46 protein-coding genes and 1 riboswitch (1 of these 47 running past the window's edge) are annotated in these 57,671 nt (G+C 61.4%); of the genes, 17 read left to right on the plus strand and 29 right to left on the minus strand.

From position 1 onward, the window contains the following. Positions 1-272 precede the first annotated feature (272 nt). The 3 genes from LIY45_RS26010 to LIY45_RS26020 form a co-directional block, all read right to left on the minus strand. The gene (locus tag LIY45_RS26010; protein ID WP_226478073.1) at positions 273-1,883 is read right to left on the minus strand and encodes a hypothetical protein; all 1,611 of its coding nucleotides are present in this window, start codon (positions 1,881-1,883) and stop codon (positions 273-275) included. A gap of 65 nt (positions 1,884-1,948) precedes the next feature. Continuing rightward, positions 1,949-3,685: a hypothetical protein gene (locus tag LIY45_RS26015; protein WP_226478074.1), complete on the minus strand. Its 1,737-nt coding sequence runs from the start codon at positions 3,683-3,685 to the stop codon at positions 1,949-1,951. Next, a complete protein-coding gene (locus LIY45_RS26020; protein ID WP_226478075.1) occupies positions 3,682-5,508 on the minus strand; it encodes a tyrosinase family protein in 1,827 nt (608 codons plus the stop codon). The genes LIY45_RS26015 and LIY45_RS26020 overlap by 4 nt, the downstream gene beginning before the upstream one ends. A 159-nt stretch (positions 5,509-5,667) precedes the next feature. Here LIY45_RS26020 and LIY45_RS26025 point away from each other — a divergent pair, with 159 nt between their 5' ends. Next, positions 5,668-6,132 (plus strand): Lrp/AsnC family transcriptional regulator, encoded by a 465-nt coding sequence (locus LIY45_RS26025; protein WP_032868103.1) that lies wholly within the window; start codon positions 5,668-5,670, stop codon positions 6,130-6,132. An 86-nt stretch (positions 6,133-6,218) separates the two neighbouring features. Here the strand turns inward: LIY45_RS26025 and LIY45_RS26030 are convergent, their stop codons facing one another. The 9 genes from LIY45_RS26030 to tssB form a co-directional block, all read right to left on the minus strand. Continuing rightward, a complete protein-coding gene (locus LIY45_RS26030; RefSeq protein ID WP_226478076.1) occupies positions 6,219-6,731 on the minus strand; it encodes an Hcp family type VI secretion system effector in 513 nt (170 codons plus the stop codon). A 106-nt stretch (positions 6,732-6,837) separates the two neighbouring features. Then, positions 6,838-7,683, minus strand: a complete 846-nt coding sequence (icmH, locus tag LIY45_RS26035) for a type IVB secretion system protein IcmH/DotU (protein ID WP_226478077.1) — start codon at positions 7,681-7,683, stop codon at positions 6,838-6,840. Continuing rightward, complete coding sequence (tssK, locus tag LIY45_RS26040) at positions 7,676-9,022, minus strand: type VI secretion system baseplate subunit TssK (RefSeq protein ID WP_226478078.1); 1,347 nt, start codon at positions 9,020-9,022, stop codon at positions 7,676-7,678. Before tssK ends, icmH begins: the two co-directional genes overlap by 8 nt. Positions 9,023-9,059: 37 nt before the next feature. Next, the gene (tssJ, locus tag LIY45_RS26045) at positions 9,060-10,409 is read right to left on the minus strand and encodes a type VI secretion system lipoprotein TssJ (protein ID WP_226478079.1); all 1,350 of its coding nucleotides are present in this window, start codon (positions 10,407-10,409) and stop codon (positions 9,060-9,062) included. Then, positions 10,406-11,428, minus strand: coding sequence for a type VI secretion system baseplate subunit TssG (tssG, locus tag LIY45_RS26050; RefSeq protein WP_226478080.1), 1,023 nt, complete (start codon positions 11,426-11,428; stop codon positions 10,406-10,408). Before tssG ends, tssJ begins: the two co-directional genes overlap by 4 nt. Continuing rightward, a complete protein-coding gene (gene tssF / locus LIY45_RS26055; RefSeq protein WP_226478081.1) occupies positions 11,392-13,158 on the minus strand; it encodes a type VI secretion system baseplate subunit TssF in 1,767 nt (588 codons plus the stop codon). The genes tssG and tssF overlap by 37 nt, the downstream gene beginning before the upstream one ends. Positions 13,159-13,165: 7 nt before the next feature. Continuing rightward, positions 13,166-13,573: a type VI secretion system baseplate subunit TssE gene (gene tssE, locus LIY45_RS26060; RefSeq protein ID WP_226478082.1), complete on the minus strand. Its 408-nt coding sequence runs from the start codon at positions 13,571-13,573 to the stop codon at positions 13,166-13,168. Next, a complete protein-coding gene (gene tssC / locus LIY45_RS26065) occupies positions 13,574-15,046 on the minus strand; it encodes a type VI secretion system contractile sheath large subunit (RefSeq protein WP_226478111.1) in 1,473 nt (490 codons plus the stop codon). A gap of 37 nt (positions 15,047-15,083) precedes the next feature. After that, entirely contained in the window at positions 15,084-15,587 is a 504-nt protein-coding gene (gene tssB / locus LIY45_RS26070; RefSeq protein ID WP_226478083.1) for a type VI secretion system contractile sheath small subunit, read from the minus strand. A gap of 336 nt (positions 15,588-15,923) precedes the next feature. On the opposite strand from tssB, the gene vasI reads away from it, so the two are divergent. The 7 genes from vasI (at position 15,924) to LIY45_RS26105 (ending at position 28,652) form a co-directional block, all read left to right on the plus strand. Then, entirely contained in the window at positions 15,924-16,586 is a 663-nt protein-coding gene (gene vasI, locus LIY45_RS26075; RefSeq protein ID WP_226478084.1) for a type VI secretion system-associated protein VasI, read from the plus strand. After that, positions 16,574-17,992, plus strand: a complete 1,419-nt coding sequence (gene tssA / locus LIY45_RS26080; protein WP_226478085.1) for a type VI secretion system protein TssA — start codon at positions 16,574-16,576, stop codon at positions 17,990-17,992. Before vasI ends, tssA begins: the two co-directional genes overlap by 13 nt. Positions 17,993-17,997: 5 nt before the next feature. After that, the gene (gene tssI / locus LIY45_RS26085; RefSeq protein ID WP_226478086.1) at positions 17,998-20,520 is read left to right on the plus strand and encodes a type VI secretion system tip protein VgrG; all 2,523 of its coding nucleotides are present in this window, start codon (positions 17,998-18,000) and stop codon (positions 20,518-20,520) included. Next, positions 20,517-22,322: an alpha/beta hydrolase gene (locus LIY45_RS26090; RefSeq protein ID WP_226478087.1), complete on the plus strand. Its 1,806-nt coding sequence runs from the start codon at positions 20,517-20,519 to the stop codon at positions 22,320-22,322. The genes tssI and LIY45_RS26090 overlap by 4 nt, the downstream gene beginning before the upstream one ends. Then, the gene (locus LIY45_RS26095) at positions 22,310-23,554 is read left to right on the plus strand and encodes a T6SS immunity protein Tli4 family protein (protein WP_226478088.1); all 1,245 of its coding nucleotides are present in this window, start codon (positions 22,310-22,312) and stop codon (positions 23,552-23,554) included. Before LIY45_RS26090 ends, LIY45_RS26095 begins: the two co-directional genes overlap by 13 nt. An 82-nt stretch (positions 23,555-23,636) precedes the next feature. Continuing rightward, positions 23,637-27,278 carry a type VI secretion system membrane subunit TssM gene (tssM, locus tag LIY45_RS26100; protein ID WP_226478089.1) on the plus strand — a complete coding sequence of 1,214 codons (3,642 nt, stop codon included), beginning with the start codon at positions 23,637-23,639 and terminating at the stop codon, positions 27,276-27,278. 51 nt (positions 27,279-27,329) lie between these two features. Beyond that, positions 27,330-28,652 carry a hypothetical protein gene (locus LIY45_RS26105; RefSeq protein WP_226478090.1) on the plus strand — a complete coding sequence of 441 codons (1,323 nt, stop codon included), beginning with the start codon at positions 27,330-27,332 and terminating at the stop codon, positions 28,650-28,652. 464 nt (positions 28,653-29,116) lie between these two features. Here the strand turns inward: LIY45_RS26105 and LIY45_RS26110 are convergent, their stop codons facing one another. The 3 genes from LIY45_RS26110 to LIY45_RS26120 are packed head-to-tail and all read right to left on the minus strand — an operon-like array spanning position 29,117 to position 32,312. Then, positions 29,117-30,037 (minus strand): ABC transporter substrate-binding protein, encoded by a 921-nt coding sequence (locus LIY45_RS26110; RefSeq protein ID WP_226478091.1) that lies wholly within the window; start codon positions 30,035-30,037, stop codon positions 29,117-29,119. Next, positions 30,034-30,366 (minus strand): (2Fe-2S) ferredoxin domain-containing protein, encoded by a 333-nt coding sequence (locus LIY45_RS26115; RefSeq protein WP_226478092.1) that lies wholly within the window; start codon positions 30,364-30,366, stop codon positions 30,034-30,036. Before LIY45_RS26115 ends, LIY45_RS26110 begins: the two co-directional genes overlap by 4 nt. An 11-nt stretch (positions 30,367-30,377) precedes the next feature. Next, the gene (locus LIY45_RS26120; RefSeq protein WP_226478093.1) at positions 30,378-32,312 is read right to left on the minus strand and encodes a TonB-dependent receptor; all 1,935 of its coding nucleotides are present in this window, start codon (positions 32,310-32,312) and stop codon (positions 30,378-30,380) included. A 92-nt stretch (positions 32,313-32,404) separates the two neighbouring features. Beyond that, positions 32,405-32,614: riboswitch (cobalamin riboswitch) on the minus strand. A 101-nt stretch (positions 32,615-32,715) separates the two neighbouring features. Between LIY45_RS26120 and lexA the strand changes: the two genes are divergently transcribed. The 6 genes from lexA to uvrA all read left to right on the plus strand — a co-directional run bounded on the left by lexA (position 32,716) and on the right by uvrA (position 42,949). After that, entirely contained in the window at positions 32,716-33,333 is a 618-nt protein-coding gene (gene lexA, locus LIY45_RS26125; protein ID WP_226478094.1) for a transcriptional repressor LexA, read from the plus strand. Further along, positions 33,333-33,944 carry a translesion DNA synthesis-associated protein ImuA gene (imuA, locus tag LIY45_RS26130; RefSeq protein ID WP_017475309.1) on the plus strand — a complete coding sequence of 204 codons (612 nt, stop codon included), beginning with the start codon at positions 33,333-33,335 and terminating at the stop codon, positions 33,942-33,944. The genes lexA and imuA overlap by 1 nt, the downstream gene beginning before the upstream one ends. A gap of 7 nt (positions 33,945-33,951) precedes the next feature. After that, on the plus strand, positions 33,952-35,367 hold the full coding sequence (locus tag LIY45_RS26135; protein ID WP_226478095.1) for a DNA polymerase Y family protein: 1,416 nt from the start codon (positions 33,952-33,954) through the stop codon (positions 35,365-35,367). Further along, on the plus strand, positions 35,343-38,432 hold the full coding sequence (locus LIY45_RS26140) for an error-prone DNA polymerase (RefSeq protein WP_226478096.1): 3,090 nt from the start codon (positions 35,343-35,345) through the stop codon (positions 38,430-38,432). Before LIY45_RS26135 ends, LIY45_RS26140 begins: the two co-directional genes overlap by 25 nt. Positions 38,433-38,545: 113 nt before the next feature. Then, positions 38,546-40,255, plus strand: coding sequence for an ATP-binding protein (locus LIY45_RS26145; RefSeq protein WP_226478097.1), 1,710 nt, complete (start codon positions 38,546-38,548; stop codon positions 40,253-40,255). 165 nt (positions 40,256-40,420) lie between these two features. After that, positions 40,421-42,949, plus strand: coding sequence for an excinuclease ABC subunit UvrA (uvrA, locus tag LIY45_RS26150; protein ID WP_226478098.1), 2,529 nt, complete (start codon positions 40,421-40,423; stop codon positions 42,947-42,949). A gap of 83 nt (positions 42,950-43,032) precedes the next feature. Here the strand turns inward: uvrA and LIY45_RS26155 are convergent, their stop codons facing one another. The 11 genes from LIY45_RS26155 to LIY45_RS26205 form a co-directional block, all read right to left on the minus strand. Then, positions 43,033-44,115 carry a chemotaxis response regulator protein-glutamate methylesterase gene (locus tag LIY45_RS26155; RefSeq protein ID WP_226478099.1) on the minus strand — a complete coding sequence of 361 codons (1,083 nt, stop codon included), beginning with the start codon at positions 44,113-44,115 and terminating at the stop codon, positions 43,033-43,035. Further along, entirely contained in the window at positions 44,078-44,611 is a 534-nt protein-coding gene (gene cheD / locus LIY45_RS26160; RefSeq protein WP_226478100.1) for a chemoreceptor glutamine deamidase CheD, read from the minus strand. Before cheD ends, LIY45_RS26155 begins: the two co-directional genes overlap by 38 nt. After that, on the minus strand, positions 44,608-45,417 hold the full coding sequence (locus LIY45_RS26165) for a protein-glutamate O-methyltransferase CheR (protein ID WP_017475302.1): 810 nt from the start codon (positions 45,415-45,417) through the stop codon (positions 44,608-44,610). Before LIY45_RS26165 ends, cheD begins: the two co-directional genes overlap by 4 nt. A gap of 9 nt (positions 45,418-45,426) precedes the next feature. Beyond that, on the minus strand, positions 45,427-45,966 hold the full coding sequence (locus LIY45_RS26170; protein WP_226478101.1) for a chemotaxis protein CheW: 540 nt from the start codon (positions 45,964-45,966) through the stop codon (positions 45,427-45,429). A gap of 36 nt (positions 45,967-46,002) precedes the next feature. Continuing rightward, the gene (locus tag LIY45_RS26175) at positions 46,003-47,661 is read right to left on the minus strand and encodes a methyl-accepting chemotaxis protein (protein ID WP_017475300.1); all 1,659 of its coding nucleotides are present in this window, start codon (positions 47,659-47,661) and stop codon (positions 46,003-46,005) included. Between the two features lie 29 nt (positions 47,662-47,690). Continuing rightward, the gene (locus LIY45_RS26180) at positions 47,691-49,727 is read right to left on the minus strand and encodes a chemotaxis protein CheA (RefSeq protein WP_226478102.1); all 2,037 of its coding nucleotides are present in this window, start codon (positions 49,725-49,727) and stop codon (positions 47,691-47,693) included. 41 nt (positions 49,728-49,768) lie between these two features. Next, positions 49,769-50,056 (minus strand): STAS domain-containing protein, encoded by a 288-nt coding sequence (locus tag LIY45_RS26185; RefSeq protein WP_226478103.1) that lies wholly within the window; start codon positions 50,054-50,056, stop codon positions 49,769-49,771. 23 nt (positions 50,057-50,079) lie between these two features. After that, positions 50,080-50,448, minus strand: coding sequence for a response regulator (locus LIY45_RS26190; protein ID WP_017475297.1), 369 nt, complete (start codon positions 50,446-50,448; stop codon positions 50,080-50,082). Positions 50,449-50,457: 9 nt separating this feature from the next. Then, on the minus strand, positions 50,458-51,672 hold the full coding sequence (locus tag LIY45_RS26195; RefSeq protein ID WP_226478104.1) for a methyl-accepting chemotaxis protein: 1,215 nt from the start codon (positions 51,670-51,672) through the stop codon (positions 50,458-50,460). Positions 51,673-51,831: 159 nt separating this feature from the next. Beyond that, on the minus strand, positions 51,832-52,251 hold the full coding sequence (locus LIY45_RS26200) for a DUF6691 family protein (protein WP_226478105.1): 420 nt from the start codon (positions 52,249-52,251) through the stop codon (positions 51,832-51,834). 5 nt (positions 52,252-52,256) lie between these two features. Further along, entirely contained in the window at positions 52,257-52,691 is a 435-nt protein-coding gene (locus LIY45_RS26205) for a YeeE/YedE family protein (RefSeq protein ID WP_226478106.1), read from the minus strand. A 303-nt stretch (positions 52,692-52,994) separates the two neighbouring features. Between LIY45_RS26205 and yiaY the strand changes: the two genes are divergently transcribed. Next, positions 52,995-54,143: an L-threonine dehydrogenase gene (gene yiaY / locus LIY45_RS26210; protein WP_017475285.1), complete on the plus strand. Its 1,149-nt coding sequence runs from the start codon at positions 52,995-52,997 to the stop codon at positions 54,141-54,143. 465 nt (positions 54,144-54,608) lie between these two features. Here yiaY and LIY45_RS26215 read toward each other — a convergent pair whose 3' ends face one another. Further along, positions 54,609-55,226: a LysE family translocator gene (locus tag LIY45_RS26215; RefSeq protein ID WP_201139966.1), complete on the minus strand. Its 618-nt coding sequence runs from the start codon at positions 55,224-55,226 to the stop codon at positions 54,609-54,611. Positions 55,227-55,292: 66 nt separating this feature from the next. Here LIY45_RS26215 and LIY45_RS26220 point away from each other — a divergent pair, with 66 nt between their 5' ends. Further along, positions 55,293-56,210 carry a LysR family transcriptional regulator gene (locus tag LIY45_RS26220; protein ID WP_226478107.1) on the plus strand — a complete coding sequence of 306 codons (918 nt, stop codon included), beginning with the start codon at positions 55,293-55,295 and terminating at the stop codon, positions 56,208-56,210. A 181-nt stretch (positions 56,211-56,391) separates the two neighbouring features. Next, positions 56,392-56,685, plus strand: coding sequence for a hypothetical protein (locus LIY45_RS26225; protein WP_226478108.1), 294 nt, complete (start codon positions 56,392-56,394; stop codon positions 56,683-56,685). Between the two features lie 30 nt (positions 56,686-56,715). Here the strand turns inward: LIY45_RS26225 and LIY45_RS26230 are convergent, their stop codons facing one another. Then, a complete protein-coding gene (locus LIY45_RS26230) occupies positions 56,716-57,045 on the minus strand; it encodes a DUF6124 family protein (protein WP_226478109.1) in 330 nt (109 codons plus the stop codon). Between the two features lie 357 nt (positions 57,046-57,402). Then, positions 57,403-57,671, minus strand: partial view of an MFS transporter gene (locus LIY45_RS26235; protein WP_017475280.1) — the 3' end only. The gene runs 958 nt beyond the window's last position; 269 of the gene's 1,227 nt are visible here — the last part of the coding sequence; its start codon lies beyond the right edge, outside the window; the stop codon is at positions 57,403-57,405.

Here is a 57,671-nt window from a genome sequence, read left to right on the forward strand (position 1 = left end):
GCGGGGCATGGAACTTCCTTGTGATTGGCCGGTGTCAACTGACCAGCGCCGTTTTTCGAAGGCGCAATCCTAGGAAGGTGTGATCTGGAGCTTCAATAGGGAAGAGGAAATCGAGAGCGGTCTTACCGCGTGGATGTGGGAGTCTGTCGGACATTTCGGGCGTGACTTGATAAGGGAAGCCTCTTTTAACCCGCAGGCGCTAGCCCAAGGACCAGATGCTCAAGGCCTTACAGTACCGAGAAGCCTTGAGCAATGGCCTTGAACAGTCGGGTCTAGGGTGAGGTGTCCTTGAGGGTCTGGAAGGCTTTCACGCGCTTGACCAGGCTTTTCTTGCTGGCCGAGTCGGCGCTGTTGAACAGGAACGAAAAGTCCGAAGCCAGGGTGGAGCTGCCGGCGATGGTTGCGTACTGATGACAGGCATTGCAGTTATCGCTCTGGACGTAGGTCTCCAGGGTGGTGTTGGCCACCGGTACGTTGCCCTGGCTGATAAACGGCCCGTAGGACAGCGGCACTTGCGCACTGACACCCGGTTCCGGCTGGGTGGGCGGGTTGGGAGTGAGGGTCCAGAGTACGTTGACCAGTTTGTAGTACTGGAACACCGACTTGCCCTGGCTCTGCTGGGCGAAGTTGGCCTGCACCGCGCCGTTAAGCGCCTGCAGTTCAGTGGGCAGCGGATGTTCGCGGGTGGTCTGCACGGGTTGGTCCCGTGGAAACGGCTCGGTGCAGTCGCGGTCGGGATGGTGCTGTTTGCACTGGATACGCGCCACGTTCGGCGTGCATTCGGGGCCGGTGCCGCAGTTCGGGTTGTTGAAGGCAAAGCTGTCGGGCGGCGTCTGTTGTGGCGGCACCTGGTTGGGTTCCGGCACGTTGTCCACCTGCTCGAAGGTGGTCCAGATGAAGTTGGGCGAGGCTTGGGTCTTGTTGATGATATGCAGGCCCACCAGGCCCACCACTTGCTGGGTGCACTGCAAGGTGGCCGGGTTTTTGAGCCAGGCGACGGTGGTCAGGTAACGCCCGTAGAGCTCGGGTTTGCCGGTGAGGATCCGCCACGCCGCCTTGACCTCCAGGGCTCCCAGTTGCTCCTGCGGCACCGGGTTGGGCGGCAGCGAGCGCATGGGCTCACCGATGGGCAAGGACAGCCCGCCCGGGTTCTGGTTGTCGAGGTTCTGCGCGACTTTCAGCTGATTGGCTGCGTCGTACAGCCCTTTGCTGACGATGTAGTCGAACTCGGCCTTGCCCACCTTGCGTTCAAAAAACACCAGGTTCTGCGACTGGTCCGTCAGCCAGCCGCCGGAGGCTTCCATGATCGGGTCTGGAATCGAGGCCAAGGTGCCGCTGGACAGGTGAAAACCATGGCGGGCGTTGATCGCGCTTTCGGAGGTGGCGGTCATGAACTTGCGCGCCCCCACCGACATCGCCCTGAGGCTGCCCTGGGTGCTGCAATTGGACGGCACCAGGGTTTGCACGCCCCAGCCGGTGGGCGCGGGGGCGCCGGGCAGGAAGATATCGTTGGCGTCCTTGTAGCTGGCCCATACCGGCGCGACGCTCATTGGCTGCCCGGAGGCGGGCGGCACACCGAATTGCGCCAGGGTACTGTTCATGTCCGGCTCACCCGCGAGGGCGGGCGTGGCTGGCCAACCGGGATTCACCGGCCAGTTCAGGGCAATGAACAACTGCCAGCCAAAGCAATTCATAAAGCTCTGGCCGGTGGCGTTGAAGTTGTTGATCGGCAGGAACCCGCCGCTTTTCGGGTTGAACACCAACTGTTGTTGCACGCAAGCGTCGGCGTCGGAAGTGGGGGATGCGTAGGCGGCCTGCATGGCGAACAGGCTCAGCACCACACTGGTCAGCAGCGATAAAACACTTAAGCGTAACCTGGACATCATCGCGCTCCTTGCAAGCAGGTAAAGCCGCACCCTGGCTGGGTGCGGCGGATGGGCCGTATCAGTCAGGCGCCAGGCACCAGCGCCAATCCGGATTCCCATGGATGTTCCGTCGCGCTGGGGTTATCGGCTTCGCCCGGGTTGAGCGCGCGCACCGTCACCAGTCCCGGAGCGGCAGTGGGGCTTACGGTGATGGTCAGCAGGTAGCCCTGAGTGCCACCGGAGTTGGTTTGCCCTGGGATGGCGGAGGCATCCGGCAGGAACTGGGTGACTTGCGCCGTCACGCCAGGATTGGAAAACTGCACCCGCGCCGTCTCGGCGGTGGTCTTGAGGTCGGCGCCTTGCACCACCAGGGCGAACTGCCCGCTGGTGCCGGGTGCCAGCCAGGCCGGCAGGTCGGTAGGCGACTGCCCGTAGAACAGATCCAGGGGCAGCAGTTGCACCGGCCAGGGTTGCACGCCGTTGACCCGATCCGTCACGCAGGGGCAGGAATCCGGCGTCGGGCTGATGGGCGTGGTTGTCACACTCAGGCCCACCAGCAACTGCTGGGCAATCACCCACACATAGTCGATCGGCTGGCCACTGATGGTGATGTCGTTGATCGAAAACCCGGCGCTGACCGGCACTTCAAACACCGCTTGCAGAATCTGGTCGGAGCCGTTGGCGGCGGACTTGGCGGTGCCACGGGTGATTTTCCAGTATTGGCTGACGTCCTGGCCTTGAGGGCCTTTCCACGCCGAGAAATCGGTGGGTTGTTGCAGGTAAAGGCCGATGGGGTTGGTCAGGGACAGCCGGTTATTCACCGCCACGCTGTTGGCCGAGAAACCGATATGCGGGTCAGAGTTGCGGTAGTTCTGCCCGTATTGCGCGCAGCAGATCAATGCCTGGGAATTCTGGCTGCTGGCCAGTGGGCGCAGGATGGTCGCTGCGGCGGCCAGGTACACCTCGGCGCTCAAGGTGTTGGGGCCGGAGGTCAGGTGCATCGCCCCGCCGTATTGGCCGGGTACGCAGGCGGTGCCGGCGTTCCATTTGTTGACCGTGTCGTAGGCCGGCTGGCCGGTGGTAGGGTCGATGACCGGGTCGCCGGCTTTGCCAGTCGGGCAGTCGGCGGTGTAGCGCAAGTACAGGTCTTCGAGTTGCACCTGCGGGTCGATGTAGTCGCGGTACAGGCCCAGCACCGCATTTGGATCAATGCGCCACATGGCCAGGAAATACGCCGGGTTTTCGCAGGTGAAGGTGATCTTGCGCATGTTGCCATTGGCGTCACGCACGATGGACCACTCGCAGTATTCGTCAAGCCAGCCACGGGGCCCCGAGGGCGAGAAATCCTTGTACTTGCCTTGCCAGTCGATGGTCGGGCAGCGGGTGACGGGCAGTTGCAGCAGGGTGCCTTGCTTGTTCGGGTCGTAGAGCATGTACAGGGTGTTGTTGATCGTAATCTGGCCGTTGTCGGTCAGCTCCATCACCTGTTGCATGGACATGGCCTTGCCGCCCAGTTGCGGAATCACCGCCGTGCCGTTGTTGTAGAAGAACGTCCACAGCCGATTGGGGAAGGGCGCCCAGGTAATCGCCGGCGGCGTGCTGGGGCCGTAGCCTTCCACCAGCGGGTTGTAATAGCCCGAGCGCGGTGCGTCATTGAGGCCCGACCACGGGTTGCCGATGATTGCGGACTGGGTCCAGCCGGTGAGGTCGTTGTTCCAGTCGGTTTCAAATTGCGGCAGCTGGTTCTCCAGGCCCAGCTTGTTGTAGTCCTTGGGTGCTTGCCCGGCGGGAGAGGTGAATTGTTTGAAGGGTGTGCTCATGGCGATTCTCCAGGTGTTGTGTGGGTGGAAGCAGAGCAGCAACCGGCACTGGGGGCAGGGCCGGTGATGGCCTGGCGCGGGTCGTCCCACACCAGTTGGGCGATAAAGCCTGGCAGCGGCGCGTACTCTTGCGGCGTCAACACCCGGGCACTATCGAGATGGGTCACCACCACGGATAACTGCGTGGCGTCAGTGGGGCGAAGGTTCAGCGCGCTGGCATTACGCGCGGCATTCAGCGCGCGGGACACGCCGTGGGTGATGCAGCGGCCCTTGTCATCCACCAGGCCCATGCCGATGCGACTGAAACGCCCCACATAGTGCGGGTTGTCGGCACTCACCTGCTGCGGCGTGGCGTCGGGCTGGTTGAGGAATACGTCGATCAGGTAGGTGTCGTGGGTGCAGCGCACATGGTCGAACACCACCCACGGCCCGAGCCCGGTCGCGTTGCGGGTGGCCGGGGCGGGGGCCGAACTGTGTTGGCAGCACGCCTTTGCAGCTGCCTTGGTTGCGCCAAACTGCGGGGCCACGGGTGTGCCGTAGTCGTAGCCGATATGCCGGCTGTCCTGGGCCATGTCACCGAGGGTGGTGTAGCGCCAGGCATCGGCGCTGGTGAAGGTCACGGTGCTGGCCTCACTCCCGGCGAACGGCTGGAGCAGGCATTGGGTGGTGTACTGCGCCGCCGGGTTGGCCCGGATCCAGACCTCCAGCATCCGGTCGATATTGGCGTGGTAGGAACTGAACACCGGGTCGAATGCGGTGTAGGCGTTGTCGGCCATGTCACCGCCGATCCAGCCGTGATAGTTGTCGTGGGGCTGCTCGTAGAGCCCGTCGAAATTCAGGGCACGGTTGGGGTACAGGTCATCTTTTTGCGGCGGGTCAAACACTGGAATATTCGCCCATGGATAACCCGGTACGCCTTGGGGCTGGCTGAACGAGGTGAACTTCAGCGCATCGACCACCTGCTGCTGGAAAATCCGGCTCATGGCATACAACTCGGTGCGTTCGCGCCGGAACGGCTCGCCCTGGGTATAAAACAGCGGGTTGCGCTGCACGAAGCGGCAGTCCACGCCGTTGACATCACCCCTGGCACACACCTTCGAGCTGCCGTCCTTGGCCGCCGCATAGCGCAGCGGGTTCGGCCGGACCTCACCACTGTGCGGGTGCACGTAGGTTTCATCGAGAAACGCCTGGGGCAAACCGGCCTGGGGGCTGCCGTCGACACTGGCGTCTGCGGCCATCCAGTCCCAATAGGGAATCGGGCAGTCGATCAGTGCTTCGAGGTACAGCAGATAGGCCCGGTGCCACAGGGCAAACGCTTCCTGGTAATGCAGGCACCAGTTGGTATGGATATACGCGTAGCGCTGCCAGGGCGAGCCGCTGTCGGGGTCGGCTACCTGCATTACGTCATCCAGGCGTGAGCGGTACAGGTTCAGTTGTTCCTGTGTCAGGGCGCGAATGTCCTGACGCACCCGTTTCACCGGGTGGGGCAGGTCGGGTGGGGGAATGCGCTCGGCGATATCGAACGGTGAACTGGGGGTCAGGCGCCAGCCCTGGTTGACCCACAACCGGAAGGTTTCCAGGGCATCGATGGGCCAGAACTGTTGCTGGTCGAGGGTCAGCGGCATGCTGCGGGAGGCCAGGTGCTGGTAGATGGTTTCGGACCAGGTCTTGACCGAGGCGGGGTCTTCGAGGAACACGAAGTAGGCGTTCATGCAGCCCACCCAGGAGGCGGCGACGGCGGCGCGTTGAGCGGGCGGTATCCAGTAGGGGGCGCTGAAGAGGCCGTGGATATCGGTGGCCCATGTCGGTTTCGCGACTATCATAAGATCCCTCTCATGCCGCCCCAGTGCCTGATTTGGCTGGGCTGCTAAGCTGGATTGATGTTAGTGCGCCACCGCGCAGGATTTCTGCAAAATGGTGGGTGTTTACGGTGGATTCATTGCAGTTTTTTCAAGGAAGATATGGAAAAAATGACAGATGCCATGGATTTGAAGATTCTGGGGAAGTTGCAAAGGGATTGCAGTCAGAGTCTGGAGTTGTTGAGTGACAGTGTCGGGCTGTCTTCGACCAGTTGTTACCGGCGTATCAGGCGGTTGGAGAGTGTCGGGATTATCAAGGCGAAGGTGGCGGTGCTGGATGAGCGCAAGCTTGGGATTCAGGTCACGGCGTTCTTTTTGATCAAGCTTGATAGGGACAGCAATGATATCGACCGCAAGATGCAGCATATCCTGGCGAACCATCCGGAGATTCAGGACTGTTATTTGCTGACCGGGGAGTTTGATTTTGTGATGGTGGCGAAGTTTCGGGATGCCACTGAATACACTGATTATATCTATCGGTTTTTAGACATTTACCGGGATATTCCGATTCGTACTTATTCGTCTACTTTGGTGGTCAGGACGGTTAAGAAGTCTTATGAGTTGCCATTGCCTTCGTCGTTGCTGTGAGCCGCCACGCAGCGGTTCAGCCAACGGATAAGCATCGATTCAGTGAACATTCCGCCGCCTGAGCGGCGGAACGTGCCGGTTGGCGATTAAGCCGGTTTGCGCCAGTCATCCGAGGCTTCGGTACCGGCCACCACGTGGGTCCAACTGACCTTGCGATAGGCCAGGCTGGTCTTGATCAGTTGGGTGTAGTTTTCGTTGTCACTGTTTTGCGCGTGGGGCAGTACGGTGTGAATGTCGACGACGGTGGCGTCTTCGAGCTTGGTGGTGAAGAAGTGCTCCTGCTTGCCGTCGCCCGAGGTGCGGAACCACTTGACCTCGACGGTGGGCAGCATTTCGCCGGTGGCTAAAGCCTGGTAAAGCATGGGCGAGGCTTTGCTCAGGGCGCTGGTAAAGATCAGCGGCTTATGCACGCGCTGGCCGGCAGGCTGGCCGCTTTGCGGGTCGGTAGGCGCGGCGATCTGATGGTCGATTTCCTGGGCCAGGATTTCGTCTTCGTGGCCTTCTACATAAACGTTGCCCACCGAATCTGCGGTGAACGCGCCCTTGGTAATATGGCCCTGGTTTTTGCCGTGGATGCTGATATACGCGGGTGTTGGCATGACAAGCTCCTTGTCGCGATCAAATGAACGACCCCGTGAGGTCGCGGGTTCTGGCCAAAAAGGCCATGGCTTTGCAGGCGCTCGGGGTGAGCACGTTGAAAATCGGTTACAGGTTGAGAATGCGCTCCAGAGACACCAGCACTTCTTGAGTGATGGCGTTCAGGCGGATCGAGTAGATCGTGTAGGCGACCGTTAGCACGACGGTGGCAAGAGCCCACGGCGTCCACAATGGCCAGGCGCGCTTGATCCGATAGTGACGCGGCGCGACGTTGGCCAACGGGTTGGTCAGGCGTTTGGGTGTTTCACCCCGTAGTGGGCGCAGCAGGCCATGCAGTTGGTTGATGATCTTCTGTATTTCGTCATCGCCTTTGGCATGGGCGCCGTATTTGCCCTTGAGGCCGGAGATCAGGCACTGGTACATGAACTCCAGCACATGTTGGTAGCGGGCCGCTTCGGGGATCATGTTGTTCATGACGGTGAAGAACCGCTCACCGCCTCGGGTTTCCCCATGGAACTGGCTGAGCAATGAGCGTTCACTCCAACTGGAGAGCCTGCCCCAGGTGGTGGCCATGACCACCTCGTCCAGCAGCAGACACAGGCTGTAGGAGTAGGCCTTGAGCATGCCGGCGTCGTAGTCGAGGTGACTGACTTCCTCCATGATCGTGGTGATCTGGTTGCTGACGCTTCGGTACAGCGCGGGCACATCGTCATGCTTATCCAGCCGACGCAGACGGATCACCAGGCCAATCAAGGGCGTGGCGGCATCGCACAGCGGGTTCCAGGCCAGGCCGCGCATGTCAAATTCGGGGTCTGCGAGTAGCGGGGCGGGTTTTGGTTTGGGCTGCGCGGGTTCGGCCGGTTCCGGCTGACTTCTGGCCTGCTGCACCAGTTCATCAAACACGGGTGTGTTGGCGTCTGGCTCAGGGTTGGCGCTGTTCTTCATGTCACTCATCTTTTTCACTCCTGATCGCCCAGAACTGCAATTCCAGCTCCGGGAATTCGCCGGCGATATGGAAGCCAAACCCGCTGCCACTGCTCAGGCTTTGCCAGGAGGGGTGATGGCGGTCGAGTTCGAAGTAACTGAAGCCGGCATGAAACGGCAGGTGCCTTGGCGCCACCGGCAGCGGGATCAGTGCGATGCCCGGCAGTTGCAGGCTGACCAGTTGCTCCAGTGTTTCGGTGGAACTGATCTTGATCTGCCTTGGCAATTGCTGACGCAAGGTTTCCGCTGGCAATTCCGCCCGTACCGCCAGGATGAACTCGGCGTTGTCCAGCAGCCGTTTATCATTCAACTCGGCAGTGCGTACGCCGTATTGCTGCAAGACGATTGGCAGTGACACCGCACGCGGTTGCAGCACGGTGCCCAGGGCACGGCGCAGGGTGTGCTCCAGCAGCTGGAAGGAGTCGCGCAGGTTGTCGTGCTGGTAGGCCGGGTATTCCTGGGGCAGGTGGCCTTCATCGGTAAAGGTCACCAGTTCGCCGCAGGCCTGGGCCAGTGCGAGGTACAGCCGTTCCGGGTGGACCTGGCGTTGGCGGGCCAGGTGCTGGAACAACGGGAATAAGCGGTTGAGGGTTTGCAGCAGGTTGAAGTCGGTGACATCGGCCACTCCGGACTGGCCCGGCGAGCCAATGCGTTGCGCCAGGTTCTTGGCCCGCTCGCGCATCAGCCCGGCCACTTCACCCAGATAGCGATGTAATACCGGTACCGCTTGCAGGGACGTGCTGGTGGGGTAGAAGTGTTCGTCCATTACCAAACTGCCGTCCGGACGTTTGTCTTTGATCCTGCCGATAGCGATGCCGGTGAAGGCGCTGCGGTCGCTGCGTTCGAGCATCAGTTGCAGGTTGGGAACGGCCAGGTCCATGCCCACTTGGTCGCCGTCATCGCTGTGGGTATCGCGGATCTCCTCGCGGCGGGCGATGTAGCGGCTGTTGCCGTATTGGTCGGGCCAACGCACTTCGAGGGCGCCGTTGGAACGAAGCGGCAGGACCAGATAGACGATCTGGTTGACGGCATTGCTGTCGGCGATTTCCAAAGGTGCAGGGGGTGCCAAATCATGAGGAATGTCGAAGACACTGCCATCGGGCATGATCCCGCGCGCCTGGGTAATGGCGACCTTGCCGAAACTCAAATACTCGGTGTTCAACACCAGCTCGCTGAAGCCATAGAGGGCGTCGTTCAGGCCATGTATACGTTGATGCACGGCGGCTTCTGCCGCGCGGGCCTGTTGCTGGAAATGCTGGGGTTTGACGAACAAACCTTCATGCCAGATGACGGGATTGCGTGAACTCATCGGTCATTACTCTGTTCAAAAGCGGCTGAAAATAAGGTCATCGGGTTTCCCCTTTGAGGCTGACCTGCGAAGCGTCCAACTGCACCAGCACGGCGTATTGCCGGCCCTTGGGCTCAACCCGTAGCTGCTGTTTCCATTGGCCGACATCGGCGCTGTGGTAGTGGGCGATCACCGCGATAAATCGGGTGTCTTCATCCAGGGCGCGCAGGTCGACGAACTTGAATTGGCCGGGTTGGAGCAGGTAGTCGTCGGCGCGGATGTAGGTGCTGCCCAAGGTCTTTTTCAGGTCCTCGGCGATGGCCTGGGGACTTGCGTTGACCAGCAGCGAGTCGTCGGTCAGCTGCAAGACCTTGAAGGCGATTGGCGTGGCGACATGCTGCAATGTCGGGTTGCCCCAGGGCGTGGTCAGGCTGACACCCTGGGCGTCGTAGTCGCCCAGCAGCGTGTCTTCGAGGGGCGACATCGGCTCTACGGGCGCGGGCTCCACGTTCAGCGGTGACTGGGCCGGTACGTTTTCATAAAGATGGTTGAGCAGGGTTTGCACTTTGTCGGTCAGTGCTTGCGGGCTGGTCGCCTGAACGTTGAGGGTGTAGGGCGAGCGGCTCGCCTCTTCATCCGGTGCGGTGCCGGTGCTGATCAGACGCGGATTGACGTGATCGCTGGCGTGCAGGCTCAGGGAGTAGCGACTGGGTTGATCATCGGGGCCGCCGACCGGGATCGATGGGTCCCAGATCACCTGGCCGATTTTGCCGAGCTGGGTGCAGCCGCCCAGGGTGAGGCAGGCCAGCAACAACATGCTCAAGCGCAGGCTGCTGAACAGGCTGACGGTGCGCTTGGGGGCTGCCGCGCAACTGTCGGCCAGCGGTTTTGGTGGCGCCACCGCAGTCATCGCTCGCAGCGGATCACCTTGTTCCGCCACGTCCACGGGCTGGCACAGGCGCTCGAACTCCGGGCAGGCAGCCGGTCGCGGATCGGGCGCAGGCAGGTTGGGCACATCCTCCAAATGCCAGGCATGCATGCCTGGCGGATGACCGCAGAACAGCTCATCGAGCGAACGCTGCCCTGGCGCGTGCTCACCCAGCTGCACCGCGACCCGATACGCGCCAATCTGCAACAGGTCGCCATCGTTCAGGCTCACGGCAACATGGCGAGCCAACGGCAAATCATGGCCATTGGCGTAGGTGCTGCCACTGCGATCGATCACGCAAAAGCGTCCTTCGACAACCCGGATTTCGCAGTGGTGGGGCTGCACGCCGTTGTGGCGATCCTCCAGGCGCCAGTCCGCTGCGGCACTGCCGATGCTGCCACCCTGTGGGCCAAACCGGTGAAGGGGCAGATACCCGTGCAGCAACTGCGCAGGATTGTTGATAACCAAGGTCAGCTTCATGCACGCCCCCGAATCCGCACCACGGCGGGATGGCGTTGTTCCTGATGTTCGATAAAGCTGGTCCAGCCCAGGTGGGTGCCGCTGTCGCGTTGCAGGTTGAACGGCGGCACGTCCTCTTCGCGCAGCCCTAATTCCAGGTCGTAGGCGGTGACGTCACGCAGCAGAAAGTCCATCAATTGGCGCAGCCTTCCGAACTGCTCGCCGCTGGGCAAAAACTGCCGAAAGCGGGCCTGGGTCAGGTTGGGAATCACCAGGGTGAACTTGCTGGCGCGGGTCTTGCTGCGGTCGCCCACCACAAAGTCGCTGCCCAAGGTGCCGTTGGCCTTGCCCAACGCCATGCGCTGACGCTGCGGCAAACTCACCGAACGCGCCTCGAATTCGCGGATGTACACACCGTGCAGGTCGAAGCAGTGTTCGACAATGCCGGACACCACCGAAGGCGAACGGCTGCGGCTGGCGATCAACCCGGCAAAGCTCAGCAGGCGCCCCCAGGGCAGCGGCGTGGCGCCGCGCAGCTCGTTGTCGCTCAACCCGATCAGGGAAAACACATAGCGCGAAAACCGGTCGCTGGCTTCTGGCTGAAAGCGGATGTAGTAGCGGTACTTGCGCCAACTGTGATGCAGCAGGGTCAGCAAGCGATGATTGAAAAAGTCCATGAACGCCGGACGAATCCCGCGTTCCTGGGCCTGTTCGTAGGCCAGGCGATCCAGGTAATAACCGGGCAGCGGCGAGTCGGCGCCGTGCAGGCCAAAGAAGCTGGTCTGCAAGCGATAGCGCACCTCTTCGCGATCCTCTTCCACGCGCGCGGCCAGCACCACGTCGGAGGCCGGGAAGCCCAATCCCGCATGGCTTTGCAGACGTACACGGCGGCGCGCCGCCGAGCTCAAGGGCTGCGCTTCCAGGTCATCGCCGTGCAAAGCGTGCAGATGCTCCAGCAGACGGTGAAACGAGTAGTTCCGCGCGTCAGCCAGCAGCACGTCGGCTAGATCACGGGTTGTCTGCCGGTCAACAGTGGCCATTCGTAGCACTCGTTGTTGGTGGTATTGATCACTTCCAGGCGATGGAAGGAATTGATGCTCGCGTACAGGGCGAAGAAGTGCGAAAGCACACTGCCGAACAGGTACAGCTCGCCCTCGCACAGAAAGGCGTTCTGGTCCAGCTGCAAGCGGGTCTGCAAGCCGCGCACCGGCTGGCCTTTCATCAGCCAGTCGATGGGGGTGGTCACGGCCTCGTGGATACCGTTCAGGCGTTTGCGGGTGGCACGGGCCTGTTGCAGGTCGTGCAAGGCGGCGAAGTCATAGGCGCGGATCACCGCCTTGAGCGGCTCGGCCGATAGCAACGACAGGTAGTTCAGCGACAGGTTGGAAATCAGCGTCCAGTGCAGGCTGCTGTCCAGCACCGGCCTGTAGCTACGAGTGGGGGCGATCAGGTTGGTGTAGGTGGCAAACGAGGGCGTCACCTCAGTGGACAGCGACACATCCCCAACGCCCAGCAACTGCGGCAGGTCGCGGTTGCTGCATGTCAACTCGATGGACGCCGCCTCATGCTCGCCGATGTACAGGCTCTCATCGCCGCGCACAAAAGCGATGCGATGACGCAAGCCCTCGCGCCCGTGGGATTCCTCGATATGCGTGCGGAAATACAGCGCCGTTCGGCCCCGCGCGTGTTCGATCTCATGCTGGAACGACTCGAACGGGGTAAAGCGCCGCAATGGATCGCCCTTGCGCTCCTTGTCGGCGGCATCCCAACCGGCCACATGGTCGACACTGAAAATTTCGTAAACATCGGGGCGGTTGCCACTGGGGCTGATACGCCGTTCCAGACTGTGCCCGTCCAGTGCGATAGGGTTGGCATCGTGGCGGAACAGGTTGACCGCCGGCGCGCAGTACAAGTGCAGGTCGCTGGTGCGCAGCCGGATGTCCGGCGGCATGGGCCGGCTGAACTGAAACTCGAAACGCAGACTGTTGGCGCTGGCATCTGGCCAAATAGGCGCCAGACGGTTCAGGCTGAAGAAGTGGAAACGCTGGGGGAACACAAAGTATTCCTGCAAGATCCGGTAGCCATCGAACACATTGCGCGGGTAGGGCAGCAGTGCCTCGTCGGCGGTGAAGCCTGGGAAGCCGATATCCTTCGCGGACAGGCGATAGCTTTGGCCATTGACCTGCAGCGTGATGCTGTCCAGGTAGTGGGCAAGCCACAGGTACAAGGTCAGCGCGGTGGTGTGGTCGCCGCCCAGATGAAACTCCAGCCGATCGCAGGCCATGCTGGTGAGCGGTTGCTCGGTCAACACCTTAAGGTCGATACGCATCACCGACGCCTCACGGCTGTGGGCGTCGCTGACTTCCTGTAAGGCCAACGGATACAGGTTGACGTCAGTACAGGTGCGAAACTCGCAGGAGACGCCATTCACCGGTTTGGCGAACAGCGGCGTGCCCTTGGGTATCACCTGGCGTTGGCTGATTGCATTGGGCAAGGGTGTAAAGCGGATGATGGTCGCACTGGGCAACGGCCGAAGGTAGTTGGGCCAGAGCATCTGCAACAGCGGATGGGTCAGCTCCGGCAGATCATCTTCGATCTTCAACCCCAGCTTGGCAGTGAGGAAGGCAAAGCCCTCCAACAGGCGCTCCACGTCCGGGTCGCCGGCCTGATCGCCGAGAAACTGCGCCAGTTGCGGGTTGTCCTCGGCAAACTCGCGACCGAGTTCGCGCAGGTAGCGCAACTCCTCGGCAAAGCGTTGTTTCAAGTCCATCGCATCCTCATCTCACCCGGGTGTAGCCGTCGCGGCCATGCATGGCCACCTCGATCTGCACCTGTTCTTCCTTGTGGTTGACGCGCACCTGGCAATCGAGCCGAAAATTGAGCTCCAGCGGCAGGTCCGGGTCGGGCTGATAACGCACGCCGGTCACCTTGATGCGCGGCTCAAACGCCTCCACCGAGCGCCGGATATCGGCGCTGATGGCCACGACCAAATCACTGCTGGTCTGGGTAACGCCATTGAAGTCGTGCAGACCCAGCTCAGGACTGCTTTGCGAGCAGCCCTGGCGTGAGTTGAGTACTTGCTCCAGGTGGCGCTTGATCCCGTCAACGTGCTGGCGCGCCTGTTCGCCTGGGCGGTAGCGCGATGCATCGGGTTCCAGACGCTCGAACAGGCTGGCGCCGCCCATTTATTGAGTGTCCAGCCGGCCGACCAGCGAGATCTCGAAGTTGGCGCCCATGTATTTGAAATGCGGGCGAACCGCCAATGACACCTGGTACCAGCCCGGGTCGCCAGCAACGTCCTGGACAACGATCTGCGCGGCACGTAATGGACGACGGCTGCGTACATCGGAGGAGGGGTTTTCCTGGTCGGCGATGTACTGCTTGAGCCAGGTGTTCAGTTCGCGCTCCAGGTCCTGGCGCTCTTTCCAGCTGCCGATCTGCTCGCGTTGCAACACCTTGATGTAGTGGGCCAGGCGGTTGACGATAAACAGGTACGGCAACTGGGTGCCGAGCTTGTAGTTGGTCTGGGCTTCCTGGCCCTCGCGGGTCTTGGGAAAGTTCTTGGGTTTTTGTACCGAGTTGGCGGAGAAGAACGCCGCGTTGTCGCTGTCCTTGCGCATGGTCAGCGGGATGAACCCGGCTTCGGCCAGTTCAAATTCCTTGCGGTCGGAGATCAGTACCTCGGTGGGGATTTTCGCCTGCAATTGGCCCAGGGATTCGTACACGTGCACCGGCAGGTCGTCCACTGCACCGCCGGATTGCGGGCCGATGATATTCGGGCACCAGCGGTAGCGCGCAAAGCTGTCGGTGATGCGCGAAGCCATCAGGAACGCGGTGTTGCCCCACAGGTAATTGTCGTGATTGCCATCCACTGTTTCGTTGTAGCTGAAGCTGCGAATCGGGTTCTCCAGCCCATCGTAAGGCGAGCGCAGCAAAAAGCGCGGCAGCGTCGCGGCAATGTATTTGGAGTCTTCCATCTCACGCAGGCTGCGCCATTTGGTGTGGCTGGGGCCCTCGAAGATATCGCTGACTTCCTTGAGCGACGGCAGATCCTGATAGCTCTTGAGGTTGAAGAACTCAGGGCCGGCAGCCATCACGAACGGTGCATGGGCCATGGCACCCACTGAGGCGACGTAGCTCAGCAGTTTCATATCCGGGGACGAAGGGCCGAAGGTGTAATTGCCAATCATCGCCGCGATAGGCTCGCCACCGAACTGGCCGTAACCGGCGGTGTAGGCGTGCTTGTACAGGCCACTGCGAGTGATATCGCCAGCGTTGTCGAAGTCGTCCAGCAACTCTTCTTTTGTGACATGCAGCATTTCCAGCTTGATGTTTTCGCGAAAATCCGTGCGATCCACCAACAGTTTCAACCCGCGCCACGCCGACTCCAGTTGCTGGAACTGCGGCTGGTGCAGGATCACGTCCATCTGCTTGCTCAAGGCGCGATCGATTTCGGCAATCATCTGGTCGACCCGGTGCTTGTTGACCGGCTGTTGGTGATCGCCGCTTTGCAGGATTTCGCTGATGAACGCGGCCACGCCTTGGCGAGCAACGGCGTAGCCTTCCTGGGATGGGCGGATGGTGGTGTTGGCCAGCAGTTGGTCAAGCAACGACGAGGGTTCGTCTGCCACCCGTACTTGGGCGGCGGCGCTTTCCATAGGCATGGGGAGTACTCCGTTGAGAAGGGCGTTCAAATCAGTTGTTTGGCGCGTCGAGCACCAGGTTCAGTTCACTGGCCAGGCGTTGACGGGCGTTTTCATCGGTCAGCAGGTTTTGCAGGTGTTTGCGAAAGGCCGGGACATTGCCCATCGGGCCTTTGAGCGCAACTAAGGCTTCACGCAGTTCCAGCAACTTGTTGAGTTCTGGTACTTGCCGGGCGACGGCGTCGGGTCCGAAGTCATTGATGCTTTTGAATTGAAGCTGCACGTTCAAGTCGGTGTCGTGGTCGTTGCTCAAGACGGACGGGATCGACATGTCCAGAGTAACTTCGGCCTTGGTCAGTACTTCATTGAATGTGTCTTTGTCGATGCGCACAGCTTGCCGGTCTTCCAGGGCGGTAAGTTCGCCGTGGCCTTTGAAGTCACCGGTGATCAGCAACTTCAGAGGCAGTTCAACTTCAGCCTGTTGGTCGCCCGTGGCTGGGACGTACTTGATGTTGATGCGTTCTTTGGGGGCGACAGAGCCCTGATTTTTCGACATGGGAAGAATCCTTTTCGTAAAGTCGGCGTATTAGAAACAGCTGTTGCAAGGTTTGTCATGTAGGACGAAATGGACGTGATTCGTGGGTCTTGGATGTAGGAAATTGCGTTGCGGTTAGCACTACTAAGTTTCCTACATTTGCCGTGGATACTTCTGAAAGATGCCTCTTTTTATTCGGAGTTTAGTCGTGTGTTGCTCGTCTTTTACTTGCGCTGTCCATTGAGTGCGGGTGACGCTTTGCAAGTTAATTAATTTAACTGTCGGTCTAAACAACGTTAGTTCGAAAGTTGAGGAATGTCCGGTTCGGATTTCGGCGAGGCATATCAGGAGGCGTTGATGCACAACGGATGGCGAGGATGGAAATGGGGGCTCTGCCTGACGGCGATGGCCGTAATGAACGTGCAAGCAGCAAAACAAGATTGCCCTTCCATCGTCTCGCCCTTGAAGCGTTTGGAGTGCTTTGACTCGGCTGCCGGCACGCCCATTCATCAGCCGCCTTTGCCGCCACGCGCCCTGGGCCGGGTACTGCCGATTGTCGACCTGGTCCAGCGCAATGAAGCCCAGCGTCCACCCGAGGACCAGCGCTTCCTGCTGTCGTCATTCCCGGAGCCGGACAACGACCAGCAACACCGCCTGGTGATCTCGGCCCCGGCCCTGGGGGCGCTGCCGCCTCGGCCTTACCTGGCTATCAGCTGCGAATCAAGAATCTCCCGCCTGCAACTGGTGCTGGATGAGCCGGCCAAGCCGAACAAAATCCGCATCCAACTGTTCAAGGACGAGCGCCCGGTCTCCGACGCCTATCAGTGGCAGGTGCTGGATGACGCCGGACTGGTGGTGGATGCCGGGCGCGGGCTACAAGCCATCGCCTTGTTGCGCAACATGGGCGGCGGCCAGCGCTTGCGACTGGAGAGCGATTACCCCCGGTTGCACGGCCTGGTATTCGACGCTGAAGGACTGGGTGAACTGATCGAGCAGGAGCGCCAGGTATGTCGCTGGTGATCGACGTTCCGGCGGACGCCGTCAAGCTGCTGCTGACCCCCATCGACCCTGAGCAGCCCGCAGGCTATTTCGATGTGGAGGATGAAACCTTCCAGGCCATTGACCAGGAAATGGTCAAGCTCGGCGGCCTGCGTGAAGGCGATATCGACTGGCCGTATATCGACGAAGCCTCCCGTCAATACCTGACGATTCAGTGCAAGCACTGGCGCATCCTCGGCCATCTGCACGTGGTGTGGCTGCGCACCCGGCAATGGGCACGCTGGGCTGATGCCTTGGGCTTGTTGGCCGGCATGGTTGAACTGTATTGGGACAGTGCCTACCCCAAACCCGGCCCCACCGGCTACCTGAACAAGCGCAAGCACGTGCAGCGCCTGTTGGTCGACCTCGGGCAGGTGTTGCCAACCCTGGAACGCAGCAGTTTTGAACCGGCCTATCAGGCCGCGGCGGAACGGGCCCTGGCCACTCTGCAACGGTGTGCTGAAAGCGCCAAGCTCGACCCGGCAACGTTGGACGCGTTGCAACGCCAACTGGACAAATACAGCGAGCCGGTCGCCGCCACTGAGCCCGCCCGTGCGGCCACCTCCGGCAGTGCGCTGGCGTCGGCCTTTTTCACCAGCCCCAAGCCGCAAGCGCCGAGCAATGAGCGCGAACAACGGCGCACCGTGTTGAACATGGCTGAGCAGATCAACCAGCAAGATCCCTACGATCCCACTGGCTACCAACTGCGGCGCTTCGGCTTGTGGTCGCACCTGCGCACTGCGCCTCCCATCACCCGCGACCGCCGCACTGAATTGATCGCCGTGCCCAAGGATATCGTCGACGGCTACCAGGACGCGCTGAACCACAACGCCATTGAGCCGAATCTGCTGTTGCGTATCGAAAAAAGCGTCTGCGCCTCGCCGTACTGGCTGCGCGGCAGCTACCTGGCCGCCCAGGTTGCCGCGCGCCTGGCGATGGAGGAGGTGGCTGTCGCCATTCGCCAAACCTGTGAGCGGTTTGTCTGCCGCCTGCCCGCGCTGTTGGAACTGTGTTTCAGCGACGGTACGCCGTTTGTGGATGCACAAACCCAGGCCTGGATCACCGGCGCCGATCAGGCGCAAGCCACCGGCAGCCCGGTGCAGGAATACGCCGGCCTGCGTGACGAACTGACCACCCAACTCAACACCGAGGGCGTGGAGGTGGTGCTGCTGCGCCTGCAGCAGCTGCACGCCACCCACGACGCCCCGCGCCAGCGCAGCTACGCCACGGTGATTGCCGCCGACCTGCTGGCGTCGCGTGGGTTGTCGTGGCTGGCGGACGACCTGTACGCCAGCGTTGCGCGGCTGATGCGTGATACCACGGCGCAGGGCTGGGAGCCGGAGTTGTACCGGAAGGTGGCGGCCATTATCAGTGAGAGTGAGGATTAACCAGCATGGCCCGTCAAAGCGACCTGCGCTACACCTTCGAACCGCTGCGGGGCGATTCCTTCGAGGTGGTTTCGTTCTCCCTCGCAGAAGGCCTTTCCCGGCCGTTCAAACTTGAACTGGAGCTGGTCAGTCAGCACCCGGCCATCGACTTCTACCGCATGCTCGACCTGGCTGCGCTGTTCACCCTCTGGCGCGGCGACACCCCGGTACGCTACGTCCACGGGTTGGTCAGCCTGTTCCAGCAGGGTGACACCGGCTTTCGCCGTACCCGCTACACCGCCGTGGTCGAGCCGACCCTCAAGCGTTTCGAATTGCGCTCCAACTGGCGCATCTTCCAGGGCCAGAGCGTGCCCGACATCATCACCAGCGTGCTGGCCGAACAGAAGCTGACCGACCTGCGCAGTGAAATCTGCTTCGACCACCAACCTCGCGAATACTGCGTGCAGGCCGGTGAAACCGACCTTGATTTCATCGCTCGCCTGGCCGCTGAAGAAGGCCTGCTCTACACCTTCGAACACCGCGCCGATGGTCACACCCTTGTCCTTACCGACCGCGTGGGCGGGCTGGGCACCATCGGCACCCACACCGATTGCCCGGTGATCTACCAACCGATGGCCGGCGGTGATTCGGCGGAACCGGCGCTAAACCGCTTCCACTACACCGAACAGGTGCGCACCGCCGTTCAGGTGCAGCGCGACTACACCTTCACCCATCCGCGCTACAACCAGCAGCACATCGCCACCGGCGACCAGGACCTGAACAACCAGCACAAGGATTACGAACGCTACGACTACCCTGGCCGCTACAAGCGCGACATCGCCGGTAAGCCCTTTACCAAGACCCGCCTGGCGGCACTGCGCAACGACGCCAAGCTGGCACACCTGGAAGGCGACGATGCACGCCTGCAACCCGGGTTGGCCTTCGACCTCAGCGATCACCCTCGCGAAGACTTCAACGACCGCTGGCGCACCATCGCCATCAAACACGAAGGCAAGCAGCACACCAGCTTGCAGGAAGAAGCCTTTGGTAGCGGCCAGGGTACGTCCTATGAAATGAAGGCCAGTGCCATCCGCTGGACCTCCGACTGGAAAGCTCCACTACGTGACAAACCGTGCATCGACGGCCCGCAGATCGCCACGGTGGTCGGGCCACCGGGCGAGGAGATCTATTGCGATGAATGGGGCCGGGTCAAGGTGCAGTTTCCGTGGGATCGCGCGGACAAAAACAACGACCACAGCTCGTGCTGGATCCGCGTCACCCAGGGCTGGGCCGGGGCAACCTGGGGTTCCATGGCCATCCCGCGTGTGGGTCAGGAACTGGTGATCAGCTATCTGGACGGGGACCCCGACCAGCCGATCGCTACGGGGACCGCGTACCGCCAGACCAACCTGCCGCCCTATGAGCTGCCCAAGCTCAACGCCGTAGCGACGACCAAAAGTCGCGAGTTCAAGGGGACACGAGCCAACGAGTTGCGCATCGACGACACCACCGCGCAAATCAGCGCGGCGTTGATGAGTGATCACGAACACAGCGCGCTGCATCTGGGCTACCTCACTCATCCACGCCACTACGGAGGGGGCCGGCCAAGGGGAGAAGGTTTTGAACTGCGCACGGACGGTCACGGTGCGTTGCGTGCAGCAAAAGGTTTATTGCTGACCGCTGAGGCTCAACTGAAAGCCGGTGCCGGTCAGCTCGAACGCCAGCAAGTGATCGAGGTGCTGCAAACCGCCCTGACATTGGCCAGGCAGCTGGGCGCGGCTGCCGAGGATGCCCAAGGCATTACCCAGGATTCTCAGCCGCAAAAATCCCTGACCGATGCAGTGAATGCGTTGGGCCATGGCAGCAATGATCAAGCCGAGGGCACCGGCCAAGGGGCACTTCCCATCATCGCGCTGAGTGGGCCTGACGGGATCGCGGCGGCAACGTCCCGCAGTATCGCCCTGGGCGCAGGCGAACATATCGACAGCGTGGCCCAACACAACCAGCAACTCACAGCCGGCCAAAAAGTGGTGATCAATGCAGGTGACGAAATCGGCCTGTTCGCCCAGGGCGGCGACATGCGCCATATCGCCCACAACGGCCAACTGCTGTTGCAGGCCCAGCACAACAGCATCCAGGTGCAAGCGGACCAAAGCGTGGAAATCAGCGCCAGCCAGCAACACGTGCTGGTGGCCGCAGACAAGCACATCACCCTGTTGTGCGGCGGGGCGTATATCAAGATGCAGGGCGGCAATATCGAGCTGGGGATGCCCGGTGATTTCACGGTCAAGGCTGCCAACAGGTACTTCGTTGACCCCGGCCATGCAGCAGCAGAACTCAACAGCTGGCCCAGTACCTCATTCAACGAACGCTTCCAGACCTTCTTCACCGACGGGAACCCCATCCGCGACCGCGCCTATGCCTTGGTGCGCAAGGACGGCGCACGTTTTGAAGGCCGCACTGATGCGCAAGGCTTCGTCACCCTGCAACAGGGCATGACGCTGGAAGGGCTTGTATTGGAATGGCTGGATAACGGAGAACCTGCATGACCGACAACCCCTCGGCGCCTCGTGTGGCGCCCATGACCTATAACGCTCGGGGTAATCCCGTGCATACCTGGACGATGACCCCCAGCAGCATGACGGACGCGGTGCACTGCATATTGCCGCCGGATGGAATTTTGCCGGTGATATTCGTGCCGGGGATTATGGGGTCGAATTTGAAGAGTAAGCCTGAGGAGCAGGAAGGCGAGGAGCCGGGAGAGGAGGGTGTACCTGTTTGGCGGCTGGATGCGGGCTTCATGGGCAAAAATATGTGGCTGGCTCTGAACTGGATCAACAAAAAAGCCGGTATACGACAAAAACTGCTGCACCCGGCCAGGGTGGAAGTCGACAACCAGGGCGCGGTGCCTAAACGCGCTGCCGGTACGGTCCTGACACAGCCGGGGCTGGACCGGAAAAAGACCCTTCAGGCCCTGAAGACACGCTATGAAGAACGTGGTTGGGGTGAGGTCAGCGAGACCAGCTATCACGCATTTTTGCTCTGGTTGGAGGAGACGCTCAATAGCCAATTCCTGCCGCACCAATGGCCACAATTCGACATTCGACCGGAGCACCTACATACCGTGGCCGTCGAATCGGGGCCGACTCACATCACTCGGTTAAGACCCGCGATACCCATCGCCATGCCAGGGTTGGGTGCCACCCTGGCCAGTCAGTTGCCGTCGATTGTGTCGGATGAGCTGGTAGCGCGAGGTGGTTACCGCATGCCGGTGCATGCGTGTGGTTATAACTGGTTGGATTCCAACAAAGTAGCCGCACAGCGGCTGGCCGAACGCATTAACGAACTGACGCACCAATACGGCCGCAACTGTCAGCAGGTGATACTCGTCACCCATTCCATGGGCGGACTGGTGGCGCGTCGATGTGCGCAACTGCCCGGCATGGCCGACAAAATCGCTGGTGTGGTGCATGGGGTAATGCCCGCTACAGGGGCGCCGGTCGCTTATCGCCGTTGCAAAGTAGGCATGAGCGATGAAGATCCCATTGCCGGCGCTGTGATTGGTCCGACCGGCCAGGAAGTGACCGCTGTTTTTGCGCAGGCGCCTGGTGCACTGCAATTGCTGCCCACACAGGATTACGCCCCTGGCTGGCTGAGGTTGATGGACGACAAAGGCGTTTCGGCAATGCCCCGCCAACCCGTGAAAGATCCTTATGAAGAGATCTATTTACGCCGCGATCGTTGGTGGGGGTTGCTGCGTGAAGAGTGGTTGACGCCGAAGGATGGGGATGCGATCACGTGGGAGATTTTTGAGGAAAACATATCGGAAGCGAAGCGGTTCCATCTGACAATCGCGGGCTCCTATCACCCTCAAACCTACGTCTACTACGGTAACGACGATAAGCACCGCAGTTTCGAATCCATCACCTGGCAAATGCAGCGCGGGTCTCGCCTCAATGGCCCCCACGCCTCAAGGCCCGACGCCTTCACGGTGTCCAGCCTGCAGATGCATGAGGTGCGCGATGACGGGCGCAGCCCTGTATATGTGGGCGGGCAAGCCGAAGCGGTGCCGCCGCTGCGCGGCGATCCCGATGCGCCGATCAAAACCGTGCAGACCAGTTACTGGGAATTGCATTGCCAAATGCAGGACGGCTCCGGCGACGGCACTGTCCCGATAAGTTCGGGCAGCGCGCCGATAAAACGTGCGCGTAATGGCGAAGTCCGCCAGCAAATCAAGGCGCCCGGCTTCGATCATGAAGCCTCCTACGCTAACCCGTTAGCGCAGCACTTCACCCTCTACTCACTCATCAAAATCGCGGCAAAAGCCAAGAGGCCCCTATGCGTCAGCTGACTCTTTTTTTGGCGTGTCTGGTGCTGGGTTCTATCACCGGATGTGCAGTTTTCAAACAACCCAGCGAACAGGAGAGACACAACGTGAGCGAAATGACTACCCACATGCGCACCTGGGCGCTGGGTCGTGGCCTGATTGATCTGCCTGCCAACTGGACCGGCGGTGGGGATGTGAAATTGTATTACGGGCTTGGCGCCGATCACTCATCGGTAGAGGTGCGTGTATTGGGAGAGGGCGTGACACAAGAGCGGTTTGATGCCGCGCTGGATGAGCGTGCGCGTCGAATCGCGGCAATCAAAAACGATGAAATGAATGATATACCGATGCTGGTTTCGGCTAGGAGGGAGACACCGCAAAGTGTCATGTTGCAGTACTACATGCGCATGACTCAGCGCCAAACCTTCGTCCACGAACTCCACCTTCTGGTCGATGACGCCTACGTCATGCTCCGCGCAGACTCCTTTAAAGGCAACACCGCCCCGGTTGAAGCACGCCTTTTAAAACTCTCCAAGGAAATCTTCAAAGTTACTGCACCGCAGAACGCAGGTGCGGGCTTCGCCTTGGGCCCCGTCGTCATCAGAAGTCATCACGATCAGGAAATCGCCAGCTTTTACTTTCGTCCCCCAGCATCGGACGTGGCGCTGAATGTCTACATCAACGCGTTATCACCGGACGACGGAGAGCGTTTGCATGTTCGCACTCAAAAAGACACGCAAATATTCCTTGCGGGTGATTATGAAAATTTGCGGGCAGGAAAAATCACCCTGGCCGACATGCAAGCCGAAGAATCCTTGATCGGCTTCAGTGACGACACTCACCGTCAAATACTCTTCGTGAGCGAAAACTATCGCGACAATCCCTCACTGAATCGCCCGGCGATGAGTTTTCGGCTGTCGGCAGGCGGGAAAAAACGCTCCGCCATTGATCCGAATAAACCCAAAGACCTCGTTCGCTGGACACTCCCAAACTTCGCCAACAAAGGCTACGAACTACCGCTCTGGCAACGCCCGGACCGCCCTCCACGAGCAGAACCCGTAAATCCCTCCCTCACCGACTACGAAGCTATGGCCGTCTGGGACGCGATCCTCAAGTCCGTGCGCATCCGCTACGGCGCGGTCGCGCCCAAGCCTGATCCTTGGTTCAACCCCCGCGGGCCTAGCCCCGAAGACGCAGCCGAAAGCAAACGCATCCTCGATGAGTTCATCGCCAGCTTTTCGGAGCGCAAGCCATGACCATGGAAAGAGCGATGGCGAGGGCAATCAGGTTCATCCTGTCTGTGGGCAACGGACTCTACAAATACGCTAGGAGCGATTCATGAAGACGGTCTGGACTTACCTCAAACGCTGGGGCCTGCCGGTACTGCGTCAGTTCAACCAGGCGGTGCCAGTATTGGTGGTGCTGGGCATGGTGTTTTTATTGATTGCCATCTGGTGGCTGGGTCCACAGTGGACTTGGCGCGAGTATCAGCCGCTGAGTGAATGGGCGGTGCGCATCTCGGCCAGCGTCGGGGTGCTGGTGGTGCCGTTGCTGATCTGGGCATGGCGGGTGCGTGATCGTTATCAGCGGCTGCAGGTCGAGCGCCAACATGAAGCCGCGGTGCAAGCCGACCCCAGCCTGCCCTACATCGAGGCGCAGGAACGGGCACTGGACCGCAGCCTGGGCAATTTGCTCAACAACATGGAGCGCCGCCGTTCGCTCTATCAACTGCCGTGGTACCTGGTGCTGGGTGAGGAGAATGCCGGCAAAACCAGCCTGATCACCCGCTCCAACCAGAGCTTTGCCTTGTCCCATGTGACCAAGGCCGGGATCAGGGCGCATCAGGAAGAGCAACTGGCTTATCCCGTGGACTGGTGGATCGGTGATGAGGCGGTATTGATCGACCCGCCGGGGGAGTTTCTCAGCCACCCGGAGACAACGGCTGATAGCGTTGAGCAGCAGGGCAAGGTCAAACCGGTATTGCCCGCCGGCACCCATCCACGCCTGTGGCGGCACCTGCTCGACTGGCTGGCGCGCAATCGCAGCCGCCGGGCACTCAACGGGGTTGTGTTGGTGATCGATGTGCAGGCCTTGCTGGCGCAACGTCCCGAACAACGCAAGGACCACGCCAACCTGCTGCGCACCCGACTGTTTGAACTGACGCGGCAGTTGGGTACGCGCTTGCCGGTGTACGTGACGCTGAGCAAGTTCGACCTGCTGGAAGGCTTCGAAGAATTTTTCGCCCGGTTGACGCGTAGTGGGCGTGAAGACCTGCTGGGCTTCACCTTCAGCCTCGACGCGGTGGATGATTTCGATGCTTGGCTGGCGGAGCTGACCCACCAATACCAAACCTTTGTCGCCTGCCTCAGTGAGCAGATTTTCGACGGCGTCAGGACGTCATCTGCACTGACCGACCGCGATCGTTTACAGGCCCTGGTGCATCAGATGGCTGGCCTACGCCCGGCACTGTTTGGCTTTCTGGGTGAAATGCTCGGCAGTGATCGTTTCACCACCCCCGCGCTGGTGCGCGGGCTGTATTTCTCCTCGGTCTTACAGCAAGGCACCCTGAGCAATGCCTTCGTCAAAGAAGCGGGGCAGGCCTATCAACTGCCGCCACCGCCTGCCGAGGTCAAGCCGGCCGGTGGCACGGCGATCTACTTTGCGCAGCAACTGTTCCAACGGGTGATCTACCCCGAAGCGGGCCTGGCGGGTGACAATATCAAGGTGGCCCGCAACAAGCGGCGGCTGCTGATCGCTGGCTTCAGCGTCGCCTCCTTGGGCTGTCTGGTGGTCATCGGGACCTGGCAGTTTTACTTCAACATCAACCGCGACAAGGCGGCCAACGTCTTGGCCAAGAGCCAGGATTTCAGTGGGCGGGACATCGACGCCAGGGTCGACACCACCGGTCGCAACCTGCTGGTTCCCCTGGACCAGATCCGCGATGCGGTGCTGGTCTACGGCGACTACCGCGAGGCGTGGCCGCTGCTCTCGGACATGGGCCTGTATCAGGGGCGGGCGATTGGCCCGACGGTGGATGAAGCCTATCTGAACCTGCTGTCCAAACGCTTCCTGCCGGCGATTGCCAGCGGGGTGCTGGACGCCATCAACGCCGCGCCCGCCGGCAGCAATCAGCAACTGACGGCCTTGCGCGTATACCGCATGCTCGAAGAACGGCAAAACCGCCGCCCGGCGATTGTCGAAGAGTGGGTCGCCAAACAGTGGCAGTGGGCCTATCCGGGCCAAGGCCAGTTGCAGGCCGACTTGATGGGGCACCTGGGCTACGCGCTGAAATATGCCGACGCCGATCTGCCGCACTACCGGGAACGCATTACCCAGGTGCAACAGCAATTGCGCCAGTTGCCCATGGCCGAACGGGTCTACATGAGCCTGAAACAGGAGGCTCTGGAGCGATTGCACCGGCCGCTGGACCTGCGCAACGAGATAGGTCCCGCGTTCGATATCGTCTACCGCCCGCTGAACACCGATCAAGAGGGCAGCGGCTTGTTGCTGGCGCCACTGCTCACCGCCAAGGGCTTCAAGGACTACTTCGAACCGGGCACCGAGGGCATCATCGAACTGGCCATGATCGACCAATGGGTACTCGGCGAGCGGCAACGCCTGGACTACTCCGACGAAGACCGCAAAGTGCTGACCCAACGGATCCGCGCCCTGTACAGCGCCGATTATGTGGACAGCTGGCGGCGCGCCCTGAATCAGTTCGCGGTCACCGACTTCGACGATCTCAGCCACGGCGTGGCCGTGTTGGAACAAGTCACTGGCCCCGCCGCGCCATTGCGGCGTTTGCTGGAAACCCTGCGCGATAACAGCGTGATCTACCCGTCGATTCCATTGGCCGAGGGGCAGGCACCGCTTACGTTGGACAAGGTGTCGGACGGCCAGCGACAAGCTGCTGGCATCCGGCGCGCGTTCTCCAGCCTGGCGGAACTGGTCACCGCGCGAGGCGAGCAGCCGTCCTATTACGAAGAAACCCTGCGTTCGGTCAGTGCCGTCTACGACTACGCGAAAGCCGTGCATGACAATCCCGACCCCGGCAAGGCGGCGCTGAAAACCGTGCTCAACCGTTTCTCCCTGGGCGGTGTCGACCCCATCGCCAACCTGCAACGCGTCGCTGTGGGCCTGCCTGAACCGCTGAACCAGCAGGTCAAAAAACTCGCCGACCAGACTTCGCAGGTCCTGGTGATCGCCGCCCTGCGCGAGCTGGAAAAACGCTGGGACAGCGAAATCTACAGCTTCTACCGCGACCGCCTGGCAGGCCGCTATCCGTTCAAGGCCAGCGGCGAGGACGCCTCGCTGGAAGACTTCGAAGCCTTCTTCGGCCCGCAGGGGCGCCTGCAGCAGTTTCACGATCAATACCTGAACGTGTTCCTCAAGGACAACCTCGATGCGCTGTACTCCGACAGCCTTGGCGGCTACCTGGTGCGCAGCGACGTGCTGGACCAGCTCAAAAAGGCCGAGCGTATCCGCGACACCTTCTTCAACCATCGCGGCCACCTGGCGGTGCAGCTCACCATCGAACCCCTGGCCCTCAGCGCAACGCGCCTGAGCAGCATGCTCAGCGTCGACGGCCAACTGATCCCTTACCAGCACGGCGCGCCGCAACGCACGGGGCTGGTATGGCCCAATAGCCTGGGCAACACCAATGGCAGCCAATTGACCCTGGTACACAGCACGGGCAACACCGCCAGCATGAGTTATCGCGGGCCGTGGTCGTTGTTTCGGCTGCTCAGCCGCGGGCATCTCAATGGCAGGACCGACACCAGCGTGGACCTGACCTTTGCAGTGGCCGACGGGTTGATGCGTTATCGGATTGAGGCGCAGAAGGCTAACAACCCGATTACCCAGCGCAGTTTTGAAGGGTTTGTGTTGCCCAGGACGTTGCTGGAGGAGCGTCGATCACAGAAAACCACCCACCAGGTCGAGGGTGTCGCCGTAAGAGCGTTCAACGATGAGCATCAATGAATCAGCGCGTGCTGGACGTGAAGTGACCACAAGTGAGATAGGACCGTTTACATGGCGATCAAGCTACAAATGTTGACTGAAGATCCAAAAGAAATTGAGCTGATTGAGCGTTACTGGGCAGTCGATGAATCAGGGCAATACCTTGAAAAAGTCAGTGCTCTACAGGGCGTTATTGAAATGGCTCCGGGCGTCACACTGGCCAGCTTCATAAGGCAACGTTGCAATGCGTTCGATGAAAACCAGGTCTGCCCTGAGTGCGAAGAGCTGATCGAAATCAGAAATCGCTCCGAGGCCAAGAAGGTCCCTCAGCGGCGCACTAAACTTTGTGCGCTGTGCCAGGAAGACCGGGACGCGATGGTGCTCAACGCTGAAAAGGCGAAAGCCGCAGAGCTTGAACGGCTGTTGGCCGACTATGCCCGAAGGCAGTCAACCCGGACTGTGGACTACTCAGAGATACCGGATAATCAGGCGCTCCTTCTGTTGGCACTGGACAGGGCCATTACACCGAGACTGACCCATGGCGGCTTCACCGTGGGTGACTGCCGAGGGCTCGCGCCTCGGTACGTCGGTGATTTTGTGCAGCAATTGCGTGAGGCGGGGCTGGTCCTTGAAGACCCCGCCAAGGCCAGGCCGGGCACCTACTATTGGGAGGGCGATGAGATTTGGATGTTGAGGGAGCAAGTCGTCTATCGTTTGGCGCCAGATACCGCATCCAGGAGTGCGGACGAGATCATTCGTAGCCTGTCGGACAGGGTGTACACCGATGCTGAAGGGCTTTTCAACCTGTGGCTTGACTACTCGGTTGCTGATGTCATGCGCTATTTGGATGCCCAGTGCGAGCTCTATCACCATGATTTGTCAGGCCAAGAGCTGGAGGAGATTAAAAGTACGATGCGCTCAGCATTGGAAACCTACAGCGTTTCACAACTGTGGTCGGTGGCGTGGAAGGTCGTCAGGGATGCCGCAAGTTTAGCCAATCGCGAGTACTACAATCGTCCTAAAGCGGCGGCGACCATTCCCGGGAAGATTCGGCGGAACCTGGAGAAGGTGCAGCGAGAGGCGATTGAACTCAAGGCATGGAGCCGACCGGAGCAGCATCCGGCGGGCACTTTGGGAATGGTGCTGGGCGAGATTTTGGGCGTTGATGAAAACACCTCGGGCAATAGGGTCGCCTCCCTTGTTAGCTGGCTCACCGGACAGGCCTGTTCAGCCAGTGTCGAAGCAGAGCTTCACGAGCCGGTGCGAGAGCTGATGACCATAGCGTTGGCTCACGACGTCGGCTCCTCAGTGATGCTGCGGTTCGCGGAGTTGATACGTGCTGGCCACGACGTTGGTTTTGCGATTGAGGAAATTGGTGAGGCGCTCCGGTCGTGACGGTGGCAGGGTAACTGCAATGGAAGAAGAGGCGGGGGAGCAAGCCTCTGCCTCCATAGGGCTATGCCGAGCATAAGCCCGCCATCGCAGACCAGTTGGCTTTTCCAGTCTTTCAGGAAGTTGCAGGCATCACCATGGAGTTACACGAGGAGCAGGGAATGGTCTACGAGCAAGCGAAACAAGCGTGTACAGGGCGACGATTAACGGCGCTTCGTGCGGTCAGCGCAAAATGTTCAGGCGTGCGTCTGCGAGTGTTGTTGAGTGAATGCAATATCGCACCGATGGATTTCGCACTATTTCTGAAGATCAGCCCCCAGCGGCTGACCAATTGGTTTTCCCGGGGTATCCCACGCTCGCGGTGCGATAACATCGCACGGCTGTTGAGCGTCAGCGCCCACTGGCTGGAAACGGGGGAAGGGGAAAAGTTCCCGGCGACAAGAGAGTAGCGAAGCCCATGCGCCTGATTATTCAGCCAGCTTTTTGAATTGCCTCGCCAACTCCAACACGACTCGGCCGCTATTCGCAGTGGGCACCAGATGGGTAAACGGAATATCGATCATCCGGTTCTCCCGCACCGCCCGCAAACGCGAGAGCACCGGGTCACTGGTCAGCAACTGGCGCTTGCGGCTGGCCGGTGACCACACTGCATCCGCCAGCAAAATCACATCCGGGTCACTCATCAGCAGGGTTTCGCTGCTCACGGTGACGCGGTATTGGTTGATCCCGGCGAATAAATTGCGCGCTCCGGCAGCCGCCACCAACGTGGTGACGAACCCACGTCGGCCTTCGCTGTCCAGCCCGTTGACTTCGCTGTCCAGGTAAAACACCGACAGCGGTTTACCCTTGCCAGTCAGTGCCTGGGCACTGGCCAGGTCGGCGTCCATGGCATCGCTCAACGCCCGCGCCCGTTGCTGTTTGTGCACCAGGGCGCCGAGGGTAGACAGGTCGTTGCGGATATGCCCGAAGTAATCCAGCGAATGCCCGTCACACGCCGACTCCAGCAAGTACGACCCAACCCCGTTGCCGGCCAGGCCCGTGCGGGAAGTCACGCCAGTGCCAAAGGCAGTGGCGAACCCACCGACCACCAGATCCGGTGTCTGCGCATAGAGCACTTCGCTGGACGGGTACTTGGGCGCAATCACCGGCACGCCGAAATACTCGCCGTGTCGGTGGGCTGCACCGTTGTCATCCAGATAGGCCACGCCCACCAATGCCGGGCCGACATCCAGCGCCAACAGCAAGTCGGCCGCATGCTGGTTGAGGGCCACGATGCGTGAGGGCGGTGAGTGGGCAGCGGTCCAGTCCTGGTTGCAGTTGCGATAGCTGTCCGCCAGAGCCAACGATGGGCAGAGCAGGGCGCCCAGCAGCAGCCACGACGCTTTCATGGGCGCTCCTTGATCAGCAAATCCTCGACGACTTCGCCGCCCACCAGATGCACTTCCACCAGCCGTTGCACCTCTGCGTTGCTGTGCACGCCGTACCAGCACGTGTTCGGGTACACCGTCACAATCGGGCCCAGGTTGCACGGGAACTGGCAGTGGGTACGGGTCAACAGCACGCCGCCAGGCTTTTCGATGCGGTCGTGTGCCAGCAGGTGGCGACGCAGGGTTTTCCATAATTGCAGCGCGCCACGCTGGGTGCAGCGCGGGCCGGTGCACAGGAACACGTGGCGGGCGTGGTCAGGCACATGGGACCAGTCCGGATGAGTTTCCACGGGCGTACTCATCAGAAGCGATACGTGTAGCGTACTTCGGAGGTGAACGGCCGCCCGAGGTTGTCGACGTTGCTGGCGCGGCTGGTGACGTAGTCGCGGTCGAACAGGTTCTCTACCAGCAGGCTGACGCGGTGTTGGTGGGCGTTATCGAGATAGCGATAGGCGTCGGCGTCCACCACGGTGTAGTTGCCGTACTCGACCTTTTTCGAGCTGACGATATCGCCGATGTAGCGCACGGCCGTACCGGCGCCCCACAGGCGATCCACCGACTCATAGCCGACCCGCGAGCGGGCGAAGAAGCCAGGAATATCGTTGAGGGTGACACCCGCGCGGGACTCGGTGAGGTTGCGGGTCATGTCGGCCTGCATGCTCCATTGTTCATTGAGCTGCAGCTTGGCGTCGGCCTCGAAACCGCGCATCTGGATCTGCCCCTGGCCGTTGACCCACTGGATATCGTCCAGGGTGATCAGGTCGGTGATCTTGCGCTTGAACAGCGTGACACTGGCGCTGAAGTCCCGCGCCAGCAGGCTGCCCTTGTAGTCGAGGCCCAGCTCGGCGTTGCGGCTCTTCTCCGGCTTGAGGTTGCGGTTGCCTTTCTCATCGTCTTCATTGACGAACAGTTGCTCGGCATTCGGCAGTTTGTAGGCAGTGCCGTATTGGCCGCGCAGGGCCCAGTTGTCGTTGAGGTCGTAGAGCGAAGTGAGCATGCCGACCGTGGCGCTGTCGCCGCCGCTCATGGCTTCGTGGCGTACGCCGATGCTCGGGTGCCAGTTCGGCAACGCCTCGATAGTCGGGCGCAGTTGGGTGTACAGCGCGTGGGCCTGGGCCTTGTTGTCGTCGATGATCAACACATCATCCTGGCCCTTGAACCACTGGTTGTCGGAACCGAATACCAGCACATGATCGCCGGGCAACACGGCCTTGCCTTCAGCCTGCACGCCCCAGTCGGTGAAGCCCCAATAGTCGTTGTGGTTGATGACCTTGGTGCCGCCGCCTTCGACATTGTTGAGGCGGGTATAGCGCGTGTCCCAATCGTTGATATGCCCTTTGACGAAGTAGCTCAGGCGCTCATTGACGGTTTGCTCGAAGGTCGCCGTGGCGATTTGCTGCACCCGGTCGTTGGTGGTCTTGTGGTTGTCCACCGGACGGGCGAAATCCAGGTTGGCGTCGGCGTATTGGTAAAACAGTTCCAGGCGCGTGTCATCGCCAAACGACTGGATCGCCTTGGTGCCGAAGGTGGTGACTTCGTAGGAGCGCTTTTTGTCGGTGACGTTTTTCATGTCGCGGTTGCGAAACGGCTGGTAGCCCTCGGAGGCGTTGCGGCTGACGTAGGCCAGCAATCCGAGGTCGCCAAATCCGTTATTGAAAATCTTCTCGACCCGGGCATCGCCGGTGGTGCCGCCGAAGGTATCCACGCCCAGGTTCACCTCGCCGGACGCCTCGCGGGTTTGCGGGCTGCGGGTGACGATGTTGATCACTCCCGACACCGCCTGGGTGCCGAACAGCAGGCTCTGGCCACCCTTGAGCACTTCGATGCGCTCAATGGCGTTGGCGGGCAGGGTGTCCAGGTACAGGCCGCCGTACAGGCGATTGTTCAGGCGCACGCCGTCCAGCAGGATCAGCGTGTCGTCGTTGCGCCCGCCTAGCAGGGAATAGGTGCCGTAGTCGAACGGGCCGTTCTTGGGCGCCACGTACAGGCCGGGGATGAACATCTGCATCACGCGCGACACATCGGCGGCGGGGCCGGCGCGTTCAATCTGTTCGCGGGTGACGATCTCAACCTTGCTGCCGTACTGGGCCATATCGGCCACGGTGGTGGACTCCACCGACGGTGCAGAAACGTTGAGTTGCTTGAGTTCGAGGGTGTTGTCGTCGGCCAGCAGCAGGGGGCTGAACAGGCAACCGAACAACAGGCCGGGCACAGGAGTCTTGAAAGGTCGAATCATAGTCTTCTCGGAAAAGTATCTTTCGCGAAAAGCACGCACGAGTAGGCACCGAGCACACGCCAATACCGGCCCATGCCCGCCCACCGCAGGATTTTGCCAAACAGAATTCAGGCCGGTCTCCGGGCTCACGCGTATGGACACCTTCACCTTCCCATGGCGCGCAGGCCACAGTGGTGTGTCGAAGGGGTCACGCGTCTACCGTTGCGGGGGCAGCACCGGACTGGCTCGAAAAAAGAGCGGCACCGGTTTCCCGTTTCACCCCAAGCACGGCGGCAGGGGGCACCTGAAACAGGCCGGCATCTGAACATTCGAAAGACCGTTCGTCAACTTGACGGGGATTTTTCCGGTGGCTGCATGGGAAGCGACTGACGGATATTGATAGAAATTTCCCACAGGAGTACAAATGTACTCCATGACGACTCTAACGCCCCGCCGTACCGCCATCCTGACCTTTATCCGCGACCGTATCGCGCAGCAAGGCCAGTCCCCCAGCCTCGCCGAGATCGCCGAGGCGTTCGGCTTTGCCTCCCGCAGCGTGGCGCGCAAGCATGTGCTGGCGCTGACCGAGGGCGGCTTTATCGAGGTCAACCCCAACCAGGCGCGCGGCATTCGCCTGCTCAATCAGCCGGCGCGGCCGGAGCTGCTGGACATCCCGGTACTCGGCCGGGTGGCTGCCGGTTTGCCCATTGGCGCCGATGCCGAAGTGCACAACCGTCTATTGCTCGACCCGGGCATGTTCGCGAAACCCCCGGATTACCTGCTGCGGGTACAGGGCGATTCGATGATCGAAGACGGCATCCTCGATGGCGACCTGGTGGGCGTACGCCGCAGTGCCGAGGCCTTGAACGGGCAGATTGTGGTGGCGCGCCTGGACGGTGAGGTCACCATCAAGCGCTTCGAACATGTCGGCGAGCGCGTGCGCTTGCTGCCGCGCAACCCCGCTTATCAACCCATCGTGGTGCGGCCCGATCAGGACCTGGCCATCGAAGGGGTGTTCTGCGGTTTGGTGAGGCAAGGCTGATGGGCGCCGTCGTTGCACTGGACTCGCTGTTCAATGGCGGCCGGGTCTGGAAAGGTCGGCCCGCCGCGCCGCCGGCCAGCGTCCATCCCACCGGGCTTGCGGCCCTGGATGCGGTGCTGCCCAGCGGTGGCTGGCCGGAAGCGGCGTTGAGCGAAATCCTGATGGCGAAGGAGGGCGTGGGCGAGTTGCAACTGGTGTGGCCGACCCTGGCGCGGTTATCGGCGGCCGGCGAGCGCATCGTGCTGGTGGCGCCGCCTTACACGCCGTACCCCCACGCCTGGCAAAACGCCGGGGTGGATGTGCGCCAGCTTTCCGTGATCCAGGCCGATGAACGCGATGCCTTGTGGGCCGTGGAGCAATGCCTGCGCTCCGGCAGTTGTGGCGCGGTGCTGTGCTGGCCACGCAAGGCCGATGACCGCGCCTTGCGCCGCTTGCAGGTGGCCGCGGAAACCGGCCAGACCCTGGCCTTTGCCTGGCGCTCCTTGAACGAGGCCATCAACCCGTCACCGGCCGCCTTGCGCCTGGCAGTGGAGGCCAGCCCTGCGCAAGTGCGGGTGCTCAAGTGCCGGGGCGGCCTGGCCCATCCCGCGCCCATTGCGCTTGGGCACTGAGGTTGGCATGCGCTGGGTGTGTATTGTCTTCCCGCAATTGGCGCTGGACGGGGTGCTGCGTCTGCGCCCCGAACCGGATCAGCCGTTGGCCCTGTTGGCCGGCACGCCCCAGCGGCGGGTGCTGCAAACCGTCAATGAGGCCGCGCGCAAACTCGGCCTGCGCCCCGGCCAATCTCTGACGGCGGCCCATGCCTTGACCAAGGCGTTCGCCTGCGCCGAATACGACCCGGCGCAGATCGAATACTGGCAGCAATTTCTTGCGGCCTGGGCCTACCGTTTCAGTTCCCAGGTCAGCCTGTATTACCCACGGGCGTTGCTGTTTGAGATCGAGTCGAGCCTGGGCCTGTTCGGGCCCTGGCCGTTGCTCGAAGCGCGCTTGCGCAAGGAGTTGACCGACCTCGGGTTTCGCCACCGCATCGTCGCCGCGCCGAACCCGGCGGCGGCGCGGATCTTGGCGAATGCCTACGACGGCCTGGCCGTGGCCGATGAGCACAGCCTGCAACAAGCCCTGGCACCGATCCCCATCGACCGCGCCGGCCTCGACCCGCACGCCGCCACCGCGTTGTCGCGCATGGGCTTGCGCACCCTGGCCCAAGTGCAGGCATTGCCCCGGCATACCCTGGCCCGGCGTTTCGATGCAGCGTTGCTCAAACACCTTGATGCACTGTGCGGGCAACGGCCCCTGGCCCTGGCGTTCTACCAACCGCCGGACCAGTTCGATGTGCGTATCGAGCTGAATTTTGATGTGTTGTCCCACCAGGCCTTGCTGTTTCCCTTGCGCCGTTTGACCGGCGATTTATCGGCGTTCCTGTGTGGCCGCGACAGTGGCGTGCAGCGTTTTGACCTGCACCTGGAACACGCCGCAGAACCCGACAGCGTGATCAAGGTCGGCCTGCTCAGCGCCGAGCGTGACGCCGCGATGCTGTTCGAACTGGCCCGTGGCCGCCTGGAGCAGGTGCAAGTCACCTCGCCGGTGCGTGGCTTTCGCCTGGTGGCCCAGGACCTGCCGGTGTTTGTGCCCCAGCGCCAGGACCTGTTCGACGAGCGCCCGCAACAAACCCTGCCCTGGGAACAACTGCGCGAACGCCTGCGGGCGCGGCTCGGAGACGAGGCGGTGCAAGGCCTGCGCTTTCACGCCGACCACCGCCCCGAATGCGCCTGGCAAGCCGATGCTGACAGTCGCCCGTGCACACCCTCAAATAAAGTGCAGCGCCCGGGCTGGTTGCTGCATGCACCGACGCCCCTGGCCGAGCAAGGTCTACACATCCTGATGGGCCCGGAGCGCATCGAATCCGGCTGGTGGGATGGCGCCGATGTGCGCCGCGATTACTACCTGGTGCGCACCCGCGCCGGCCAGCAGGGCTGGGCTTATCGCACCGTAGGCGAAAGCGGCACGCTGTGGCTGCAAGGCTGGTTCGCATGAAGTACGCGGAGCTGCATTGCCTGTCCAACTTCAGTTTCCAGCGTGGCGCCTCCAGTGCCCGCGAACTGTTCGAACGGGCCAAGCAGCAGGGCTACGCAGCGCTGGCGATCACCGATGAATGCACCTTGTCGGGTATCGTCCGTGCCTGGCAGGCGGCCAAGGCAGTCGAGTTGCCGCTGATTATCGGCAGCGAGATGCGCCTGGAAAACGGCCCGAAGCTGGTACTGCTGGTGGAGAACCTGGAGGGCTATCAGCACCTGTGCCGACTGATCACCATCGCCCGTCGCCGTGCAGAAAAAGGTCAGTACCGGCTGCTGCAGGAAGACTTCACATCCGTGCAAGGTTTGCTGGCGTTATGGATGGTCGAAGACACCGACACCCAGGCCTCTATCCAATGGCTGTGCAGCACCTTTACCGATCGCCTGTGGCTGGCGGTGGAGCTGCATTGCGGCCAGAACGATGCCCGCCACCTTGAACAACGCTTGAACCTGGCCGCCAGCCTGCACCTGCCGGCGGTGGCCTGCGGCGATGTGCATATGCATGTGCGTGGCCGCCGTGCCCTGCAAGACACCATGACCGCGATCCGTCATCACGTCCCGGTGGCCGATGCCGGTGCGCGCCTGCATCCCAATGGCGAACGGCACTTGCGCAGCCTCGACGCATTGGCTGCGCTGTACCCGGCGCACTTGCTGGAAGAGTCCCTGAATATCGCCCGGCGTTGCACCTTCGACCTCGGCCAGTTGCGCTATCAATACCCGAGGGAACTGGTGCCCGAAGGGCAAACGCCTGAGAGCTGGTTGCGCACCTTGACGGAAGAGGGCATTGCCCAGCGTTGGCCGCACGGTGTGGACGCCAAGACCCTTGGGCAGATCAACGAGGAGCTGAAGCTGATCACCGAGCTGGGTTACGAAAGCTACTTCCTCACCGTGCACGACATTGTGCGCTTCGCCCGCAGCCGTTCGATCCTGTGCCAGGGCCGCGGCTCGGCGGCCAACTCGGCGGTGTGTTTTGCCCTGGGCATCACCGAGATCGACCCGAGCCTGATGAACATGTTGTTCGAGCGCTTCCTGTCCCGGGAACGCAACGAGCCGCCGGACATCGACGTGGACTTCGAACACGAACGCCGCGAAGAAGTGCTGCAATACGTGTTCCAACGCTACGGCCGCACCCGCGCTGCGTTGACGGCGGTGGTCAGCAGTTACCACGGCGCCGGCGCGGTGCGGGACGTGGCCAAGGCCCTCGGGCTGCCGCCGGATCAGGTCAACGCCCTGGCCGACTGCTGCGGGCGCTGGAGCGATGAGGCGCCGCCCCTGGAGCGCCTGCGCGAAGGTGGCTTCGACCCCGACAGCCCGGTGCTGCGCCGGGTGCTGACCTTGACCCAACAACTGATCGGCTTCCCCCGGCACCTGTCCCAGCACCCCGGCGGTTTCGTGATTTCCGAACACCCGCTGGACACCCTGGTGCCGGTAGAAAATGCCGCCATGGCCGAGCGCACCATCATCCAGTGGGACAAGGACGACCTTGATGCGGTGGGCCTGCTCAAGGTGGATATCCTCGCGCTGGGCATGCTCAGTGCGATTCGCCGCTGCTTCGACCTGCTGCGCCGCCATCGTGATCAGGACCTCAGCCTGGCTTCGGTGCCCAAGGAAGACGCGGCGACCTACGCAATGATCAGCAAGGCCGACACCATTGGCGTGTTCCAGATTGAGTCGCGGGCACAGATGTCGATGTTGCCCCGTCTGCGGCCGAAAGCGTTCTACGACCTGGTGATCGAGGTCGCCATCGTGCGGCCCGGGCCGATTCAGGGCGGTATGGTGCATCCGTACTTGCGGCGACGTAACAAGGAAGAACCCGAAACCTACCCGTCGCCGGAACTGGAAAGCGTGCTCAAACGCACCCTGGGCATCCCGCTGTTCCAGGAGCAGGTCATGCAGATCGCCATGGTCGCCGCCGATTACACACCCGGCGAAGCCGACCAACTGCGCCGCTCCATGGCCGCCTGGAAACGCCACGGCGGCCTCGAACCTCACCAGCAGCGCCTGCGCACCGGCATGCTGAAAAACGGCTACAGCGAAGCCTTCGCTGCGCAGATCTTCGAGCAGATCAAGGGCTTTGGCAGCTACGGTTTTCCCGAGTCCCACGCCGCTAGTTTCGCCTTGCTGACCTATGCCAGTTGCTGGCTCAAATGCCATGAACCGGCAGCCTTTGCTTGCGCCCTGATCAACAGCTGGCCCATGGGGTTCTACAGCCCGGACCAGATCCTGCAGGACGCTCGCCGCCATCATTTGCAGATCCGCCCCGTGGATGTGCAAGCCAGCGACTGGGACTGCAGCCTTGAACCCATCGAAGGCCAGCAACCGGCCATCCGCATGGGCTTGCGGATGATCTCCGGGTTTCGCGAAGAAGATGGCCGGCGCATCGAAACCGCGCGCCAGGCTCGGGCGTTTTTCGACATTGCCGACCTGGGCGAACGTGCCCATTTGGACACCCGTGCCCAGGAACTGCTGGCGGATGCTGGAGCCTTGCGCGGCCTGGCCGGGCATCGGCACCGGGCGCGCTGGGAGGTGGCCGGGGTGCAGAAGCAACTGGGGTTGTTTGCCGGTGTGGCCAGTCCCGAAGAAGCGGTGGTGGAACTGCCGCAACCGACGGTGGGCGAAGACCTGTATGCCGACTACGCCAGCGTCGGCACCACCTTGGGTCCACATCCATTGGCACTGTTGCGCGATGAACTGCGCGCACGACGCTGCCGCAGCTCCAACGAGTTGCTGCGGGTTGAGCATGGGCGCAACGTCAGCGTCGCCGGCCTGGTCACCGGTCGACAACGCCCGGGCACGGCCAGCGGCGTCACCTTCGTCACCCTGGAAGATGAGTTCGGCAATATCAATGTGGTGGTCTGGCGCGATTTGGCCGAGCGGCAGCGCCAGGCGCTGGTGGGCTCGCGGTTGCTCAAAGTCGATGGGCGCTGGGAGGCGGTGGGGGAGGTTCGGCACCTGATCGCCGGGCGCCTGACCGACCTGACCCCGCTGCTGTCGGGCATCAGTGTGCGCAGCCGGGATTTTCGCTGATCCGGCTCTTGCTCCTTCATGGCCGCCTAAGCAATATGCGATGAAACCAACCGCCGCTGTCGGGCTCAAAGTTTTCATCGCCGCCCACCTTTTATCTTTTGCAGAGCCGACTGATGCAGTTTTTATCCGATACCCATGGCTGTGATGGCTGGGCTGGGGAAATGGCCCAGAGGATTCGCGCATTCGATTGGTCCGGCACCGACCTCGGGCCGATTGGTGCCTGGCCCTCCAGCCTGACCAGTGCCGTGCAGATGATGCTGGCATCGCCCATCCCTATGGTCATGCTGTGGGGACGGGCGGGCTACATGATCTACAACGACAGCTATTCAGTGTTTGCCGGCGGTCGCCACCCGTATCTGCTGGGAGTGCCGGTAGAACTGGGTTGGCCGGAAGTCGCCGACTTCAACCGCAACGTGGTCGACACCTGCCTGGCCGGTGGCACCTTGTCCTACCGCAATCTGCCCCTGGAACTGTTGCGCGACGGCCGCCCGGAAGAAGTCTGGATGGACCTGTATTACAGCCCCGTGGCCGGTGACGACCAGCAACCGGCCGGGGTCCTGGCGATTGTGGTGGAGACCACCGAGCATGTGATCTCCGAGCGCCTGCGCCAGGAACTCACCCACAACCTGGAGCAGCGTGTCGCGGCGGAAGTGCAAGCCCGTTCCGCCGCCGAAGAACAGTTGCGTCAATCACAGAAGCTGGAAGCCATCGGCGGCCTGACCGGCGGCGTGGCCCACGACTTCAACAACCTGCTGCAAGTGGTCTCCGGCAATCTGCACCTGCTGGCCCGGCATGAACCGGACAACCTCCAGGTGCAGCGCCGGGTCAGCGCCGCCATCGCGGCCGTGGAGCGCGGGGCCAAACTGACCTCGCAACTGCTGGCGTTCGCCCGTCGCCAACCGCTGTCGCCGGCGGTGTACAACCCACTGCGCATCTATGAAGGCCTGGGCGAACTGCTGCAGCGGGCGCTGGGAGAAACCATCCACATTGATGTGCAACTGCCCCAGGATCCGTGGTGCATTAACGTCGACCGCAACCAACTGGAAAACGCACTGCTCAACCTGGCGATCAACGCCCGGGATGCCATGAAAGGCGAGGGCGTGATTCGGATCACCGGCGAAAACATCATCCTCAACCCTCCGGATTGCGCCGGCAAAAGCATCAACCCCGGTGAATACGTGCGCCTGGCCGTCGCCGACAGCGGCGCTGGCATGTCACCGACGATCCTGGCACGGGCCTTCGAACCGTTTTTCACCACCAAGCCGAACGGGCACGGTACCGGCCTGGGCCTGAGCATGGTGTTCGGGTTCGTGCGCCAAAGTGGCGGGCATGTGGAGGTTGAAAGCGTGGAGGGCAGCGGCACCGTGGTGCAGATGTATTTCCCGCGCAACCTCGGAGAGCCGGAAAACCACGATACGCCCCTCGAGCCTACACAACACAGCGGCGGCCAGGAGACCATCCTGGTGGTGGAAGACAACGAAGGCGTACGCGCGGCCGCGGTGGAACTGCTCGAACAATCCGGCTACACCGTGCTCACCGCCGAAGACGGCGACCGGGCCATGCTGATGCTCCAGGCCGGCCTGCAACCGGACCTGATCTTTACCGACGTGGTGATGCCGGGCCGGGTCAAAAGCACCGACCTGGCCAAGTGGGCGCGAGAGCAAGTGCCGGCGATAGCGGTGCTGTTTACCTCCGGGCACACCCGCGACATTCTCTCCAGCAACCACCTGCTGGGCACCGACATTCACCTGCTGAGCAAACCCTATGGCCCGGATGAATTGGCGCAACGGGTGCGCTCGGTACTGACCTCCCGAATGATGTGACGAATGAAGATCCAGCCAGCAACACCAAGCCACTGTGGGAGCCGGGCTTGCCCGCGATGGCGGAGTGTCAGGCACCCCATCCGGTAACTGGCACACCGCCATCGCGGTCAAGCCCGGCTCCCACCGTTGATCTTCACTGCCTTGAACACACCGATAAGGTTACCCATGACTTCCCAGCGCAACCTGCCTCCAGACACCTCGCTCACCACCCAACGCCCGGGCTTCGTCCGGGTGCGGGGTGCCCGGGAACACAACTTGCGCAACGTCGACGTGGACATCCCCCGTGACGCCCTGGTGGTGTTCACCGGCGTGTCAGGCTCCGGCAAGTCCTCGCTGGCATTCTCCACCGTCTACGCCGAAGCCCAGCGCCGTTATTTCGAATCCGTGGCGCCTTATGCCCGTCGCCTGATCGACCAGGTCGGCGTGCCCGACGTCGACTCCATCGAAGGCCTCCCACCCGCCGTGGCCCTGCAACAACAGCGCGGCACACCCAGCACACGTTCCTCAGTGGGCAGCGTCACCACTTTGTCCAGCCTGATCCGCATGCTCTACTCCCGCGCCGGCAGCTACCCGGCGGGGCAACCGATGCTCTACGCCGAAGACTTTTCCCCCAACCTGCCCCAAGGCGCCTGCCCGCAATGCCACGGCCTGGGCCGGGTGTACGAAGTGACCGAAGCCCTGATGGTGCCCGATCCTTCCCTCACCCTCCGCCAACGTGCCGTGGCGTCCTGGCCACTGGCGTGGCAAGGCCAGAACCAGCGCGACATCCTCGTCACCCTCGGCTATGACGTCGACATCCCGTGGCGCGACCTGCCGAAAAAACAGCGCGACTGGATCCTCTTCACCGAAGAAACCCCCACCGTCCCGGTGTACGCCGGCTTCACGCCCGCGCAAACCCGCGACGCCCTCAAACGCAAACTCGAACCCAGCTACCAAGGCACCTTCACCGGCGCCCGGCGCTACATCCTGCACACCTTCACCCACTCCCAAAGCGCCCTGATGAAAAAGCGCGTGTCGCAATTCATGCAAGGCAGCCCATGCCCGCAGTGCGAAGGCAAACGCCTGAACAAGGCCGCGCTGTCGGTGAAATTTGCCGGCGTGGACATTGGTGAACTGTCGCAAATGTCCCTGCTGCAACTCGCCGAGCTCCTGCGCCCGGTGGCTGAAGGGCAGGGCGATAAAAAACTCTCCGTGGAAAAACGCCTGGCCGCCCAACGCATCGCCCAGGACCTGCTGGAACGCGTCAGCACCCTGACCGACCTCGGCCTCGGCTACCTGGCCCTGGAGCGCAGCACACCGACCCTGTCCTCCGGCGAACTGCAACGACTGCGCCTGGCCACCCAACTGGGCTCGCAACTGTTCGGCGTGATCTACGTACTCGACGAACCCTCCGCCGGCCTGCACCCTGCCGACGGCGAAGCCCTGTTCGCTGCCCTCGACCGCCTGAAGGCCGCCGGCAACTCACTGTTCGTGGTGGAACACGACCTGGAAACCATGCGCCGCGCCGACTGGCTGATCGACGTCGGCCCGGCTGCCGGCGAACACGGCGGCCAGGTCCTGTACAGCGGCCCACCCGCCGGCCTGGCTCAGATCGAAGCCTCGCAAACCCGCGAATACCTGTTCGCCGAAAAGCGCCCGGTCAGCCAACCACCGCGCCAACCCACCGGCTGGCTGAGCCTGGAAGGCGTCACGCGCAACAACCTCAACGACCTCAGCGTGGACTTCCCCCTCGGGTGCTTCACCGCTGTCACCGGCATCTCCGGCTCGGGTAAATCCAGCCTCGTCAGCCAGGCGCTATTGGAACTGGTAGGCGCAGGCCTGGGCCGCGTGGTGGAAACCGAGGACGAACCCAGCCTCGAAGACGACGCCCCACAAACCAGCGGCGGCCGCATCAGCGGCGGCCTGGAACACATCCGTCGCCTGGTGCAAGTGGACCAGAAACCCATCGGTCGCACACCACGTTCCAACCTCGCGACCTACACCGGCCTGTTCGACAACGTACGCAAACTGTTCGCCGCCACACCTGCGGCGAAAAAGCGCCATTTCGACGCCGGGCAATTCTCCTTCAACGTTGCCAAAGGGCGCTGCCCGAACTGCGAAGGCGAGGGGTTTGTCAGCGTTGAGTTGCTGTTCATGCCCAGCGTGTACGCCCCATGCCCGACGTGCCACGGGGCTCGGTACAACCCGGAAACCCTGGCGATCAAGTGGGAAGGCCTGACCATCGCCCAAGTGCTGGGGCTGACGGTTGAACAGGCGGTAGAGGTATTTGCCGAAGAGCCGGGTGTGCTGCGCTCGCTGCAAGTGCTGCGGGATATTGGCTTGGGGTATTTGCGCCTTGGCCAGCCGGCGACCGAGTTGTCGGGCGGGGAGGCGCAGCGGATCAAGCTGGCGACCGAGCTGCAGCGTAATGCGCGGGGCGCGACGTTGTATGTGCTGGATGAACCGACGACCGGGTTGCATCCGCGGGATGTGGATCGGTTGTTGAGCCAGTTGAATCATCTGGTGGAGGCGGGGCATACGGTGATTGTGGTGGAGCATGAAATGCGTGTGGTGGCCCAGAGTGATTGGGTGATTGATATCGGGCCGGGGGCAGGGGATCGCGGAGGTAAGGTGGTGGTGAGTGGTACGCCGCAGAAGGTGGCGAAGAGCAAGAGCAGCCGGACTGCGCCGTTTTTGGGGCGGGAGTTGGGATAGTTCATGACGTTGTGCCCATCAGCACCGTCTACAACTGCAGCCTATGCCCAGGCCAATCAGGAGGTGCCCTGGGCGGCTCAAGTTCACTTATACAAAATCGCCTGATGAATATCCCCCAGGGCCATGATGCGCTGAGCGGCGTTGAGTTTGATGGCTTCCTTGGGCATGCCGAACACCACGCAACTGGCTTCGTCCTGGGCCACTGTCGCGGCTCCGGCCTCAAGCATCTCCTTGAGCCCGCGCGCGCCGTCGTCGCCCATGCCGGTCATGATGATTCCAGTGGCGTTCTTGCCGGCGAACTTGGCCACCGAGCGAAACAGCACATCCACTGATGGCCGGTGCCGGTTGACCAACGGTCCATCAATGACCTGGGCGTGATAATAGGCGCCGCTGCGGGTGACCATCAGGTGCTTGCCGCCAGGGGCGATCAGGGCCAGGCCAGGCAGGATGCGGTCGTTGTTGCGCGCTTCGCGTACCTCGATCTCGCATACGCTGTTGAGGCGCTCAGCGAATGACGCGGTGAACTTTTCAGGCATGTGCTGCACGATCACCATGCCTGGGCACACCCGCGGCAGTGACGTCAGCACCGCTTCCAGCGCCTGGGTCCCGCCGGTGGAGGTGCCGATGGCGACGATACGCTCTGTGGTCTGGGCCATGGCATGACCATTGGCGGCGGGCAGGATCGCATCCGCGCTGAGCTTGCTGGCCGGGGCCAATGACGGCGCCGGGCTGGCGCTGCGCTTGCCCAGGTTCCTGACGTTGGAGTTCGCTGCGGCACGGATGGCTGCCACCAGCTCGGCCGCCGATTCGATCAGGAAACTCTTCAACCCCGTGCTGGGCTTGGTGATGATTTCCACAGCGCCGGCCGACAGCGCCTGCAGGGAGGTTTCCGCGCCTTTCTGGGTCAGCGAGGAACAGATCACCACCGGTGTCGGCCGTTCGCTCATGATTTTCTTGAGAAAGGTGATGCCGTCCATGCGCGGCATTTCCACGTCCAGCACGATCACGTCTGGCCATTCCCGGGCGAGTTTTTCCATGGCAAAAATGGGGTCGGAGGCGGCGCCCATGACGTGAATATCCGGCGTATCGCTGAGAATCGCCAGCAGTACCTGGCGCACCACGGCCGAGTCATCGACCAGCAGCACACTGATTTTTTTGGTAAGCATTTTGTTGAAGTGTTCCCATTGGTTGGTGCCGAACCCAGACGTTGCCGTTCCACAGGTCGAACATGATCGTGCGGTAACCGGTACTGCCCAGGTCCTGGGCTGTCAGGTGCAGGTGATAGTGCTCGGCCAGGGCCAGCGCCGCGCGAATATTCAGGCTGGCCACGTCCTGCGTCGGCAGGCGGCGCGGCTGCTCGGGAAACATCTTGCCGCCGCCGAACAACTTGACCTGGTAATCCCGTGCGTGCGTGCCATTGACCTCCGCGTGGCGCAGCAGCAGTTCCAGGGCTTCGTCGGCATATCGGCCGTCCAGGGGCTGATGGTGGCGCAGGCGCCCCGGCAGCATGAAGTGACACATGCCGCCGATCAGCCGTTGCGGGTGCCAAAAGGTGATCGCCACGCAGGAACCGAGCAAGGTGCGCAGGCGCGTCGGCCGCGTCGCAAAGCTGACCTGGCCAGGGGCCAATACCACTTCGGCTGTACCGACGGGCTTTTTCATGGCTTGCGGTAAATCGACGGAGCCACCAGCTTCAGGGTGTCATTGACGCCGTGGAGGCTTTCCGAGTGGCTGATGATCAGGTAACCGCCGGGTTTGAGCAGCGGCAGCAGGCGCGCGATTACCTGGCTCTTGGTCGGCTGGTCGAAATAAATCATCACGTTGCGCAGGAAGATCACCTCGAACTCACCCAGGGCCGGCAGCGCTTCGTTCAGGTTGACCTGGACAAAATTGACGCGGCTACGCAAGGCCTTGTCGATCAGCAAGGTGCCCTCCTGGCGGCCAATGCCCTTGAGGCAGTACTTGGCCAGCAGCGGTTGGGGCAATGTCTCGGTGCGTTCCATGGAGTAATGGCCGGTGCGCGCCTTGGCCAGCACTTGGGAGCTGATGTCCGAGCCGATCACTTCCCAGGGCGTGCTGCCGAGGCTTTCGGCCAGGGTCATCGCCAGGCTGTAGGGCTCTTCACCGGAGGAGCTGGCCGCGCTCCACACGCGAAACACCTTGCCCGGCGCGGCTCGGGGCAGCACCTGCTGACGCAGGAAGTCGAAGTGCTTGGGCTCGCGAAAAAAATAGGTTTCGTTGGTGGTCAGCAAGTCCAGCGCAACCTGCAGTTCGCCCTTGCGCTGGTCATTCATGATCAGCTTGAAATACTCACCATAGCTGTGCAGCTCATAGTGCTTGAGGCGCTTGAACAGGCGCCCGGCCACCAGGGCTTTCTTGGCCGGCGACAGATTGATGCCGGCCGCGCGGTACAGCCAGGCCTGGAACTGACCGAATTCACGGTCGTCGATGGAGACGGTGTCTGGCATGGTCGGGTCTCAACGCGGGTCGAGGTCGAGGGCCGGCGCCTGGCCGGCCTCGGCGAGGCTGGACATCTCATCGATGGACAGCACCTTGTCCACCTCCAGCACGATCACGAACTTGCTGTCGACCTTGGCCATGCCGCTGATGAAGTCAGCGCGAATTCGCGCGCCGAAGTTGGGGGGCGGTTCGATCTGCGTGGCCGGGATCTCCCTTACGGCAGACACCGTATCGACCAGCAACCCGATGTCCTGAGGCTGACCCTCTTCGGTACTCGCCTCGATGATGATCACGCAGGAGCGCCGGGTGATCGCCGAGTTGGCCCGCCCAAAGCGTGCCGACAGGTCGACCACCGGCACCACCGCACCGCGAAGGTTGATCACCCCGCGCACGAAAGCGGGCATCATCGGCACCACGGTCAGGCTGCCGTATTCAATAATTTCCTTGATCCCCAGAATGCCGATGGCGAACATTTCGCCGCCGAGCATGAAGGTCAGGTACTGCGCGTCCTCATCTACCGCCACTGCGGTCTGCCGAGTCGTCATTGCTGCGCCCATGTCACTCTCCCTGGTAGGCCCGTATTGATCGTGCGATCAGAAGCGGGTGAAATCCGCTTCGTCCGGAGCACTGGCCATGGTGTAGGCGAACGCTTTGCGCGGCGTCGGTGGTTTTGCGCGTGGCGCCTGACGGTTGGGCTGGCTGCCCGGGCTGTCCACGTTGCTGCTTTGAACTGCGGCCTTGGGCGCCGAATCCAGTACGAAGAAGCTCATGGCCTGTTGCAGTTGCTCGGCCTGGCTGCTCATTTCCTCGGCCGTGGCCGCCAGTTCCTCGCTGCTCGAGGCGTTTTGCTGGGTCACCTGGTTGAGCTGGGTCATCGCCGTGTTGATCTGCGCGACACCGGCGGCCTGTTCCTCGGACGCGGCGCTGATTTCCTGCACAAGGTCGGACGTCTTGTTGATGGAGGGCACCATTTCGTCGAGCAACTTGCCGGCTTTCTCGGCCATGTCCACGCTGCTGGAGGACAGTTCACCGATTTCCTGGGCGGCTACCTGGCTGCGTTCAGCCAGCTTGCGCACCTCGGCGGCTACCACGGCGAACCCCTTGCCGTGCTCGCCGGCCCGAGCGGCCTCGATGGCGGCGTTGAGCGCGAGCAGATTGGTCTGGTAGGCGATGTCGTCGATGATGCTGATGCGCTGGGCGATTTTTTTCATCGCCACCACCGTCTGCTGTACCGATTCGCCGCCTTCGGTGGCTTCCTTGGCGGCTTTGCTGGCCATGCCATCGGTGACCTTGGCGTTTTCGGTGTTCTGGTTGATGCTGGCGCTCATCTGCTCGATCGACGCACTGGTTTCCTCGACGCTGGAGGCCTGTTCACTGGTCGCCTGGCTCATCGATTGCGCAGTCGCGCTGACTTGCTCGGAGGCGCTGGCGAGGTTATCGGCGGCGTTACGCACTTCACCGATGATATGTGCCAGCTTGCCGACCATATTGCGCATGGCGTTGAGCACCATGCCGGTTTCATCTTTCCCACCCGGCTCGATGTGGGCGTTGAGGTTGCCTTCGGCCAATTGCTCGGCGACGCTCGCGGCCTGGCGCAACGGGCGGGAAATGATCCGCGCGATGAATATCGCCAGGCCCAGGCCGATCAACAGGGCCGCGACCAGTACCGCGATGATCGACACGCGTGCGTTTTCGTACAGCGCCGAGCCCTTGTCGCCGGCAGCACTCGCACCGGCGTCGTTGAACTCGACCATTTTCTGCAGGCGGTCGGTCACCTGATCGAATTGCACCCTGGACTCGCCTCTGAGCAAGACGCGCGCCGGAACTTCCTGGTTCTGCCGGGACAGTTCGAGCAACTGGCTGCTGGTCGCCAAGTAGGAGGTCCAGGCGCTTTTCACGCCGGCCAGGAGCTGACGATCTTCATCGTTCGACAGTAATTGCTCGTAGGTGCCCATGCGGGCTTCGAACTGTTGACGCGACTCGACGGCTTCGCGTTCGGCCTGGGCCTTTTCCTCGGCGATCTCGGTACCGACCTGGCGGTTTTCTTTCAAGCGGTAGTTGGCGGCAAAAAAACGCATGCCGGCCGCTGCGCGCATGGAGGGCATCCAGTTGCCCTTGATGTCCTGGGCAGCCTGGTTGACCGCACCGAGCTGGTGGATGGCGAAGCCGCCCATGGCCGCGGTAAGCGCCAGGACCAGCAGGAACGAGCTGATCAGCTTGGTGGAAATTTTAAGATCGTAGAACCATTTCATCGGGGAACCTCCATGGAATTGCGAATGCGTCAGCGGGCGACGACCGGTGGCGATTGAGGTGCCTGAGTCGTGCGGGCTTCCAGTTGTACGATGTGGTTGAGCAGTACCGGTACATCCAGGATCAGGGCCACCGCGCCGCTGCCCAATATGGTCGAGCCGCTGATGCCGCGCAGTGCGCCGAACAACTTGCCCAGGGGTTTGATCACGGTCTGGAACTCGCCGAGCAGGTCATCCACCACCAGCCCGGCCTTATGCTCGGCGTTGCGCACCACCACCACATTCTGGCGTCGGGCTGCGGGGCCTTCGTGACTGAAGTGGTCGCGCAGGTGCACCAGCGGTAGTACCTCGCCACGCAGGTCCAGATAGCCCGTTTCACGGCTGGACTGGCGCTGGTGTCCATCCAGTTCGATACATTCCTGGACCATGTCCAGCGGAATCACATAGGTGGATTGGTCGATGCCGACCAGGAATCCATTGATGATTGCCAGGGTCAGCGGCAAGCGAATGCGCACCACGGTGCCCTGGCCGGGGCGGCTATCGAGGTCCACGGTGCCGCGCAACAAGGTGATATTGCGCTTGACCACGTCCATGCCGACGCCGCGCCCGGACAGGTTGGTCACGACCTCGGCGGTGGAGAACCCCGCTTCGAAGATCAGGTTGTAGATCTCTTGGTCGGTGAGCACCGCACCGCTGGCCACCAGCCCGCGATCCTGGGCTTTTTGCAGGATGCGCTCGCGGTTGAGCCCGGCGCCGTCGTCGGCGATCTCAATGACAATGCTCCCCGAGTCATGGTAGGCATTGAGGCTCAGATAGCCCTTGGCCGACTTGCCGGCCGCACGCCGCGCCTCGGTGCTTTCGATACCGTGGTCCATGGCATTGCGCAATAGGTGCATCAGCGGGTCGCCGATCTTCTCGACCACGGTCTTGTCCAGTTCGGTTTCCGCGCCGCTGATGATCAGTTCGATGTCCTTGCCCAGTTCCTGGCTGATATCGCGCACCACGCGGCGGAAGCGGTTGAACGTGTCGCCGATAGGGATCATGCGCAAGTGCAGAGCGCCATCGAGGATCTCTTCCACCAGCCCCGAGACCGTGGAAGCGGCCTCTTGCAAGGGGTCATTGTCAGAGGAGCGAGCCAGCAGGCTCGCGCCGGCGCTGGCGATGACCAACTCGCCAACCAGATTGATCAATTCGTCGAGCTTGTCGGCGTTGACGCGCACGTAATTGCCGTCGCGGGGTTTCGCCTCGCTGGCCGCCGGACGCTGCGGTGCGGTGGTCACAAGGCCTGGTTCGGCCGGCGTGACCCAGTCGCCAGCGACGGCCGCTGTGCTGTCAGGCGCTTCTTCTACGGGGCTGATGTGCACTTCACAGTCGTCACGCACAAAGTCGAACACTTCGTTGAGGGTGGCGTGGCTGGCCGTCGAGCGCAGGTCAATCTCGAACCCCAGATAGCAGCTTTCCGGGTCCCAGGTGTCTGCGGCCGGAATGCGATCCGTCAAGGTGGTGACCTGCAACAGCGTGCCCAAGGTGTCGAGGTAACGCAGGAAGGACAACGGGTCCATGCCGTTGCGGAATACATCCACGCAGAAGCGCAGGGAAATATGCCAAAGCACTTCGACCGACGCGTCGTCGTCCACCTCCGCGGTTTCGACGCTGGCAACGGCGGTTTGCAACGACTGATAGGCACTCAGCGCCTCGCGCAATGCCTCGCCGCGCTCCAGTGTGGCAGGCGTCGGCGTCTCACCGCGGTTGGCGACCACTTCGACCAGTTCCAGGATGTGGTCGCCGCACTTGAGCAGCAGCACGATCAATGCGGCGTCCACCGCCACTTTGCCTTCGCGCAGACGGTCAAGCACGTCTTCGACGATATGCGTGAACCCCACGATCGACGCCAGACCGAAAAGGCCCGCCGAACCCTTGATGGTGTGGGCGGCGCGGAAAATCGCGCCAATGGCATCCTGGTCGCCGGGCTCGCTTTCCAATTGCAGCAGGGATTGCTCCATGGCCTGCAACAGCTCGCGTGCCTCAACGATGAATGTCTGCTGTGCCTGATCGAGATTGATGCTCACCGTGACTTTCCTTGTCGATCAAAAAACGTGGGAGGCGCTGACTATGAGGCCTCAATGCGACACAGTTGGAGCGCCTGTATGAGCACCGGGCTCTGGCCGGTCACGCTCAAGGCGACGCCGGCAATACCGGCCTCACGCCGGATGACCGCGAGCAACTGCAAGCCGGCGCCATCCAGTTCCGTGACCTGAGACAGGTCCAACTCAAGGCGTGGTGCCGCGCCGATCTGCGGCAGCAGCGCGCCCGCCAGTTCCGCTACGGTGTAGATCGTAAGCTCGCCGTCAATGCGCACGCGGGCAGTGTCGTCGCAGGTTTCAGTGGCTATCGACATGGGAGCCTCCTTGGCGCCGGGGATCAGGGCAGTATCAGTTTTGACACCGCTGCCAGCATCTGCGCCGGCTGGAACGGCTTGACCACCCAGGCCTTGGCGCCGGCGGCCTGGCCCTCGGCCTTCTTCGACTCCTGGGATTCAGTGGTCAGCATGATGATAGGCGTGAACTTGTAGTTGGCCAGCTTCTTGACCTCCTTGACGAAGGTGATGCCGTCCATGTTGGGCATGTTCACGTCGCTGATGATCAGGTGCACCTTCTGCCCGGTGAGCTTGCCCAGGGCATCCTTGCCGTCGCTGGCCTCGATGACGTCGTAACCGGCACTTCTCAAGGCAATACCGACCACTTGCCGCACACTGCTGGAGTCGTCGACCACTAATACACTCTTTGCCATGATGCGCTCCTAAAAGAAAGTAATGTCTTGGGAATTCTGCTGCACGGTCGCTTCACCATGATGGATGCGCCGTTGCTCCTCGGTGGCGTAGGTGGCTTCCATGCGTGCTAGCCACTGGCGGGCGTCGACGGCTACCGTCTGGTCCGGGGCCTGGCTGGCCTGCAGAAGGTGGTCATGCAGGGCGTGCATGTTGTCGCGCACGTGGCTGAGGATCTGGCTGACCCGGTCCTGGAATTGCAGGTTGACCAGCACCTCAGTCATCTCATCCCGGATGCCGTAACTTTCCTGCTTGAGCAGGTCGGCGGATTCGGCCAGACGCCCGGTGATGTTCTGGAAGCGTTCGAGCACCACTTGAATACTGTTTTCGGACTCGGCCACCGAATGGCTGTCCTGGTCGGCACTGCTGGACGCGGCCTGCACCAATTGAGTAATGGCGTTATTGATGATGTCGACTTTGGCCGACATCTGCTGGCCGGTTTCACTGGATTTGCTCGACAGGCTGCGCACCGCATCGGCCACCACTGCGAAGCCACGACCGGCCTCACCGGCACGCGCCGCCTCGATGGCGGCGTTGAGGGCCAGCAGGTTGGTTTGTGCGGCAATCGCTGCCACGTCAGCGGCCATGGTGCGCAGTTCACCTGTGTAGGCGGTAAGGCTGCGGACCTGGGCCAAGGTTTGGTCACGGCTGCTTTGAGTGGCTTTGAGCGAATCGATCACCTGGCTCAGTTCACTGTCGCTGCGTGCCAGCGCCTCAAGCGCCCCATCGGCGGCGTGGCCATCCAGTTCACCGGCAGCGTGCTGCGAGGCTTGTACTGTTTCCTGCAAACGCGCGGCGATCCCGGTAAACCGGTTAGCCAGGCTCACAATCGCTTCTTCGGTCTGATGGCGCGAGCTTTCTACCTGCTTGGCCCAGATCGGCATGGCGCCCAGCAACACCTCATCGAGCTGTGCCCGCGAGGCCATGGCGTTGCGCGCCGCTTGCGCGACGGCCTGATCCGTCTGCGCCCGCGCAACGCCTAGCTGCGCTGCGTCACGCTGCGAACTCGCGCTCCACGCGCAGGCACCGAGGCCGATCAACACCAGTACCGCGCAGGCCGTCAGGTTGGCTGCAGAGGTTGATTGCATGACTGTCCAAATCACGGCGGGTACGACCGGGATGAAAGCGAACCAGCGAAAACGCGGATGACCGAGAGGGGGAGTGTGGCTGGATTGACGCTGGGTCATGAGTTCGATCCTTGAACTTTGTTGCGGATATGAACGACATAGGGGTTATCTGCCCTGCGATTAACAACTTTAGACTTCCTGTGTGCCTTCCGTCTGGTTTATGACCAGCAGGTTACTGTTTCTTGGGTTTGCCTACAGAGAAATCGAGGTCAGGCCCCATCAAGACGTGCGCCGGCCTTCCAGGCTGGAAAACACATACATACCCACCAGCATCGCCACTACGAAGATGAGCATTTTCCAGTGCCCGGTAAACAGAATGGCGACCGCAGGCCCAGGGCAGATACCGGCAATTCCCCAGCCAATACCGAACACCACGCTGCCCCCTATCAAGCGCCGGTCCAATTCCCTGCTCACAGGTAACTGCATGGGGGCTGCGAGCAAGGATCGTTTGTGCTTGCGCGCCCAATTCATCGGGACAACTGCCACGGCGATGGCCCCGACCATCACCAAGGCGAGTGACGGGTCCCAAGCCCCGGCCACGTCGAGAAAAGCCAACACCTTGGCGGGGTTGGCCATGCCGGCCAGGAGCAGGCCCAGGCCAAAGATCAGCCCGGCGAGAAATGCGGTCAACTTGGTCATCACCTTCAAACCCCCAGCACATGGCGGATGAGGTATACCGTTGCAAAGCCGGCGGTCATAAAGCACACGGTCGCCACCAGGGAGCGGGGTGACAATCGAGAGATCCCACACACCCCGTGACCACTGGTACAGCCGGAGCCGTACCGGGTTCCCAAGCCGACGAGCAACCCCGCCATCACCAAGGCCGGCCACTGTGCCGTGATCTCGATCTGTGGCAAGACGCTAAACAGCCCCCACAGCATTGGCGCAATCACCAGGCCAAGCAGAAACAACGCTTTCTCGCCCCAGCCCTCACTGCCAAACCGCATCACGCTGCCCAGCACGCCGCTGATACCTGCGACTCGGCCATTCGCGAGAACAAACACGCTGACGGACAGCCCGATCAAGGCGCCTCCGCCTAATGACGTCCAAGGCGTGAAGTTGATCCAGTCAATGCTCATTTTGCAGTTCCTGCACAGAAGGGTGGGTGAGGGCTGTTGATCAGCGAAGCATCATAACCCTCCGTGCGGGTCTTGGCCTGTGGGCGTCAGATTTTGCTGCCGCCCCCATGGAATGGGTAATGCCCTGTTCCAGTACTAAAGGAGGTGTCAATGCCCGCTAAAGGACCATTTCGGTCTGACGCCATAGGTTTAGGCTCAGCCTTGTGATCGTCAACGATGACAACAAGACGCGCCGCATCACCTGCGAGATGAGTAGAAAACCTCACTGACTCCCGTGTCTCCATAATAAAAAGAGGATTTATCATGAGTAGCACCTTCTTCATTCCCTCCGTGAACATGATGGGCATTGGCAGCCTCGACGAGGCGATGCTCGCAATCCGCAAGTACGGATTCCGCAAAGCCTTGATCGTCACCGATGCCGGCCTGGCCAAAGCCGGTGTGGCGGCCAAGGTTGCCGGCCTGTTGGCCCAGCAAGACATCGACTCCACCCTGTTTGACGGCGCCAAACCGAATCCGACCGTCAGCAACGTGGAGAAGGGCCTGGAACTGCTGGCCCGCAGCGACTGTGATTTCATTATTTCCCTGGGCGGCGGTTCACCCCATGACTGCGCCAAGGGCATTGCCCTGTGCGCCGCCAACGGTGGGCACATCAGCGACTACGAAGGCGTGGACCAATCCGCCAAGCCACAAATGCCACTGATCGCCATCAACACCACCGCCGGCACGGCGAGTGAAATGACCCGTTTCTGCATCATCACCGACGAAGTCCGCCACGTGAAAATGGCCATCGTCGACCGCAACGTCACCCCCCTGTTATCCGTCAACGATCCTTCGCTGATGGCCGCCATGCCCAAAGGCCTGACCGCCGCCACCGGCATGGACGCACTGACCCACGCCGTCGAAGCCTACGTGTCGACGGCGGCCACGCCGATCACCGATGCCTGCGCACTCAAAGCCATCGAACTGATATCGGCCAACCTGCGCACCGCCGTTGCCCAGGGTAGCGACATGACCGCCCGGGAAAACATGGCCTACGCGCAATTCCTTGCCGGCATGGCCTTCAACAATGCTTCGCTGGGTTACGTACACGCCATGGCGCACCAACTGGGCGGGTTCTACGACCTGCCTCACGGCGTGTGCAACGCGATCCTGCTGCCTCATGTGTCGAGCTTCAACGCCAGCGTATGCCCGGCCCGGTTTAAAGACATTGCCCATGCGATGGGGGTTGAGACTCAGCATCTGGACGCGGAGAAGGGGGCTGCTGCGGCCATCGCGGCTATCCGTAAACTGTCTGCGGATGTGGGGATTCCGAGCGGGCTCGTCGAATTGGGTGTGAAGGCTGACGATATTCCGACCCTGGCAACCAACGCCATGAAAGACGCCTGCGGCTTTACCAATCCACGTCCTGCCAATCAGGATGAGATCGAGCAGATTTTTCATACGGCGATGTGATTGATGTGAAGTGATGCTGGAGAGAACACCCCGCCTTTGGTTGAAGTGCGGGGTGTTTTGGTTTTACTCATCGGTAGGGTAGAAGTGGCTCACTGGCTTGGCCGGAGGCGGTCTGTCATGAATGGCTAATGGGGGCCAGGAGCGGCCGGTGACAATGTTTTACTTAAACATGTGCTACTCGCTTATGTGTTCTAGCCGTTTCAACTATGAATACTTAAGTAGAGATCGACACCGATGGTTTACGCTCCGGAACTGGCATACCGCGTACGTCTATCCATGGTCGTGCCAGCACGCATGTCTACGCAGCTGGCTCAAGTGAAACCTCCGCGCCAGGAGGGCACAGAGGGGATCGGAATGGACTGGAACTGAGCATCCTCCAGTAAGCAGAGCGCCGTGCTGGCGGCCTTCGAGAAACAACTTGAACATGCGGCGTTCTGATAGGCACTGCGCAAGAGCTAACTCAACTCAGACTGAACGCTGAGCGATTGCCAGTAATATCCCGAAGCTCACGAGTAGGCCTCCAAAAATTCGGTCAATCCATTGTCTTGCAGCCAACAATTTCTCGCGCACCATCCCGGCCGAGAAGCACAGCGCGACGAGACTGAACCACACCGTGTGCGCCCCAGCGATGGAAAGCCCATATGCAATTTGCACTGTCAAGGCAGTGTCCGGTCGTACTACACCCATGAACAGACTAACGATGAAGATCGAAGTTTTCGGATTCAACGCATTCGTGAGAAATCCCGTACGCAGAGCTGCAAAATCTGATATCGCCGGTGGCGGTGCGTCCAGCGGTTCAATAGCCGGCTTAGAACGAAGCATTTTGATGCCTAGGTAGACGAGATACGCAGCTCCAGCCAGCTTCAGCGCATTGAACAACCAAGGCGATTGTTGAAGCACTAACCCTAGTCCGAGCAGCGTATAGCAGAGGTGGACAAGCACCCCCAAACCAATACCCACAGCGGTGAGGACGCCCGCCCGTCGAGACAGTAGCAATCCGTTGCGAGAAACCATGGCGAAATCCGGCCCGGGACTGATACATGCGAGTATCGTAATGGTGATTACTACTATCCATTCGCTCATGCGGCACTCTTCGAATTAATGGTGGTATAAAGCTATTTTTACAGACCATACGCACTGGCAATAACGATGATTTCTGAAGGTAATAGTGACTACAGCTCATCAATCTCCGAGACGCGCACGCCTTCTCTGCTGGCGTTGCGTTGCTTCGAATCAGCCGGAAGGTTCGAAAACTTCGCCCGTGCAGCTGACGAACTGCATCTGACACCAGGTGCTATAAGCCGAGCAGTGCGCTTGCTTGAAGAGGATCTGGGCGTTGAACTGTTCGAGCGGCGTAGCCGAAGGGTTTTTTTAACGGACGCCGGAAGACACCTGGCGAAAGCAGTTAGTGAAGGGCTTGGATTGATGAACCAGGCAGTTCGCGAGATACGCACCGACGCCCGTCGTGCTCGTCAGCTTGTGCTGTCCTGCGAGCCAACGCTGTTAATGCGATGGCTGATCCCTCGTTGGAGCGACTTCCAAGCACCTCATCGAGGGATAGACATTCATTTAGTGGCCGGAGGCGGCGTCTTTTCATTCGACCATGGCATAGATTTAGCCATTCGGCGGGACGATTTTCCTCGCCCCTCCGGTTATCATGCTGAGACCCTATTCCCAGAGAAGATCGGCCCTGTCTGTCGGCCAGAAAAGGCAGATCAGTGGTTCGGCAAAAGCAGGAAAAGTCTGCGCTCCACAGCCCCGCTGCTTCAGACTACTAGCCGACCTACGGCTTGGCAGGAGTGGGCTAATGCAAAAGGACTGCCCGTTACTGCCACGGAGATGCAATCTTTTGAGCACTTTTATTTCAGCATCCAAGCGGCTGTTGCAGGCCTCGGGGTAGCAATTGGCCCATGGCACTTAGTGCGCGACGATATCCAGAGCGGCGTGTTAGTTGCGCCATTAGGATTTGTTGAAGACGGCTCACACTACTGCCTGTTGTCTCCCACAGCCCCTAAGCCAGGCAGCCTGGAAATGGATTTACTTCATTGGTTGCAGGCAGTGGGCTGAGGCTTGTCGATCTTCAGTTTCATCCACTACAAATCAGACCAGTAAGGCTGCAGGCCTTTCTGACGAACAGCCCGTCCCACTTGCACAAGAAAAACACGAAGTCCGATGACGCCTAGCTTGAACGCATCGAGCCGAGGCAGAGCGACGTACGTTGTTGCTTCAGGGCGATGAACTGTTTTTCGTGAAACCGAGTCAGTCGCCACGGCTGGATAAACGAGGAGAAAATGCTTGGGGTTCTGATGGTATAGAACCGCGCAGTGGCTGGATTGAGGCTTATCGCGGGGCAGAAATCCGATTGCTGCTTTCGCAATGGGCAGTAAACGGCCAGATGCGGTCGCTCATGATCGTTCTGCACCTTGTAAAAGGTCGCTTGTTACAAACCCAACCGCGCAATGATCGCAGTAAAACCCACCAACTATCCATTTTCGCTGAGCCGCTGCAGATGCCTGCAACGCCTCGGCGACTGATCTATTGAGCTAGTGAGCAGCCCGGACTACATCCAGCCTCAGCTACAAGGCACCTCCCGATCCATCAGCTTGCCCATCAACAGCACTCCCAGCTCACTGAGCTGGTGAATCGCCAACGCCACATCACGGTCTTTCCCGCTCAGCTCTTCCGAGAGATCAAGCAGCAACGCGCTGACCGAGGCAAAGGTTTCATAGCTATTGGTAATCAGACTTTCGCTGCTGGCATCAGCAGCCACACTGAACAGCGCACCCGACGGCGGGGTGGTCTTGGCGGAGGAGGGATTGAGATAGTGATCCAAGGCACGGTGCGCGGCTTGGTTGAGTTTCAAATCGGGAGTTCCCGGAGGATTCGGCGTTACCTTGAACATCGTTAAGTTCCTTGCTCGGGCTTCCACCCCGTTGCTACTAAACGAGGGGGTGGCAGCTGTACGCAGGTTAGTAGACCGGGGGAACCTAACAAAAACCGGCGCGCCCGAGGGCGCCCTACGCACAGCCACCATCGAGCACAGACAAGGACGTCCGACAGATGAAGCTCATGCACACGTTAGGTTGGACCTCGGGCTACTAAACCCGATCACTGAGTTTTCAGCGACCGAGCAACCTTAGAGACGCCCAGCCAGGTGCACAAGCCGGCGGATTCTGACGCAACTGTAGGCAATGGAGCAAGGCGCCGTGCTCACTGCCCCAAGCCACGGGACTGAAATCCATCAGTCCCGTTTTTTTTCTCAGGCCGGTTGGGCCGCCAGGCTGTTACTCACCTTGCGCCCCAACACCAGCACCGTCACAAACCCGGCGCCCACCAACGCGGTCGCCAAACTCAACAGCACCGACGTCCCCATCTTGTCGACAATCTGCCCGCCAAAGAACGAGCCCACGGCAATGATCACCTGGAACAACGCCACGAACAGCGGCATGCCACGTTCCACATCCTTGGGCGCAACCACGAACATCCAGATACTCGCGCAGGCCGGGAAGGCGCCGAAGGCGAAGCCCC

Origin of the sequence: Pseudomonas sp. MWU16-30323, assembly GCF_020515595.1 — a bacterium.
GTDB lineage: Bacteria > Pseudomonadota > Gammaproteobacteria > Pseudomonadales > Pseudomonadaceae > Aquipseudomonas > Aquipseudomonas yamanorum.

Bases quoted from the DNA above. Each gene is read 5' to 3' on its own strand.
- LIY45_RS26030 (WP_226478076.1), bottom strand. From the start codon at position 6,731: ATGCCAACACCCGCGTATATCAGCATCCACGGCAAAAACCAGGGCCAT.
- tssM (WP_226478089.1), top strand. From the start codon at position 23,637: ATGAAGACGGTCTGGACTTACCTCAAACGCTGGGGCCTGCCGGTACTG.
- tssI (WP_226478086.1), top strand. From the start codon at position 17,998: ATGGCCCGTCAAAGCGACCTGCGCTACACCTTCGAACCGCTGCGGGGC.
- tssA (WP_226478085.1), top strand. From the start codon at position 16,574: ATGTCGCTGGTGATCGACGTTCCGGCGGACGCCGTCAAGCTGCTGCTG.
- LIY45_RS26230 (WP_226478109.1), bottom strand. From the start codon at position 57,045: ATGTTCAAGGTAACGCCGAATCCTCCGGGAACTCCCGATTTGAAACTC.
- tssB (WP_226478083.1), bottom strand. From the start codon at position 15,587: ATGTCGAAAAATCAGGGCTCTGTCGCCCCCAAAGAACGCATCAACATC.
- LIY45_RS26110 (WP_226478091.1), bottom strand. From the start codon at position 30,037: ATGAAAGCGTCGTGGCTGCTGCTGGGCGCCCTGCTCTGCCCATCGTTG.
- LIY45_RS26200 (WP_226478105.1), bottom strand. From the start codon at position 52,251: ATGACCAAGTTGACCGCATTTCTCGCCGGGCTGATCTTTGGCCTGGGC.
- icmH (WP_226478077.1), bottom strand. From the start codon at position 7,683: ATGAGTGACATGAAGAACAGCGCCAACCCTGAGCCAGACGCCAACACA.
- LIY45_RS26135 (WP_226478095.1), top strand. From the start codon at position 33,952: ATGCGCTGGGTGTGTATTGTCTTCCCGCAATTGGCGCTGGACGGGGTG.
- LIY45_RS26155 (WP_226478099.1), bottom strand. From the start codon at position 44,115: ATGCTTACCAAAAAAATCAGTGTGCTGCTGGTCGATGACTCGGCCGTG.
- LIY45_RS26175 (WP_017475300.1), bottom strand. From the start codon at position 47,661: ATGAAATGGTTCTACGATCTTAAAATTTCCACCAAGCTGATCAGCTCG.
- LIY45_RS26145 (WP_226478097.1), top strand. From the start codon at position 38,546: ATGCAGTTTTTATCCGATACCCATGGCTGTGATGGCTGGGCTGGGGAA.
- tssF (WP_226478081.1), bottom strand. From the start codon at position 13,158: ATGGACTTGAAACAACGCTTTGCCGAGGAGTTGCGCTACCTGCGCGAA.
- LIY45_RS26205 (WP_226478106.1), bottom strand. From the start codon at position 52,691: ATGAGCATTGACTGGATCAACTTCACGCCTTGGACGTCATTAGGCGGA.
- LIY45_RS26025 (WP_032868103.1), top strand. From the start codon at position 5,668: ATGGATTTGAAGATTCTGGGGAAGTTGCAAAGGGATTGCAGTCAGAGT.
- LIY45_RS26120 (WP_226478093.1), bottom strand. From the start codon at position 32,312: ATGATTCGACCTTTCAAGACTCCTGTGCCCGGCCTGTTGTTCGGTTGC.
- yiaY (WP_017475285.1), top strand. From the start codon at position 52,995: ATGAGTAGCACCTTCTTCATTCCCTCCGTGAACATGATGGGCATTGGC.
- LIY45_RS26010 (WP_226478073.1), bottom strand. From the start codon at position 1,883: ATGTCCAGGTTACGCTTAAGTGTTTTATCGCTGCTGACCAGTGTGGTG.
- LIY45_RS26015 (WP_226478074.1), bottom strand. From the start codon at position 3,685: ATGAGCACACCCTTCAAACAATTCACCTCTCCCGCCGGGCAAGCACCC.
- imuA (WP_017475309.1), top strand. From the start codon at position 33,333: ATGGGCGCCGTCGTTGCACTGGACTCGCTGTTCAATGGCGGCCGGGTC.
- uvrA (WP_226478098.1), top strand. From the start codon at position 40,421: ATGACTTCCCAGCGCAACCTGCCTCCAGACACCTCGCTCACCACCCAA.
- LIY45_RS26170 (WP_226478101.1), bottom strand. From the start codon at position 45,966: ATGGGCGCAGCAATGACGACTCGGCAGACCGCAGTGGCGGTAGATGAG.
- lexA (WP_226478094.1), top strand. From the start codon at position 32,716: ATGTACTCCATGACGACTCTAACGCCCCGCCGTACCGCCATCCTGACC.
- LIY45_RS26220 (WP_226478107.1), top strand. From the start codon at position 55,293: ATGATTTCTGAAGGTAATAGTGACTACAGCTCATCAATCTCCGAGACG.
- LIY45_RS26190 (WP_017475297.1), bottom strand. From the start codon at position 50,448: ATGGCAAAGAGTGTATTAGTGGTCGACGACTCCAGCAGTGTGCGGCAA.
- LIY45_RS26105 (WP_226478090.1), top strand. From the start codon at position 27,330: ATGGCGATCAAGCTACAAATGTTGACTGAAGATCCAAAAGAAATTGAG.
- LIY45_RS26195 (WP_226478104.1), bottom strand. From the start codon at position 51,672: ATGACCCAGCGTCAATCCAGCCACACTCCCCCTCTCGGTCATCCGCGT.
- tssK (WP_226478078.1), bottom strand. From the start codon at position 9,022: ATGAGTTCACGCAATCCCGTCATCTGGCATGAAGGTTTGTTCGTCAAA.
- LIY45_RS26095 (WP_226478088.1), top strand. From the start codon at position 22,310: ATGCGTCAGCTGACTCTTTTTTTGGCGTGTCTGGTGCTGGGTTCTATC.
- tssG (WP_226478080.1), bottom strand. From the start codon at position 11,428: ATGGCCACTGTTGACCGGCAGACAACCCGTGATCTAGCCGACGTGCTG.
- cheD (WP_226478100.1), bottom strand. From the start codon at position 44,611: ATGAAAAAGCCCGTCGGTACAGCCGAAGTGGTATTGGCCCCTGGCCAG.
- LIY45_RS26165 (WP_017475302.1), bottom strand. From the start codon at position 45,417: ATGCCAGACACCGTCTCCATCGACGACCGTGAATTCGGTCAGTTCCAG.
- tssJ (WP_226478079.1), bottom strand. From the start codon at position 10,409: ATGAAGCTGACCTTGGTTATCAACAATCCTGCGCAGTTGCTGCACGGG.
- LIY45_RS26090 (WP_226478087.1), top strand. From the start codon at position 20,517: ATGACCGACAACCCCTCGGCGCCTCGTGTGGCGCCCATGACCTATAAC.
- LIY45_RS26185 (WP_226478103.1), bottom strand. From the start codon at position 50,056: ATGTCGATAGCCACTGAAACCTGCGACGACACTGCCCGCGTGCGCATT.
- LIY45_RS26215 (WP_201139966.1), bottom strand. From the start codon at position 55,226: ATGAGCGAATGGATAGTAGTAATCACCATTACGATACTCGCATGTATC.
- vasI (WP_226478084.1), top strand. From the start codon at position 15,924: ATGCACAACGGATGGCGAGGATGGAAATGGGGGCTCTGCCTGACGGCG.
- LIY45_RS26020 (WP_226478075.1), bottom strand. From the start codon at position 5,508: ATGATAGTCGCGAAACCGACATGGGCCACCGATATCCACGGCCTCTTC.
- tssC (WP_226478111.1), bottom strand. From the start codon at position 15,046: ATGGAAAGCGCCGCCGCCCAAGTACGGGTGGCAGACGAACCCTCGTCG.
- tssE (WP_226478082.1), bottom strand. From the start codon at position 13,573: ATGGGCGGCGCCAGCCTGTTCGAGCGTCTGGAACCCGATGCATCGCGC.